Raw genomic sequence first — 57,671 nt, 5'->3', positions numbered from 1 at the left:
CGACGTGGGTCTCGATGGGCATGGCACCGGACCGGAAGCTCGACAGCGAGCCGTTCTTGAGCGTGTCGGCCCAGTAGCTGTCCTTGTTGCCCTGCACGACCTCGATCGTCAGGCCGGAGCCCTTGACCTGGTCGGCGAACACGGTGGCGGCCTCGACCATGCCGGCCGCGGCGGTGGACGTGTCGAGCTTGACCACCAGTCCCTCGGCGCCCGCCTTGCGGATCAGGAACTTCGCCTTGTCCAGGTCGCGCTCGCGCTGCGGGAGGTCGGCGTAGTGCTGGTAGCCCTTGCCGAACAGGTCGTTGCCGACCTGGCCGCTGCCCGCGAGCACCGACTCGACCAGCTGTGGCCGGTCGGCGAGCAGGAACAGCGCCTCCCGCAGGTCGCGGTTGTCGAACGGCGCCCGGTCCACCTTCATGGCGAACGCCTGCACGGCGCTGTTGGGCGCGCGGTGGATCGTCATCCGGTCGCCGGAGGCGTGGCTGCGGGCGGTGGTCGGGGTCAGGTCGTGCGCGTACTCGACCTGACCGCCCAGCAGGGCGTTGGTGCGCGCCGACTCCTCGTTGGCGATCACGAACTCCAGCTCGTCCAGCAACGGCGCGCCCTCCCAGTACTCGGGGTTGCGCTTGAGCAGCACGGACCTGCCCGGCTCGAACGACACGAAGCTGAACGCTCCCGACCCGACGGGCTTCGTGAAGTCCTCGGCGCCCTCGGGAACGATGTAGGCGCCGAACGCCGCGAGAGCGTTCGGGAACTCGGCGAAGGGCCGCTTCAGCGCGAACTCCACGGTGCGGTCGTCCACGGCGCGGCTGTTCGGCAGGTCGATCAGCGCGAGGCTCGACTTGGCCCGGAACGCGCGGTTCGGGTCGAGGATGCGCGCGTAGCTGGAGAGCACGTCCTGGGCGCGCACCGGTCTGCCGTCGTGGAACACCGCCTTGCGCAAAGTGATCCGCCAGCGGGTCAGGTCGGCGTTGGGCTCCCACTTCTCCGCGAGGCGCGGTTGCGGTGACACGTCGCCGCCGAGGTCCGCGAGCTTGTCGAACATCGCCTTCGACCGCGCGGCCTCGACGAACAGGTTGGCCAGGTGCGGGTCGAGGACCTCCTTGGCGCCGCCACCGGCGAACGCGGCGCGGAGCCTGCCGCCGGTGCGCGGCGCGGAGGAGGCCGGGGTCGCACCGCTGCCGCACCCGGCGAGGGTGACGACGGCCAGACCGGAGGTGAGGCCGAGGAAACCGCGGCGGTTCAGGGACATGCTGGTTCCTTTCACTGGCACCCGCTTCGGCGGAGGCGGGCCACGACGTGGAGGCGGTCGCCGGACAGCGCGCCGCTCAGCGGGGCGTCGGCGGTCCAGGGCTGGTCGGTGCGGGGACCGGGCTCGTCGAACAGGGCGAGCACGTCGAACCCGGCGAGGTCGAGCAGGTGGCGCAGCTCCTGCGGGAACAGCAGCCGCCAGGCCGACCGCTGCACGAGCGGTTCGGCGCGCTCGGCCCACTCCCACGCGCGCCGGCGGCGCAGCAACTGGGCGGCGTGGTCGATCCACAGCTCGGTGTGCGAGGTGTACTCGATGTCCCGCCACGTCACCGAGCGAGTGCGCACGCCGTCGAGGAGTTCGGTGTTGCCGAGGAAGAACGCGCCGTTGCGCATCTCCGCCACGAACAGACCGCCGGGGGACAGGTGTGCCCGGCAGCGGCCGAGGAACGCGTCGAGGTCTGCGTTGGTGTGGCAGTACAGCATCGCGCTGTCCAGGCACGTGATGACGTCGAAACGACGGCCCAGGTCGAAGGAGCGCATGTCTCCCGGCGTCACGTCGACCGCCGGGTGGTGCTCGCGCACGTACGCGAGCATGTTCTCCGAACTGTCCACTCCGGAGACCCGATAACCGTTGCGGGCCAACCAGCCGGCGTCGCGGCCGGTGCCGCAGCCGATGTCGAGCAGGTCCCGTCCGCCGCCGAACCGGGTCACCACGTCGTGCACGAACCGGGCCGCGACGTGATCGGGATCGGGGAACTGGTGCTCGTACAGCTCGGGGTTGTCGGTGAGCAGGTTCATCGGGCGACCTCCGGCTGTCGTGGCGTGAGCGCGCCGCGGCGGTGCAGCCACGCGACCCCGGCGGCGCTGAGGAGCCCGATCGCCACGCACACCAGGGACGCGAGCCGGTCACCGAATCCGATGACCCAGCCGATCGCGGTGTTGCCCAGGGCGGCGGCCAGCCCGGACCCGAGGTAGAACACGCCGAACTGGGTGCCCGCCAGACTTTCCGGGCCGAACGAGGGGATCAGGTCGTAGACGAGCGGGTTCGCGATCATCACGCCGACGGCCAGCGCGAGCGTGGCCACCAGCACCGGCACGAGGCCGGACCACAGCGCCGGCACGGCGAAGCCCGCGCCCATGACGGCGAGGCCCGCAGCGATCGCCGGTCCCCGCGCGCGGTCCGACAGCAGACGGGTGATGCGCACCTGGAACAGCAGCGTGGCGACCGTGGACACGACGAACAGCGCGGCGACCACGCCCGCCGATCCGGTGGCAGTCTGCGCCTGGATGGGCAGCAGCAGGTAGAGCTGGTTCTGCAGCACGAACATCCCGCTCAGCACGCAGGTGAACGCCACGAACCGGCGGTTCGCCAGGCACTCGCGCCAGTCGCCGAGCACCGACCCGCCCCGGCGGGTGGCCGGACGGGCGGGCAGCACGACGGCCTGGGCGATCGTCAGCGCCGCGAAGATCCCGGCCGCCACGACCGCGGCGATCCGGAAGTCCCACAACAGCAGCAGACTGCCGAGCACCGGGCCGAACAGCGCGCCCGCCTGGGCGTGGACGTTGAACCGGGCGAAGGCCTCGGTCCGCGCCTCGCCCGCCTCCAACGCGATGTACGCTCGCACCGCCGGGTTGAACAGCGCGCCCGCGAGCCCGCTGAGCACCGACGCGGCCAGCACCACCGCGAGCGAGTCGCCGATCGCGAAGAGCCCGAACCCCACCGCGCGCAGCGCGCAGCCGGCGAGGATGACGGTCCGCGGTCCCAGCCGGTCCGAGGCGGTGCCTCCGACCAGGAACAGGCCCTGCTGGCTCAGCGTCCGCACGCCGAGCACCACGCCGATCACCGCGGCGGACATGCCCAGGTCGCCCAGGTGCACGGCGAGGTAGGGGATGAGCAGGTAGAAACCGGTGTTCACGGCGAACTGGTTGACCAGCAGCAACCGCACCGGCAGCGCGAACCGGCTCATCGCCGCACCACGCCCAGGCCCGGCACCCCGGACAGCCGCAGGATGCCGTCCTCGCCACCGAGTCCGGACCACGGGTCGTGGGCCAGCAGCAGGTGCCCGTCGAGGTCGGCCCACCGGGCGTGCCCGGCGAGGTGGACCGCGGGCGCGATGCCGAGCGAACTGGCCACGAGGCAGCCGAGCATCACGTCCAGCCCGCCCTCGCGGGCGGCGGCGATGATCTCCAGCGCCGGGCGCAGGCCGCCGCACTTGGCGAGCTTGACGTTGACGCCGTCCACCGCGCCCGCCAGCCTGCGCACGTCGGCGACCGTGGCGGCGTCCTCGTCGGCGACCAGCGGCGCCGGGCAGCGCTTCCGGACCCACGCCAGCGCGTCCGGGTCGCCGGGCGGGATCGGCTGCTCCACCGCGTCGAGCACGACCCCGGCCGCGGAGATCCGCTCCACCACCCGCACCGCCTCGTCCGGGCTCCACCCGCCGTTGGGGTCGAGCACCAGCCGGGTGTCCGGCGCGGCGGCCCGGACCGCCGCCACCACGGCGACGTCCCGTTCCGGATCGGCCCCGGCCTTGACCTTGAGCACGGAGAACCCGCGCCCGGTCAGCGCGGCGGCCCTGGCCGCCGCGTCCTCGGGTGTGGTGATGCCGATGGTGTACGCGGTCGGGGTGTCGTGCCAGTGCGGGACGCCGGCGAGCGCGTGCACCGGCACGTCGCCGCGCAGGCCGAGCAGGTCGTGCAACGCCGCGTCGACCGCTGCCCGCACACCCGCCGGGATCGCGGTGTCCGCGTGCAGGACGTCGAGCGCGGTCTCCGGCGAGCCCGCGTCGGCGAGGACGGGCCGCAACCGGCTCAGCAGCGACGTGATCGCCTCCACGTCGAGCCGGTAGTAGACGCTGGTCACCACTTCGCCGTGGCCTTGTAGACCGTCGTGCGTCACGACGACCCGCACGGCGTCCCGGCGGGACATGACGGACCTGGAGATGCGCAGCGGCGTGTCCAGGTCGAGTCCGTAGACCTCCCAGTCGATCTTCACGCGAGCACCGCCGCCCGTGGCGCGACGACCGAGCGGGAACGCGTCCAGCCCGTCGCCTCGACGTGGTGCGGGTCGCCGATCTCCACCGGCCGGTCAGCGGCGGGCCCGAGCAGGTCGCGGGCGTGGCAGAAGTCGTCGTCGAAGATCGTGCCGAGGTAGCGGTGTGGGCCGTCGGGGAAGACGGTCGCCACCACCGCGCCGGGCTCGACCCTGGCCGCCCAGGCGGCGACCAGCGCGACGGCGCCGCTGCTCCAGCCGCCGGTGACGAAGGCGTCCCTGGCGAGCCGGCGGCAGGCGTCCACCACCTCGACCGGGCCGAGCCAGTGGACCTCGTCGAACTCGGCGTAGGCGACGTTGCGGGGGTGGATGCTGCTGCCCAGCCCGCGCATCACCCTGGGCCGCGCGGGTTGGCCGAAGATCGTGGAGCCGACGGCGTCCACGCCGATCAGCCGCACGCCGGGCCAGTACCGGCGCAGCTCGCGGACGACGCCGGCGCTGTGCCCGCCGGTGCCCACGCTGCACACCAGCACGTCGACGGGGTCGAGCTGCTCCACCAGTTCCCGGGCCAGCTCCGCGTACCCGCCGGGGTTGTCGGGGTTGTTGTACTGGTCGGGCCAGTAGACGTCGGGGTACTCGCGCAACACGGCTTGGAGCCGGTCCAATCGAGCCTGCTGCCATCCACCGACCGGGTGTGGCCGGTCGACCACCTCCAGGCGGGCCCCGTGGGCGCGGAGCAGGGCGCGCATCGACGGCTCCAGTTCGCTGTCCACCACCAGGACCACCGGGTGGCCGAAGGCCTGGCAGGCGAACGCGAGGCCGAGCCCCAGCGTGCCGCTGGTCGACTCGACGACCACGGCGCCGGGGCGCAGCTCACCGCGTTCACGGGCGGCGCGCAGCATGGACACGGCGCCGCGCGCTTTCATGCCGCCGGCGCTCAGGCATTCGAGCTTGGCCCAGAAACCGCCGTGCCGGTGTGGCAGCGGTGCGTCGATGCGGGCGACCGGGCTCCGTCCTAGGAGGTCGAGCAGGTGCCGGTTCTGGCGGGGGACCGTCACGACGGGCGCTCCGTGTGGTGGTGGATCGTGGTGGGGCCGCCGTCGAGCCAGAAGAACGGGTACGGCTCGGCTGACACGGCGCGCACGCCGGTTCCGATGAACCACGGCAGGATCGCGCTGGCTGTCTGTGCGAACAGGACCATCGGCTTGCCCGCTGCTGCGGCGCGCCGCAGCAGCGGTTCGAACGTGCCGTTGCCGACCGTCATCCCCGATGCCAGCACGAGATCGCACGCGTCGAGCGCGCTCTCCGCGTCCGTGGCGATCGGCTCGTCCCACTCGGTGTGGCCGCCCTTGAGGTCGCACGGCACGTAGGTGGCGCCTCGCTCCCGCAGGTGGTGCAGCAGCGAGTTGACCACCCCGACCACGAGGACCCGGTCGCCCGGTGACGGGTCAAGCAGGTCCACGACGGCCTCCGCCCGTGCCATGGACTTGGCCAGGGAACTGCCGGGACCGACGGTGAGCGACTTGGTGGCGTACAGGTGGTGCGGGCGGACGTGCGCCAGGTACGCGTCCAGCGCGGCGGTGCGGATGGCCGGGTGCGGGTGGCCGAGCAGGTCGAGGACCGTCGCCCCGACGCAGGCGTGCACGTCGTCGTCGGCGATGTCCTCCACGGCGCAGGAACCGATCGCCTCCTCCACGCGCAGGCTGACCACGGTGTTGCGGTACGACTGCCCGCGCGTGGCGTGCCGGGCGCCCTGCCTGGTGGTGAAGCCGACGGACACGGTGCACGCCGCCGGGTCGGCGCCCAGCCCGCCGCCGCGGACGAGCTCGACGAGGTCGGTGAGCGTCATGCGGGCACCTCGGCGTAGTCGACCGACAGACCGGCCACGAGCTGCTCGGCCCGCGCACGCGCGCCGAGGCCGGCCGGATCGGTCACCACGACGTGGCCGAGGTAGCTGTTGTTGCTGGTCGGGTCGCCCGCCCGGTGGCCGGGCTGCTTGATCGACCAGTCCACCACGTCCGGCGCGGTGCCGAGCGCCTCGGCGCCGCGGACGGCGGAGACCAGCCCGGAACGCCGGGGCAGGACGAAGGAGATCGCCGCGCTGCGCACACCGGTGTCCGCGGGGCTGAGTTCCGGTCGTTCACCGACGGCCAGCTGCGCGTACGCGGCGGGCAGGTCGACGCCGGTGACGCGGCGGACCAGTTCGGTGATCTGGTTGCCGGCCGGGCGCGGGTTGACCTCGACGAGCTTCGGGCCGTCGGAGGTCAGCTTGACCTCGGTGTGCGCGACGCCGCGGTCGAGGCCCAGCGCCTCGATCGCGGCGACGGCGACCGCCTCGGCCTCGGCGGTGGGCAGGTCGGCGGGGAACATGTGCCCGCTCTCCACAAACCACGGCTCGCCCGCGATGCTCTTGTCGGTCACGCCGACGACGTGCGTGGTCCCGTCCACCGTGACGGTCTCCACGCTCACCTCCGGCCCGGTCAGCAGTTCCTCCACCAGCACGGTCCGGACCCTGGGCTGGTTGCGGGCGTTGACCGGGAACGCCTCCATCGCGGCGAACGCCTCGCGCAGCTCCGACTCGTCGGCCACCTTGCGCACGTGCATCCCGGCGCACAGGTCGACCGGCTTGACCACCAGCGGGTACCCCAGCTCCGCGGCGGCCTTGGCGAGCGCGGGCCAGTCGTCGGCGAGGGCGAAGCGGGGACCCGGCACACCCGCCTCGCGCAGGGTGGTGCGGGTGAGGTCCTTGCGGCAGGCGCGTTCCACGGCGAGCGGATCGGGGCCGGGCAGGCCCAAGTGGGCGGCGACCCGTGCGACGGCCGGGAGGTAGTAGTCGCAGGAGGAGATCACACCGTCGAAGCGCAGGACCGCGTGCATCCGTTCGACGTGGTCGAGCAGCGCCGGCACGTCGTTGGTCTCCGCGGTCAGCACGTTGTCCGCGGCCAGCAACGGGTGCGGGTGCGACGGGGCCGCACGCAGGTAGTGGTGCAGATCGCGGGTCAGGAACGTGAAGCGATGCCCCGACTCGTTGACCGCCCTGGGCAGCAACGAGCTCATGGCACCGACCCAGCTCTCGATCATCAACAGGTGACCCACCAGTCCTCCTCCTCGGTCGCGAGCCGTGCGGCCGAACCTACAGAACATGGTAATCATTATCGATGTCGTTTCGACACCGCCCTCCCGGGAAAGACGGGGAGGCGGTGCGCCTGAGCCGGATGGTGCGTCCGGCCGGGCTAACGCCGGAGCCGCCATGACGGCCAGTCGGACCACTGCGGCCGCGTTTCCCCGGGCGCGAGGACGACTGTCCACACAGGATCAGAGTGAGGGGCGCATGGCTGAGGACCGGCAGACCGGGATCCGCGGCCGGAGGAGCGCGTTCTCGACGCCTGCTGTGGCACCGGCGCTGACGACTCCCGAGGTGGCCTGGCAGGTGATCATCGGATCCGGGTCCCGCGGTGCCCTGGAGAAGGTGCCCGCGGACCGGTGGGACACCGTGCGCGCGCTCTATCTGACGTCGCTGCGGGATGCCGGCGTGACGGGGCTCGACGCCGCCACCCTGATCGGCAGCGGGCGCCGCGCCACGTGACGTGGACCTCGTGAGCTAGATGCAAATGATTGTCATGAGCTAACGTCACCGTGTTAACGCTCTCATGACGACAGGAAGCTCACATGCACCTCCGCGCGCCGCTGGCCGCCGTCGGACTGTCCGCCGTCTCGGTCCTCCTCGCCGGGTGCTTCGCCGCCGGGGCCGGGCAGACGGCCGGTCCGTCCGGAGACCACCGGATCAAGCTGGCCATGATGCAGCCGCCGCGTTCCGGCCTGTCGCCGTTCAGCGACGACGCGTTCAAGCTGTCGCGCTGGTCCACCGCGGAGACGCTGGTGACGCTGGACGGCAACGGGGACGCCCGCCCCGGGCTCGCCACCGAGTGGCGGCGCACATCGGACACCGCCTGGGAGTTCACCGTCCGGCCGGGGGTGAGTTTCCACGACGGCAGCGTCCTGACGGCCGCGGTCGCCGTGAACACCCTCACCAGGTCGGCGAAGGCGGTGCCGAAGCCGCGCATCCTCGACGGCGTCGCGCTGACCGCGGCCGTGCAGGGGGACAAGCTGGTCGTCACGACGGGCACGCCGGATCCGTTGCTGCCGCAGCGCTTGTCGTCTCCGCAACTGTCCATTCTGGCCGAGAGCGCGTACGCGGCGGACGGCAAGGTCACCCCGGTGGGCACCGGCAGCGGGCCGTTCCGGCTCGTGCGGGTCAACGGCACCACCAGCGCCACCCTCGACCGTTACGACGGCTACTGGGGAGACAAGGCGAAGGCCGCGGGCATCGACGTGTCGTTCGTGCCGGACGGCACCGCGCGCGCGGCGGCGATCCGCAGCGGTGAGGCGCACATCGCCGAGGCGGTCCCGGTGTCGCAGGCCGCGCTGCTCGACGCGCGGACCGTCAGCGAGGTGCCGATGCCGCGCACCAACACGCTGTACCTCAACACGAAGTCCGGCCCGTTCGCGGACCCCGCGCTGCGCGCCGCGGTCCGGGAGACGATCGACCGCGGCCAGATCGCCGGCACGGTCTACGAGAACCGCGCCGACGTCGCCAAGGGACTGCTCGGGCCGGCGCTGCCGTGGACGGTCCAGGCCAGGAAGGAGGTGACCGGCCGCGTCACCGCCGGCCGGGCGGACGGCGCCACGATCACCCTGGCGACCTTCACCGACCGCGCCGAGCTGCCCGAGGTCGCTTCTCTTGTGCAGCAACAGCTCCAGGACGCCGGGTTCAAGGTGAACCAGGTCGTGCGCGAGTACGCCCACATCGAGCAGGACATGCTGGCCGGCAAGTTCGACGCGTTCATCCTCTCCAGGGCCACCGTGCTCGACTCCGGTGACCCCGTCGCCTACCTGAAGTCGGACTTCACCTGCGCCGGCTCGTTCAACATCGCCCGGCTGTGCGACGAGAACGTCGACCAGGCCGTGCGCAAGGCCGAGGGCGCCGAAGCCGGCGACCAGCGCCGTGCGGCGATCCTCGAAGCCGAGGCGGCCGTGCTGCGGACCGACGCCGCCATCCCGATGCTGCACGAGCGCGTGATCCAGGGCGACGCGACGTCGGTCGCCGACTCGGTGAAGGACCCGCGGGAACGCGCGCTCGTCACCTCCGCCACGCACGTGAAGTGATGACGGAGTCGTTGCGGGTCCTGGCTTCCCGCTGCGGTGCGGTCGCACTGATCACCGCCGTGGTGGGACTCCTGCCGTGGCTGTCGGGGCGTGATCCTGCGTTGTCGGTCCTGCGCGCGCTGTCGGCGGAGCAGGAGCCGACGGGGGAGGCCCTGGACGCGGTCCGGCAGCAGCTCGGGCTCGACGCCGGTCCCGCCACCGTGCTCACGCGGTGGGTGCTCGGGCTGCTGCGAGGCGACCTCGGCCGGTCGTGGATCAACGGAGCGGAGGTGCTGCCGAGCGTGCTGTCCGGTCTCGGAGTCTCCCTGACGCTGATGGGCGCGGCGCTGCTCGTGGTGCTCGTGGTGGCATCGGCCCTCTGCCTGCCGACCTTGCTGCGAGGCGCCCGCGGCGATGCGGCCGCGACGACCGGAGGTGCGGGCGCCGCACTGGCCGCGCTGCCCGAGTTCCTGCTGGCCGCGGTGCTGCTGGTGTCCCTGTCGGTGTGGCTGGGCTGGTTTCCGCCGTACGGCTGGGACGGCCCGCTTCACCTCGTGCTGCCCGCGCTCGCTCTCGGCGTTCCCGGAGGCGCCGTGCTCGGCACGCTGCTCAACGACGTGCTGCCGGCGGTCTTCCGGGAACCGTGGGTGGCGGTGTGGAGGTCGTGGGGGTGTGACCGCCCGGTTCTCGTCCGCGGAGCGCTCCGGCGCGCCCTGCCGCCGTTGCTGCCCCAGGCAGGTCTCGCGGTGGTCGGTCTGACCGGCGGTGCCGTGGCGGTGGAAGCCGTCTTCGCGGTGCCCGGCATCGGGCGCGCGGCGCTCGGGGCGGCCAGAGCGCAGGACGTGCCGATGCTGCAGGGATGCGTGCTCGCGCTTCTCCTGCTGGGCCTGCTGGCCGGCGCGGTCGTCGGCGCGGTCCGCCGGCGCATGCTCGGTCCCGCGCTGCGGGACGCCGCGCTGTCGTTGCCGCCGCACGCGCGGTGGGTGCCGACCAGGCTGCACGTCGCCATTCCCCTGGGGGCCGCCGCGCTGATGGCGGTGGTGATCGCCTGGGGCCTGCTGCGCGATCCACTGCGGATCGACGCCGCGGCCAGGCTGGCGGCACCGGCCTGGGCACATCCGCTGGGCACCGACGGACTCGGCCGCGACGTCCTGGCACGGGTCGCGCACGGCGCACCGGCGACGATCGGCGTGGCCGCCGCCGTCTGCGCCTGCTCGTACGTGGTCGCCCTGGCCATCGGCTTCCTGCCGAACACCGCCCGCGGCCTGGCGGAGGCGGCGAACGCGGTGCCGCCCGTGATCGCCGGCATCCTCGTGGCCGCGGTGCTGGGCCCCGGCACGTTCGGCGCCTCGCTGGCCGTCGCGCTGGTCTCGTGGCCCGCCCTCGCCGCACACGCCGCCGCGCTGGTGGAACAGACGCGGGCGGCCACCTACATCAAGGCCCATCGCGCGCTCGGCGCGTCACCGTCCCGGATCGAGCTCCGCCACGTGCTCCCGGCCGTCGCCGGCCCCGTCGCCCGCAACGCCCTCCTGCGGCTGCCCGGCATCGCGCTGGCGTTGGCCTCACTGGGTTTCCTCGGTCTCGGCGCCCAGCCACCCGCTCCGGAGTGGGGCCTGATGCTCGCGGAGTCGCTGCCGTACATCGAACGGGCACCGCTGGCGGCGCTGAGCCCCGCGGTGATGCTGCTGCTCGTCGCCGTCCTCGCGATGTCGTTGTCCGCGCTGGCTTCCGCCCGGATCACACGGTCCGCGGTGCCGTCAACCGGTTGATCGACCCACATCTTCCGGCGGACGGCGCTGCGGTCATCGGCGGGGCCCCGCCGCCCAGGCCGCGGCCACCTGGCAAGCGTTCGACGAGAACTGCGAAACCACCAACGGCCTCAACGGCGCGATCGCCGCTGTCCGGCTGATCCCGCCGTCACAGCAGGGCCTGTCCGGCCGCGCGTCAGCGGCGCCGCAGCGACTGCTTCACCACGTACGCGCCCGCCAGACATGCGCAGAGGAACAGCACGATCGGCACGATCAGGGGCCATTCGAGCAGCAGGGTGGCCACTCCGGCGGCACTCACCAGGAACATCGCCACCATGCCGTTGCGAACCCTCGGATCCATCTCACTCCTTCAAGTCAGATCTGATGAGTGATCCCTTGCCGCCAACGCCTCTGTTCGACATGCGCGGCCGGTATTTCAGCCGTTCGTCTCGCGGATGTCGTTTCCGTGCTCCGCGAACGCCTTGAAGTCCTGCATGTGCTGCAGCGACTGCTTGCGGAACGCGCCCGGCATGAGGAGCCCCACCAGCCGCATCATCACGCCACTGAACCGGTACTCGTTCTCGCTCACCCAGAGCGTCGTCTCCGGACCGGTCTCGGTCAGCAGTTCGCGCGCGACGCTCCACATGCCCTTGCCGGCGATCTCGCGTTCGAAGAGGACAACGCTCTCTTTCGGGATGTTGTGCAGGTCGGCCGGTTCCCGGCGAGTGATGGTCTCGGTGGCTTCGAACTTCTGCTGCCCCGTCTGCATCACCACTCGTGACTTGGTGCCGACCTGTCCGTGCACTCCGCTCAGCGGTTCGTGCAGCACCATGCCCCGCAGCCACTTCGGCAGGTGCTCCGGGTCGGCGAGCAGTTGGGCGACCCGCTCGCGCGGCAGGGCGATCTCCAACGAGACGGTGTACTTCATGGCGGAGCGCTCCAGTTCTCGGGTGAATCGAGGCACGCTAACAGCTTCGGCTCTTTGGAAATCGCGTCGGCGCGCGGGTTCGCGGCCGCCGACGCCCCGGCACGTCGAGCAGCCTGAATCGACGTTGACACCGTGGACGGCCGTTGAATAGCGTCGTGCCACCATCTCCTCACCGGTGGCGCCACGTCACGGCGTTCTGGATGATCGACAACCCCGACGTGCACGGCCACCGTCGAGCCTGCCTGCGCCACCTGCTCAACGAGTGGGATCCGATCGGCGTCGCCGACGTCGTGGACGACGAGTACGACTGCCTCCTCGCCCCGCTCTGGGACAGACTCACCCGCGGGACCACCCGTGCCTCGCTGTCGGAGTACCTGTGGACCGAGATCGAGGACCACTTCGGGCTCGACCCGGAACGGTGCGGCGTAGACGCCTTCGTTGACCGGTTGCTCGCGCTGGCAGCCACCTGGCCCAGTTCGGACGGGTGAGACCTGTTCGGCAGATCAGCCTTCCAGGCCGCGCGCCAAGAGCTTGCGCTGGGTCCGCCGCCCTTGCGCCACCATGAACGGAATCGCCCGCAGCCCGAAGCGGGGAAACGTGTCGGCGAACCGGGCCAGCGCTCCGCGCCACCGCGGAACGGTGGTGACCGGCCTCGGCCGGTCGAGCACGGCGGCGACCGCGGCGGCGATGTCGGCGGGCCGCAGCAGCGTGCCGGAGAACGACAGCGCGGCCGACGGGTCGTCGAGTTTGTCGTGGAGCATCGGCGTCCAGATGCCGTCCGGGCAGACGCACGAGATGTCGACGTCCCGAACGCCCGCCTGCCGGAGGTCGGCGAGGGTGCTGAGGCTGAAGCCGATGGCCGCGTGCTTGGAGGCGGCGTACACCGCTTCGCCCACGACGGCCGTGATGCCCGCAAGGGACACGATGTTCACGACGTGCCCGCCGCCGTGGCCGCGCATGGCCTGGATCGCCGCGACCGTTCCGTTGATGGTTCCGAGGGTGTTGACCTCGATCATCAGCCTGCGGGTGGCGGCGTCCTGCTCCCAGGCGGGGCCGGTCACCAGGACGCCCGCGTTGTTGACCCAGACGTCGAGGCGGCCCGCGCGGGCGACGATGTCGTCTCGTGCCGCTTCCACGGCCGCGTCGTCCCGCACGTCGAGGACCCGCGCGGTCGCGCCGATCTCGGCGGCCGTCGCGGTCGCGGTGGCTTCGTCGACGTCGGTGACCAGCACCGTGTAGCCGCGTTCGACCAGCATCCGCGCGACCAGTTTGCCCACACCGCGACCGGCCCCGGTCACGACCGCGCCTGCTTTCGCCGTCATGGCAGGAGTATCGCGCCCTTTGTGCCGTCGAAACACACCCGACGCGACGACACCTGGAGACGTGTCACGTGGAGTGCCACGTCACGGCGGTGTCGGGGGTCGCGCGGGTGGTGCGGAAGCCGTTGGCCGGATGCGCCGGGTCGGGGTGGCCGAACGAGACTCCGACGACGACGCGCCTGGTGTCCGGGAGCTCGAAGTGCTCGCGCAGGAAGCCGGAGTACCCCGCGAGCGCGGCCTGCGGTGCCGCGGCCAGGCCGAGGCTCTGGGCGGCGAGCAGGAACGAGTTGAGGTAGAGGCCGCAGTCGATCGCGCCGTAGACGCCGAGGTCGGCCTCGGTGGTGATGATCGCTACGTGCGGCGCGTCGAACAGCTCGAAGTTGCGCAGCATCTGGCGGGCGGTGCGCTCGTGGTCACCGCGTTCGATGCCGAGGCTGGTGTAGAGCTGCTTGCCGCACTCCCGGCGGCGTTCCTGGTAGACGCCCGTGTACTGGGTGGGAAAGGGGAAGTCCGGCTGGCCAGGGTTCTTCTGCAGGTGTTCGAGCAGCCGCGTGCGCAGTCTGTCCGTCGCGGCGCCTTCGGTCACGGTCACGTGCCACGGCTGGGTGTTGCACCAGGACGGGGTGCGCTGGGCGAGGGCGAGCACCTGCTCGATGGTGTTCCTCGGGACCGGCTCGGGCAGGAACTGGCGGCAGGTCCACCGCTCGGTGAGCAGCCGGTGCAGCGCCTCGTGCAGGTCAGGGGCCGTGCTCACAGGGAACCTCCGGAGATGGTCTCTTTTCGAGACCGACGCTAGCACGGCGCAGTCTCGAAAAGAGACCATCTTCGGTTAGGGTCGGCGCATGCGGTACGAACAGCTCGCCGACCTGCCCTGCTCGATCACCCGCCCGCTGGTGGTGCTGGGGGACAGGTGGACGTTGCTGATCCTGAAGGAGGCGTTCGCGGGTGTGCGCCGGTTCAACGCGTTCCAGAGCAACCTGGGAATCCCGCGCAGCCGCCTGCAGGACCGGCTCGGCCGGCTGGTGGAGCACGGGATCCTGGTGCGGCAGCAGGCCGCCGACGGCGACCACGCCGAGTACCGGCTGAGCCGCAAGGGGCACGACCTGTACCCGATCCTGATGGCCATCAAGGACTGGGGCGACACCTACATGGCGCCTGACGGACCGCCCGTCCACTACCGGCACCGCGAGTGCACGGGCGAAGCGCGGGTCACGCTGGCGTGCGACTGCTGCGGAGAACCGATGACGGCGCACGACGTTCTGCCCGAGGCCGGTCCCGGTCTGCTGGCGCAGGTCGATGCGCAGGGCTAGGGCCGCCCGGCCGCGATGGCCGGGCGGCCTGCCGGTCACTCCGCGGCCATGCGCTCGCGCAGGCTGCGCGGCCTCATGTCGGTCCACACCTCGTCCACGTGGGCGGAGCACTCCTCTTTGGTGCCACGAAAACCGTCCGGGCGCCATCCCGCGGGCACCTCGTGCGTCGCGGGCCAGAGCGAGTACTGCTCCTCGTCGTTGAGCAGGACCTGGTACTCGATGTCGTCCCTCATGCCATGACGTCCTTTCGTGGATATGCGCGGAGAACGGGATGCACGGTGACCAGCACCGTGATGACCGCGATGCCGCTCGCGCACAGCAGCACCGCGCCGGATCCGGGGAGCAGTTCGGCCAGCACGCCGCCCAGCGCGGGGCCCAGGGCGGCGGCCGTGCCGACGGCGACGTTCATGACGCCGCTCAGCCGGCCGCGCAACGAGTCGGGTGTGCGCAGCAGCTGGTAGGTGGTGATCACCGTGTTGGCGGTGGGGGCGAGCAGTGCCATGCCGGCGAACAGCGCGCCCATCAGGTAGCCGTTGGAGATGAACACGGCCAGCGGCGCCAGGAGGGTCAGCGCCCAGAACACGCCGGCGATGGCCTGGTGCGGTGACAGCTTCGCACTCAGGCGCGGGGCGATCAACGCCCCCACCACGCCGCCGACGCCCAGCATCGCCGCCATCACGCCGATCTCGCCCAGCGGCACGCCGCGGGACTGCGCCAGCACGATGATCACCAGGTAGTACGCGCTGAAGAACATGTTGAGCGTCATCGCGCACCACGCCGTCACGCGCATCTCCGGCCTGCCCAGCACCCACTTCAGGCCGTCGAGCAGCTCGCGGACGAAGTGCCGGCGTTCGACCGGCGGTGAAGGCGGCACCCGCAGGAAGAGCAAGCCCGCGAACGCCAGCGCGTGCGTCACGGCGTCGACCGCGAACGGCACCCAGCGGCCGACCGCCACGAGGAAACCGCCCAGCGCGGTGCCCGCCATCTGTCCCACGGAGGACCGTGCGGCGTTGAGCGACACGGCGGTGGCGAGCTGCGACTCCGGCACGATCCGCGGCAGGCTCGCGTCCTCGGCGGGTTCGAAGAGCGCCCGGCACGCGCCCAGCACCGCGGCCACAGCCACCATGTGCGGCAGGGTCGCGGCACCCTGCCACAACGCCACCGCGAGGCTGGCCACCGCGACCGCCTGCCCCGCCTCCGACCAGAGCATGACCCGCCGGCGGTCCCACCGGTCGGCCAGCACGCCGCCGGGCAGCCCGACGACGAGCTGGGCCACCGCGTCCACGGCGAGCACCAGGCCCGACGCCGCCGCCGAGCCGGTGACCATCAGCACGACCAGCGGGAAGGCGATGAGGGAGGCGTTGAAGCCCACCTCGGACAGCGCCTGGCTGCCCCACAGCAACCGGTAGTCGCGGTTGCGCGACAACGGGGTCATCGCGCCTCCCGGCAGTCGGCGGCGATGGCGCGCAACGCCGCGGCGAAGTCCTCGACCAGTCCCTCGACGGGGACGCGGTGCACGACACCGAACGTCATCCGCCCGTCGGCCACCTCGCCGACCACCTGCACCACGTGCGGGTCCTGGTCGACGTGGTCACGGCCGACCGCGGGCAGCACCTCGCCGAACAGCGACTCGTCCTCCGCCCGCGCGTCGAACTGACCGAGGTAGTTGAACGAGACCGGCGCCTCGACGCCCGGCACGCGGCCCGCCCAGCGCAGCGCGCCGTAGCCGAAACCGTTGCCCGGCACCCGGCGCAACTGCTTGCGCGCGGACTTCACCAGGTCGCGCCACGAGGAGCCGGTGATGTCGGAGACCTGCAGCCCGACCGGGAACATCGTGGTGAACCAGCCGACCGTCCGGGACAGGTCGACGCCGTCGAGCACGTCCTCGCGGCCGTGCCCCTCCAGGTCGATCGTCACCGCCGAGGTGCCGGTCCACCGGGCGAGCGCCCACGCCAGCGCCGCGAGCAGGACGTCGTTGATTCCGGTGCGGTAGGCGGTGGGTGCGCCGCGCAGCAACGCGTCCGTGTCCTCCGCGCTCAGTTCGAACGACGAGGCCGCCTCCTCCCCGGAAATGTCGAGCGCCGAAGCTTCGAGCGGCTGGGCGGTGATCGACTTCCAGTGCTCGATCTCGTGGTCGAGCGCTCCCGAGTCCACGAAGGACTCCAGCCGCACCGCCCAGTCGCGCACCGAGGTGGACTTGCGGCCGAGATCGATCGGCTCGCCCCGCACCGCCTGGTGGTAGGCGGTGTCGAGGTCGTCGAGCAGGATGCGCCACGACACGCCGTCCACCACGAGGTGGTGCGCCACCAGGAACAACCGCCGTGGCCCGAAGAGAGCCGCCCGCAGCAGCGGTCCGCGGGCCAGGTCGAAGCCCGCGTGCAGCTCGTCCGCCACCCGTTCGAGATCGGCCGGCGGGTGTTCGGACAGCAGGTCGGCCGGTTCGAACGGCGGGTTGTGCTGGCGCCAGCCGGACTCGCCGGGCGTGAACCGCATGCGCAGCGCGTCGTGGTGGCGCACCAACGCCTCCAGCGCCCGCCGCAGCGCGGTGACGTCCACGTCCGAGGTCAGCTCCACCAGGTGCGACTGGTTGAAGTGGTGCGGAGCCGTCCGGTCACCCGCGAAGAACCACCGCTGGATCGGCAGCAACGGCACGTCGCCGACGACGTCCGCGCGCTCACCGTTGTCGGTCTCCGCCGTGACGTGCGGCGCGAGCCCGGCGATCGTCTGGTGGGTGAACAGGTCCTTGGCGGTGAAGTGCAGACCGGCACGCCGGCCGCGGGCCACGACCTGGATGCTCAGGATCGAGTCACCGCCCAGGGCGAAGAAGTTGTCCTCCACCCCGACCTCCGGCACGGCGAGGACGTCCGCCCACAACGAGCACAGGGCGCGCTCCACGTCGTCGCGAGGTGCGACGTGCGTGGTGCCGGTGGTGAACTCCGGCACGGGCAACGCCTTGCGGTCGACCTTGCCGTTGGGGCTCATCGGAACCTCGTCGATGGAGACGAACGCGGACGGCACGAGGTAGTCCGGCAGCGTGCGCGCCAAGAACTCGCGCAGGCCGTCCGTGTCACCGACGACGTAGGCCACCAGCCGCTTGTGGCCGCCGAAGTCCTGCGCCACCACCACGGACTCCCGCACCGAGGGGTGCCTGAGCAACGCCGACTCGACCTCGCCCAGCTCGACGCGGAAGCCGCGGATCTTCACCTGGTCGTCGGCACGTCCGACGAACTCCAGTTCGCCGTCGCGGTTCCACCGGACGACGTCTCCCGTGCGGTACATCCGCCCGGGCCCGAAGGGATTGGCGAGGAACCGTTCCGCCGTCAGCCCCGGCCGGCCGAGGTACCCGCGGGCCAGCTGGGGACCGCTGACGTACAGCTCACCCGGCACGCCGGCGGGAACCGGCCGCAGCAGCGAGTCGAGCACGTGGACCCGCGTGCCGGGCAACGGCCTGCCGATCGGCGGCACCCCTCCCGGTACCAGCGGCCCGCTCCACGACGTGACCACCGTGGACTCGGTCGGCCCGTAAGCGTTGATCATGCGACGACCGGGTGCCCAGCGGTCCACGAGTTCCGCTGTGCAGGCGTCACCGCCGACGACCAGGGTGCGGAAGTCGGGCAGCAATCCGTCCTTCTGGGGCACGTCCGGCACGGTCGCCATCGCGACCGGCGGGATCAACGCGTGCGTGACCTTGTTGTCCCGCAGCACCTCCACGAGCTGCTCGCCCAGCAGCGGTCCCTCGGGCGGCACGACCAGTGCGGCACCGGCCGGCAATGACATGCACAGCTCCAGCACCGACGCGTCGAAGCTGGGGGAGGAGAACTCCAGCACCCGGTCACCCGGCCGGACCTCGAAGTGCGCGATCTCGGCCGCGGAGAACGACGCGAGCCCGGCGTGCGTGACCACGACACCCTTCGGCCGTCCCGTGGAACCGGACGTGTAGATCACGTACGCGGGCTGCGCCAGGTCGACCGGTACGCCGAGGTGCGACGAGTCGTACCCGCTCGCGTCCAGCGGACCGTCCACGACGAAGACCGGATCGGCGTCGCGCAGCATGAACTCGACGCGCTCGGCCGGGTAGCCCGGGTCGATCGGGAGGAACGCCGCGCCGGTCTTCATCACCGCCAGCTCGGTGACGATGATGTCCACCGATCGCGGCAGCTGCACCGCGACGATCCGCTCCGGGCCCGCACCGCGCTCCACGAGCGCCCGCGCGAGCCGGTTCGCCCGCGCGTCGAGCTCGGCGAAGCTGATCTCGCCCTCGGCGTGGACCAGCGCGGGAGCGTCCGGCGTGCGGGCGACCTGCCGTTCGACGAGCTGGGCGAACGAGCAGGACACGACCTCGTCCGCAGCCTCGTTCCAGGCCTCCAGCTGGTCCAGTTCGGCCGGGGTGAGCATCGGCAGTCCGGCCATCGGGACCTCGGGTGCGGCGACGGCGCCGTCCACGAGCACGCGCAGGTGACGCGCCAGCAGCTCGACCGTGGTGCGGTCGAACAGGTCGGTGTTGTAAGTGAGGGCACCGTGCAGCTCGTCGCCGGACTCGGTGAACTCGAACGCCACGTCGAACGACGCCGTGTGCACCGGCAGGTCGACGTCCTCACCCACCAGACCGGGCAGCGAACCGGCCCGGACCGGCGCGTTCTGCAACGCCACCAGCACCTGGAACAGCGGTGTGCGGCTCGGATCGCGGTCGGGCTGCACCGCGTCCACGACCCGTTCGAACGGCACGTCCTGGTGCGCGAACGCCTCCCGGACCGTCCCGTGCACCGCGCCGAGCAACTCGTGGAAGCTCGCGGACTCGTCCACCGTGGACCGCAGCGTCACGGTGTTGACGAAGAAACCGACGAGCCGCTCCAATTCCGGGTGCTCGCGCCCGGACGACACGGTGCCGACCGCGATGTCGTCCTGCCCGGTCCAGCGGCGCAGCAGCAGCGTGCACGCGGCGACGAGCGCCGTGAACAGCGTCGTGTCCTGGCCGCGAGCGAGCTCCCGCAGACCGCGCGCGGGGAGTGCGATCTCGACCGTCGCACCGTTGGTGGTGTGCGTGGGCGGGCGCGGGCGGTCCGTCGGCAGTTCCAGTGCGGGCACGCCGGCCAGCTGTGTGCGCCAGTAGTGGAGCTGCTCGTCCAGCGGCAGGGATCGTTGCCACGCGGCGAAGTCCGCGTACTGCACGGGCAGTGGTGGCAGCGGCTGACCGGCGTAGAGCGCGCTCAGCTCCTCCATGATCAGCCCGCCGGACCAGCCGTCCGTGACGATGTGGTGCATCGTCAGCGCCAGCACGTGCTCGCGCGCCGACACCCGGATCAGCAACGGCCGCAGCAGAGGGCCGGTCGCGAGGTCGAACGGCGTGGTCGCCTCCCGCGCCAGGATCTTCTCGACGTCACCGATGGCCACCGGTATCTCCACCGGCGCCGGCGGGTGCACCACCTGCACGGCCCGGCCGTCGACCTCGCGGAACGTCGTGCGCAGCGACTCGTGCCTGGCCACCAGAGCGGACATCGCCGCGGAGAGCGCCGCGACGTCGAGCTGGCCGGTCAGCCGGACCGCCAGCGGCGTCACGTACTCCGTGCCGCCGGGCGTGAGCTGGTCGAGGAACCACAACCGCTGCTGCGCGAACGACAGCTCCAGCTCGCCCTCCCGCGACACCACCGGGATGGTGGTCATGCCGCGTCCCGGCAGGACCCGCGCGAGACCTTCCACGGTCGGGTGGCCGAACAGGTCACGCGGGGTCAGGTCGACGCCGAACTCCGCCCGCAACCGCGAGATCACCCGGATGCTGCTGATCGAGTCGCCGCCCAGCTCGACGAACCGGTCCGTGACACCGACCCGGTCGACGCCGAGCACGTCGGCCCAGATGCCGGCGATCACGCGTTCGGCCTCCGTGCGCGGCGCCACGAACTCCTGCGCCGTGGCGGACTCGCGTCCGGGCTCGGGCAGCGCCCGCACGTCCAGCTTGCCGTTGTTGTTGAGCGGCAGGCGATCCAGCCGGACGAACGCCGACGGCACCATGTGCTCCGGCAACACCGCGGCGGCACGGGCGCGCAGCTCGTCGATCGACGTGTCACCCACGACGTAGGCGACGAGCCGCTGGTCCTTCGCGATGACGGCGACCTGGTCGACGGCCGGGTGCAGCACGGCCTCGATCTCGCCCAGCTCGATCCGGAAACCGCGGACCTTCACCTGCTGGTCCGCCCGGCCCAGGTACTCCAGGTTCCCGTCCGCCCGCCACCGCGCCAGGTCACCGGTGCGGTACATGCGGCCTTCCGCGAACGGGTTCGCGACGAACCGCGATGCCGTGAGACCCGGCCGGTTGAGGTAGCCGCGCGCCAGCCCTTCGCCGGCCACGTACATCTCGCCGGTCACGCCGGGGGGTACCGGCCGCAGGTCCTCGTCCAGCAGGTAGATCCGCAGGTCGGGGATCCCGGTGCCGATCAGGCTGCCCGGCGCGGACGCCGCCAGCGCGGGGTCGAGCGCGAGATAAGAGACGTGCACGGTCGTCTCGGTGATGCCGTACATGTTCACGAGCCGCGCGTCGTGGTGCGTGTACCAGGCCGAGAGCCGCGAGAGGTCGAGCGCCTCGCCGCCGAAGATCACGTACCGCAGTGCCAGCGGCACCTGCTCCTCGGCCATCAGCTGGTAGAAGGCCGACGGCGTCTGGTTGAGCACCGTGACCTGCTCGTCGTGCAGCAGCCGCAGGAACGCCCGCGGTGAGCGCGACACCTCGTGCGGCACCACGACCAGCCGGCCGCCGTGCAGCAGCGGACCCCACAGCTCCCACACCGAGAAGTCGAACGCGAACGAGTGGAACAACGTCCACACGTCGTCCTCGCCGAACGAGAACCAGTCCGAGGTCTGCTCGAACAACCGCACCACGTTCGCGTGCGGCACGACCACGCCCTTCGGCACGCCCGTCGATCCGGACGTGTAGATCACGTACGCCGGGTTGTCCGCTCCGAGCGCGGTGACCGGGTCGGTGTCCGGGAAGCCGCTCAGGTCCGGCAGTGACTCGAGCACCGCCACCGGAGCGGTGTCGGAGATCATCCGCGCGACGCGCTCCTCGGGGTAGCTCGGGTCGATCGGCAGGTACGCCGCGCCGGACTTGAGCACGCCGAGTATCGCCACCACCAGGTCGGTGCCGCGCGGCAGCCGCAACCCCACGAACCGCTCGGGCCCGGCCCCGTCCGCGATCAGCCTGTGCGCCAGCCGGTTCGCGCGGGCGTTGAGCTCGGCGTAGGTGAGGTCGCCCACCGCGACACGATCCGGCGTGCGGGAGACCTGGGCCTCGAACAGCCCGGGCAGGGTGGCGGCAGGCCGTCCCGCGGCCGTGCCGTTCCACTCGACCAGGACGCGGTGGTCCTCCTCGGGCGTCGTCCACCGCACGTCCGCGAGCGACTGGTCCGGCCGCGAGGTGAACTCCCGCAGCACCAACGCCATCCGGCCGGCCAGCGACGTGATCGTGGACGCGTCGAACAGGCGCGGGTCGTAGGTGAACTCGAAGTGCAACGCACCGTCGTCGGCATGGGCTCGCACGGCGAGCGGCAACGTCGTGGTGTCACGACTTTCCACCACGTCGACCCGCAGGTCGTCGTCCGCGCCGACCGGGTAGTTCTCGAACGCGAGCAGGCTGTGGAACAGGTCGCCGCCCAGGCGCGCCAGGGAGACGTGGTCGTACGCACGCGCTTCGCTCTGCGCGGCCTGCAGATCGCGCAACCACTCCACCACCGGGCGGGTGAGGTCGACGACCACCCGAGACGGCACGGTGTTGATGAACATGCCGATCATCGAGTCGGAACCGGGCAGCTCGGCGGGACGGCCGGACACCGTGGTGCCGAACACCACGTCCCGTTCTCCGCTCAACCGCGCCAGCAGCAACGCCCACGCGCCCTGCACCACGGTGTTGACCGTGAGCCCGTGCTCGCGCAGGTCGGCCAGCGGCAGATCGAGCCCCAGCACCGCACTGGACTCCGCCGGCCCCTGTGGCTTGCGGTCGAACGGCAGCGGCGTCGGGGTGGTGAACCCGGCCAGCACCCGGCGCCAGTAGCTCTCGGCGGCCGCGGTGTCCTGTTCGGACAGCCAGCGGAGGTGGTCGCGGAACGGCCTGCGGGTGACCGGCTGGTCGCCCCGGTACTCGGCGATCACGTCCGAGAACACCTGTGCGGTGCTCCAGCCGTCCAGCAGCACGTGGTGGGTGGACCAGACGAGCCGCACCCGATCGCCGTCCTGGGAGAAGTCCAGGCGCAGCAGGGGTGACTGGGCGGGCCGCACCACCTGCACCGGCTCGTCCACGCCCTGCCAGACGACGTTCGTGCGCAACGCCGGCGTGCGCGCGACCACCCGTTGCCAGGCCTCGCGGAAGCGGTCGAGGTCGACGTCGAGCAGCAGTTCCAGCCGGTCGACGTACGCATCGGCGTCGTCGATGCTGTGGAACACCATGCCGGACTGCAACGGCGTGAGCGGGTAGACGTCCTCGACCTCGCCCAGCGCGTCGACCTGCTCCTGGGTGAGCCGGACGAGCGGGAAGTCGGACGGGGTGTGCCCGCCGGGGCTGGTGCGGCAGTGGTCGACGATCTCCCGCAACGCCTGGAGCATGGCGTCCGCCTTGCGGCGGGCCTCGGCCTCGGGCAGTCCGTGGTCCCAGTCCAGCACGAGCCTGCCGCCGTCCACCGCGGCGGTGATCTCCACCAGGTGCGTGGGAATCTCCGGGACGCCGGTGTCGAGGCGGCCGCGGAACAGCCCGTCGGCCTCGCCGTCGTCCCATTGGCCGAGGTAGTTGAAGCACACCTCCGGCAGGTCGCCGGTCAGGCCGCTGTCCGGCGTGAGGTAGCGCAGCACCTCGTAGGACAGACCGTCGTGCGGGATGGCGCGCAGCTGCTCCTTGACGGACTTGAGCACGGCACCCCAGTCGCCGTCCGGGAGTGCGAGCGACACCGGGAACTGGCTGGTGAACCAGCCGACGGTGCGGGACACGCTGTCGTCACGGCCGTGCCCCTCCAGCGCGAAGACCGGCGAGACGGCCTTGCCGAGGGCGCTGAGCAGCACGTCGTTGATCCGGGTGCGGTAGACGCCGGGGACGTCCCGCAGCAACGCCGCGGTGGTCGCCTCGTCCAGTTCCACGGTGAAGTGGTGCCGCTCGGCGGGCACGGTCGTGGCGCCGAGCGGGATCGACCGCCAGTGCGGCAGAGCGTCGGCGAACTCGGGAGCGAGGCGGTTCAGCTGGTGCGCCCACTGGGTGAACGGCAGCGTGGCCGGCGGCAGGGGAGCACCGCGGTAGGCGGTCTCCAGGTCTTCGAGCAGGATCCGCCAGGACACCGCGTCGATCACCAGGTGGTGCGCGACGAGCAGCAACGTGCCGTCCACCAGCGTGGCGCGGAACAGCGGTCCTCGCGCGAGGTCGAAACCATCCACAGTGGACTCGATCTGCGGCAGGGGCGCCGTGGCCTCCTGGCTGCCGTCGTCGAACCGCAACCGCAGCGCCTCGTGGTGCTCGGCGACCACCCGGACGGCACGCGCGAGCGCGTCGACGTCGGTGCCGGGTGCGAGTTCGAGGCGCAACGACATCGTGTAGTCGTCGCGGCCGACCTTCTCGAAGAACCAGTGCTGGATCGGGGTGAGCGGCGCCGGCCCGGTGACCAGGGCGTGGCTCACCGGGGCCGGCGCCTCCTGCGCGGCGGCGGCGAGCGCGGCGACGGTCTGATGGACGAAGACGTCCTTCGACGAGATCATCAGACCGTGTGCGCGGGCTCGGGCCACCACCTGCATGCTGAGGATCGAGTCGCCGCCGAGCGCGAAGAAGTTGTCCTCGGTCCCGACGGTCTCCAGCCCCAGCACCTCGGCCCAGGTCCGGGCCAAGAGGACTTCCCGCTCGGTGCGCGGCGCGACGAACTCGCGCGACGCGAAGTGCGGCTCGGGCAGCGCGCGGCGGTCGACCTTGCCGCTCGGCGTGAGCGGCAACGACTCCAGGCCGACGAACGCCGACGGCACCAGGTGCGCGGGCAGGAACCTCCGCGCCCAGTCGTCGAGCTCCACCGTGCCCACCACGTAGGCCACCAGTCGCGTGTCCCGGCCGACGACGACCGCCGCCGTGACGTCCGGGTGGCGCAGCAGCACGGCCTCGACCTCGGCGGGTTCGACCCGGAAGCCGCGGATCTTGAGCTGGTCGTCGGCCCGGCCGAGGAACTCCAGCTGCCCGTCGTCGCTCCACCGCACCCGGTCGCCCGTCCGGTACATCCGGGCCCCGGCATCCTTCTCGGGCGCGAACGGGTCCGCGAGGAACCGCTCAGCGGTCAGCCCGGGACGGCCGAGATAGCCACGCGCAACCTGGGCGCCCGCCACGTAGAGCTCACCCGGCACTCCCTCCGGCACCGGCCGCAGGTCGTCGTCCAGCACGTACGCCCGCTGGTTGGCGAGCGGCCGCCCGATCACCGGCCGAGGCCCGCCGATCCGGCACGAGGTCGCGTCGACCGTGCACTCGGTGGGGCCGTAGAAGTTGTACGCCCGCACCTGGCCGAGCTGCTCCCACAGATCCGGCGGCACGGCCTCGCCACCGATCGTGATGATCTCCGGTGCCTCGTCCAGCAGGCCGGCGGCGATGAGCGCCCGCATGTGCGCGGGCGTGGCGTCGAGCACGTCGACACCGCGGGAACGCTCCACGAGCGCCACCGCGTCTAGACGCACGTCGTCGGGGATCAGGTGCAGCTCGTGACCGCACGCCAGCAGCGCGAGCCCTTCCAGCGCCGTGTCGAACGAGAACAGCGCGGTGTGTGCGACCCGGAGCACCCGCGAGCCGAAGAGCTGCCGGTGGTGTGCCACGAGGTTCGTGAGGTTGCGGTGCTCGACCGCGACGCCCTTCGGCGTGCCGGTCGACCCGGAGGTGTAGATCACGTACGCGGTGCTCGCCGGGTCGATCTCCACCACGGGATCGGTGTCGGGGAACGCGTCCAGACCGCCGATCTCGTCCAGCACGGCCACCGGCTGTGCGTCCCGCAGCAGCAGTGCGACGCGTTCGGCGGGCAGCTCGCGGTCCACCGGCAGGTAGGCCGCGCCGGACTTGAGCACGGCGAGCAGCGCCACCACGAAGTCCGCCGAGCGCGGCAACCGCAGCGCCACCAGGCGTTCCGGACCCGCACCCGCCGCGATCAGCCGGTGCGCCAGGCGGTTCGCCCTCGCGTTGAGCTCCGCGAACGTGAAGGACCCGGCCAGCGCGGTGGCGTCCGGCGTGCGCCGGGCCTGTTGTTCGAAGAGGTGCGGGAACGGCGGGTCGGAGACCTCCAGGGCGGGGCCCGCCTGCAGCGTGTTCTCGTCGACCAGCGACGGCTCGCGGCCGGCGGCGACATCGCCCAGCAGCAGCACGAGATGCGCGGCCATCCGCTCGATCGTGGCCGCGTCGAACAGGTCCGGGTCGTACTCGACCGCGCCGCGCAGGGTGTCGCCACGTTCCTGGAACTCGAACGTCAGGTCGCAGGTCGAGGTGACGACCGGCAGCTGCACCTCCTCGACCGCGAGGCCGTCGATCTCCGGCACCTCGTCCGCGGTGTTCTGCAGCAGCACCATCACGTCGAACAGCGGGTTGCGGCTGGGGTCGCGGTCCGGCCCGACGGCGTCCACGACCCGTTCGAACGGCACGTCCTGGTGCTCGAACGCGTCCAGCACCGTCTGCCGCACCTGGGACAGGAACTCACCGAACGGCCTGCCGTCCACCGTGGACCGCAGCACGAGCGTGTTCACGAAGAACCCGACCACGTTCTCCAGCTCGGCCCGCTCCCGCCCGGACGTCACCGTGCCGACCGCGACGTCGGACTGCCCCGAGTACCGGCTGAACAGCAGCTGGCAGGCCGCCACGAGCGTCATGAACAACGTCGTGTCGCCGTCGCGCAGTCCCGCCGCCGGCAGCTCGAACTCGTGCATCGCACCGGACGTCGTGCGCACGGCGGGCCGAGGCCGATCGGTCGGCAGCTCCAGCGGCGCCACGCCGGCGAGCTGCTCCTTCCAGTACCGCAGCTGCGCGTCGAGGTCGAGACCGCGCTGCCACACCGCGAAGTCCGCGTACTGCACGGGCAGCTCCGGCAGCTCCCGCCCCTCGTACAGCGCGGCCAGCTCGTCGGTGAGGACGGCGGTCGACCATCCATCGGTGATGATGTGGTGCAACGTCAGCACCAGCACGTGCTCGTCAGCACCGAGCTGGACCAGCCGCGTGCGCAGCAGCGGACCTGTGCGCAGGTCGAACGGAGTGGTGGTCTCCTCCAGCAGGACGGCGTCGAGGTCGCCTCGTTCTGGCTGCAGCCGCACCTCGTACGGCTCGCCGATGATCTGCAAGCCGTCGGAGAAGGTCGTGCGCAGCGACTCGTGCCGCGCCACCAGCGCCGTCAGCGCCCCGCTCAGCTTCGGCACGTCCAGCGGGCCACGCAGCCGCAACGCGGTCGGCGTGACGTACTCCGTGCCGCCGGTCTCGAACTGGTCCAGGAACCACAACCGCCCCTGGGCGAACGACTGCGGGACGTCCGCCCGCGACACGACGGGGATCGTCGTGGAGTCGCCCTCCCGCAACGCTTCCGCCAGCCGCGCCACGGTGGAGTGCTGGAACAGCACCCGCGGCGACACCTGCACCCCGAACGCCGCCCGCAGCCGCGCGACGACCCGGATGCTGAGGATCGAGTCGCCGCCCAGCGCGAAGAAGTCGTCCTGCGCGCCCACCCGCTCCACGCCCAGCACCTCGGCCCACGCGGCCGCGACAACGCGTTCGGCGTCGGTGCGCGGCGCCACGAACTCCGCGGTGGCGAACTCGGGCGCGGGCAACGCCCTGCGGTCCAGCTTCCCGCTGGAGGTCATCGGCAGCTCGGCCAGCTCCACGAACGCCGCGGGCACCAGGTTCGCGGGCAGCACACGGCCGAGCGCCTCCCGGACCTCGACCTCCGGCGTGCCGACGAGGTAGGCGACGAGGCGGTCGTCCACCGCCACCACGGCGGCCTGCAGCACCCCCGGCACGTCCAGCAGCGCGGCGGCGATCTCGGCCGGCTCGATCCGGATGCCGCGGATCTTGACCTGGTCGTCGGTGCGGCCGAGGTAGTCGAGCACGCCGCCGGGGAGCCACCGGACGCGGTCGCCGGTGGCGTACATGCGGCTGCCCGGCTCGAACGGGTTCGCGACGAACCGCTCGGCCGTCAGCCCGGCGCGGCCGAGATAGCCGCGAGCCACCTGCGCGCCCGCCAGGAACAGCTCACCGGGCACGCCCACCGGCACCGGCCGCAGACCGTCGTCCAGCACGTACGCCTGGACGTTGTGCCCAGGCCTGCCGATCACCGGCCGGTCGTGGTCGGCGAGCGCGCAGTACGTGGCGTCGACGGCGAACTCGGTCGGCCCGTAGTAGTTGAGGCCGATCTCCCGCACCTCCCGCCACAGCGACTCGTCCACGGCCTCGCCGCCGAGCATCAGCGTCCGCAGCCCGGAGTCGAGCAGACCGGCGGGGAGGAGCTGGCGGGCGTAGGTCGGCGTCACGTCCATCACGCCGATGCCGTGCTCCCGCACGTACCGCACCAGCGCGGGAGGATCGAGCCGCAGGTCCTCGCCGATGACGTGCAGCTCGTGCCCGGCGGCCAGGAACAGCAGGCCCTCCCACGACGTGTCGAACGAGAACGCCGCGGTGAGCGCGAACCGTTGCGAGCCAGCAGGAATCGACACAGCGGGGATGAGAGTCGCCCGGTGGTCGGCGTAGAGGTTCGCGAGCTGGGCGTGCTCGATCACCACACCCTTCGGCGTACCGGTCGACCCGGACGTGTAGATCACGTACGCGGGGTGCGGCGGAAGCACCTCGACGCCCGGGGCGTGCGCGGGGAACGCGCTGGTGTCAGGCAGTTCGTCGAGCACCAGCACGGGCTTCGCGTCGGCGAGCAGGAACTCCCGGCGGCCGGGCGGGAGGTCGCGGTCGATCGGCAGGTACGCCGCGCCGGCCTTCATGACGGCGAGCAGCGCGACGACCATGTCGTGCCGCGGCAACGCCAGGCCCACGAGACGTTCCGGGCCGGCACCGTCGGCGATCAGCCGGTGCGCCAGGCGGTTCGCGGCGGCGTCGACCTCGGCGAACGTGTGCGGCCACACCGCCACCGCGTCCGGTGTCGCGGCGGCCTGCCGGGCGAAGACCTCGTGGTAGAGCTCGCCGGTGGTCTCCAGTTCGGTCCGCACCGCCATGTCGAGCTCACCGGGAACGGTCCACGGCAGTGCGCCGACCGGGCGGCGGGGATCGGTGGCGATCCCGCTGAGCAGAACGTGCAGCCGTTCGCTCCACCGCCGTGCGGTGGCGGCGTCGAACAGGCGCGGGTCGTAGGCGAGGTCGAAGCTCAGCCGGTCGCCGAGGTGCGCGGTGAGCGTGATCGGCAGGGTGGTCGTGTCGGTCGCGGTGACCTCCACGACGCGCGGTGCGGCCGTGGACTCGCGGTCGAAGGGGTAGTTCTCGAACACCACGACGCTGTCGAACAGCCCGCCGCCGAGCCGCGCCAGCGAGACGTGCTCGAACGTCCGCGCCTCGCTCTGCGCCCGCTGGAGGTCTTTCAGCCAGGACGCGGCCTCTTGGTCGTCGGCGACGGCGACCCGCGTGGGCACGGTGTTGATGAACATGCCGATCATCGACTCGACGCCGGGCAGCTCGGCGGGACGCCCGGACACGGTCGTGCCGAAGACGACGTCGCGAGTGCCGCCGTGCCGGGCGAGCATCACCGCCCATGCGCCCTGCACCACCGTGTTTACCGTGATGCCGTGCTCTCGCACGGCCGTGCGCAACGCCTCGGAGTCCTCAGCGGACAGTGAGACGCGGATCGACTCGGTCGACTCGGCCTGGTGGGCTTCGGCCGGCTTGCGGTCGTAGGGCAGGGGAGTGGGCTCGGCGCCGTCCAGCACCTCGCTCCAGTACCGCTGAGCGGCCGACGTGTCCTGCTCGGCCAGCCACCGCAGGTAGTCGCGGAACGGCCGGCGCGCGAACACGGGTTCGCCGCGGTACTCCGCGACGACCTCGGCGAACACCTGCGCGGTGCTCCAGCCGTCCAGCAGCACGTGGTGCGACTCCCACACCAGCCGCACGCGAGAACCGTTCAACGGCGTGATGTCGATGCGCAGCAACGGGGACGCTTCCCGGTGCACCACCTGCACGGGCTCGTCCACGCCCTCCCAGACGATGCTCGTGCGCAGGACCGGCGTGCGGGCGATGACCCGGCGCCAGGCGGCACGCAACGCCTCCGGGTCGTCGACGCCGTCGAGCACCAGCTCCAGCCGGTCGACGTACGCGGCCGGGTCGAGCAGGTTGTGGAACAGCATGCCGGCCTGCAGCGGCGTGAGCGGGTAGACGTCCTCGACGTCGGCGGGCAACGCGTCGACCTGCTCCTGGGTGAGGCGCGCCAGCGGGAAGTCCGAGGGTGTGTGACCGCCGGGGCTCGTCCGGCAGTGCTCGACGATCTCCCGCAACGACTCCAGCATCCGCTCGGCCTCGGCCCGCGGGCTCTCCCCGGCGTACGACCACGTGAACCGCAGGCAGCCGTCGGCCACCACGCCGTTGACCTCGACCGGGTGCCGGGCGAGGTCGGGGCCGGGGACTTCGTGACCGCCTTCCCAGTGACCGTGGTAGTTGAAGCACAGGTCCGGCAGCTCACCGCTCAGGCCGCTGTCCGGCGTGAGGTACCGCAACGCCTCGTACGACAGTCCCTTGTGCGGGATGGCCCGCAGCTGTTCCTTGACCGACTTGAGGACGGAATCCCAGTCCCCGCCGGGGAAGTCGAGCGACACCGGGAACTGCGTGGTGAACCAGCCGACGGTGCGGGACACGTCGGCGTCGAGCACGTCGCGGCCGTGGCCCTCCAGCGTGAGCTCCCGGCGGCCGAGCGCCGCGAGCAGCACGTCGTTGATCTGCGTGTGGTAGACGCCGGGCACGTCGTGCAGCAACGCCGAGGTCGTCTCCGCGTCCAGGCTCACCGTGAAGCTGCGGCGTTCTCCCGCCGCGACCTGCCCGGTCGGTTGACGGCGCCAGTGGGGCAGCGCGTCGCGGAAGTCCTGGCGCGTGAGGTGGTGCGCCCACTGCGTGAACGGCATCGTCGGCGGGTCGAGCGGCTCACCGCGCCACGCCTTCGCGAGGTCCTCCAGCAGGATCCGCCACGACACACCGTCGATCACCAGGTGGTGCGCGGACAGGTAGAGCCGCGATCCGACCAGCACCGCGCGCAGCAACGGCCCGTCCGCCAGGTCGAAGCCGCGGTGCTCGAAGGAGTCCGCGACCTCCAGCACCGGCCGTCGCGCACCGGGCTCCATCCGCCCGTCGACGAACCGCAGGCGCAGCGCCTCGTGGTGCGCCACCACGACGTCCAGGGCGCCCTGAACGTCCACATCGGACGGCACGTCGACGGCGACCGACATCGCGTAACCGGTGTCGCCGTCGTGCTCGAAGAACCACCGCTGGATGGGCGTGAGCGGCGCGGGACCCTCGACGTGCGCGATCTCCGCCTCGACCACGGGTACCGCCGCGAGTGCCAGCTCCGCCACGGTCTGATGGCGGAACACGTCGCGCGACGAGAGCTGGAGGCCGGCCCGGCGGGCACGGGACACCAGCTGGATGGCGAGGATCGAGTCACCGCCGAGGCCGAAGAAGTTGTCGTCCACGCCGACGCGCTCGACACCCAGCACCTCGGACCAGATGCCCGCCAGCGTCTCCTCGGCCGGCGTGCGCGGTGCCTGGAACTGCTCCCGCGCCAGCACCGGCGCGGGCAGCGCCTTGCGGTCCACCTTCCCGTTGCTCGTCAACGGCACCCGGTCGAGCGTGACGAACGCGGACGGCACCATGTAGTCGGGCAGGCTGTTCTTCAGCCACGGCCGCAGGTCGGCGCGCGTGCCGACGACGTAGCCGACGAGCCGGTCGTCCCGCGCCACCACCACCGCGTCGGTGACGTCCGGATGCCGCAGCAGGGCCGCCTCGACCTCACCGGGCTCGATGCGGAAACCGCGGATCTTCACCTGGTCGTCGACCCGGCCCAGGTAGTCGAGCTGCCCCTCGGCCGTCCACCGCACCCGGTCGCCCGTGCGGTACATCCGGCCGTCTCCGAACGGGTTCGCGAGGAACCGCGACGCGGTCAGGCCCGGCTGCCCGAGATAGCCGCGCGCGACCTGGGCCCCGGCCAGGTACAGCTCTCCGGCCACCCCGACCGGCACGGGACGCAGGTCCGCGTCGAGCACGTGCGCCTGCAGGTTGCGCAGCGGCCTGCCGATCACCGGCCGGTCGCCCTCGACCCTGCACGACACCGCGTCGACCGTGCACTCGGTGGGGCCGTAGAAGTTGTGGGCGTTGGTGCCCGCCAGTTCGCGCCAGAGCCGTTGACCCAGCGCCTCACCGCCGAGCATCAGCACGCGCGGGTGGTGGTCGAGCAGCCCGGCCGGGACGAGCTGCTGCAGGTAGGACGGCGTCAGGTCGAGGAAGTCGATCCGGTGCCGGCCGACGTAGGAGACCAGGGCGTCCGCGTCGAGCCGCACGTCGTCACCCAGCAGGTGCAGCTCGTGCCCGGCGGCCATCAGCACCGGGCCCTCCCACGACGTGTCGAACGAGAACACCGCGCTGAGCGCGACCCGCATCCGCTCGGCACCGGCGAAGTCGGCCACGTGGCTGTGCAGGAGGTTCACCAGGTTGCGGTGCTCGACCACGACACCCTTCGGCGTGCCGGTCGAGCCGGAGGTGTAGATGACGTAGGCCGCCTGGGACGGCAGGATCCGCACCGCCGGGCCGGTCGCCGGCAGATCACCGGTGTCCGGCAGCGCGTCGAGCACCCGCACGGCACCGGCGTCGTCGCGCAGGTGCTCCCGGCGGTCGCGCGGCAGGCCGGGATCGATCGGCAGGTACACCGCACCGGTCTTCAGGACCGCGAGCAACGCCACGATCGCGTCCGCCGTGCGGGGCAACGAGACCCCGACCACCTGCTCGGGCCGCACGCCCTCGCCGACCAGCCAGTGCGCCAGGCGGTTCGCCCGCGCGTCGAGCTCGGCGTACGTCAGCGTCTCCGCACCGCAGACCAGTGCCGTCGCCCGCGGCGTGCGCTGGACCTGTTCTTCGAAGATCGCGGTGAACGTCGTCACGGGCGTGTCGAGCGCGGTGGAGTTCCACTCCCGCATCTGATCGAGCTCGGCCGTCGTGACGAGGGGCAGGGCGTGCACCGGCCGCGCCGGGTCGTCGGCCACACCGCCGAGCAGCACGAGCAGGTGCTCGCCGAGCCGCTGCACCGTCGCCGCGTCGTACAGGTCGGTGCTGTACTCCAGCACGCACTCCAGCTCGTCACCGCGCGGCGTGAACTCCACGGTCAGGTCGAAGTCCGCCGCCCACCGCTCGACGGGCACGTCCTCGACGGTGAGCCCGGGGAACGCGGGCAGACCCCGCTCGGTGTTCTGCAAAAGCACCATCACGTCGAACAACGGGTTGCGGCTCGCGTCCCGGCCCGTGCCCGTCGCGTCCACGAGCTTCTCGAACGGCACCTCGTCGTGCAGCGCGTGGTCCTGCCGCAGCAGGTCGGTGAACCGGCCGTCCACAGAGGATCGGACGACCGCCGTGCTGACGAAGAACCCCACGACCCGGTTGAGCTCAGGACGGGTGCGGCCCGAGGTGACCGTGCCGAGCACCACGTCGGACTGGCCGCTGTAGCGGGCGAACAGCACCTGGCAGGCCGCCATCAGCGTGCCGAACAACGTCGTGTCGTGCTCCCGCGCGATCTGTTCCAGCCTGCCGGTGGTCGCGGCCGGCACCACGAACCGGTGTGCCGCACCGGCACCGCTGCGCTCGGCCGGACGGGGCCGGTCGGTGGGCAGCTCCAGCGGTGACAGTCCGGCGAGCCGGTCCTTCCACCGCCCCAGCGCGTCGTCCCAGCGCTGCTCGCGGTGCCATGCCGCGAAGTCCGCGTACTGGATCGCGGGCTCCGGCAACCGCTCACCGCGGTACAGGGCGGCCAGCTCGTCGGTCAGCACGCCGAGCGACCAGCCGTCGGTGACGATGTGGTGCGCGCCGAGCAGCAGCACGTGGTCCTGAGGCCCGTACCGGACGATCAACGCCCGGAACAACGGCCCGTGCTCCAGGTCGTAGGGCCGCGCGAACTCCGTGGTCAGGTCGCACTCGCCGACAACGGGCACGTCGACGTCACCAGCCGGATGGACGACCTGCACGGCGGTGCCGTCGCGTTCGGCGAAGGTGGTGCGCAACGCCTCGTGCCGCTCCACCAGGCTCTGCACGCACCGCACGAGCTTCGGCACGTCGAGCGGGCCGCGGAACCGCAGCGCACGACCGGAGTTGTGGTCGTTGCCGCCCGGACGCAACCGGTCGAGCAGCCACAGCCGGTGCTGGGCGGGAGAGGTGGGCAACGGTCCCGTGCGCGGCACAGCCGGGATCACCGGGGTGGCCGGCGCGGCGCCCGCGAGGCGCTTGCGCAGCTGCTCCCGCAGGTGTGCGGGCAGAGCGGAGGCGCGGTCCTGCTTGGAGGTGGTCATTGTGCTCGTGGTCCTCAGAGTTCGTTGAGGGAAGCGGTGTGTTCGAGCTCGCGCAGGATCAGTTCCTCGACGAGATCGGCGAGTGCGGCGACGGTGCGTGCGGACAGCACGTCGCGTGGGCTCAGGTCGACGCCGAACGCGTCGCGCAGCAGCGAGGTGACGTGCATGCCGCGGATGGAGTCGCCACCCAGCGCGAAGAAGTCGTCCTCGGCGCCGACCCGGCCGACGCCGAGCACCTGGGCCCAGATCGCGGCGACGGCCTCCTCGGCCTGCGTGCGCGGCGGGACGTGCTCGACCGGCGTCCAGTCGGGATCGGGCAGGGCGCGCCGGTCGAGCTTGCCGTTGGGGCTCAACGGGAACTCGTCGAGCCGGATGATCGCGGACGGCACCATGTAGTCCGGCAGCGCGGCTTCCGCGGTCCTGCGCAACGCGTCCACGTCCGGCGTCCTGACGTAGGCGACGAGCCGTTCGTCCCGCACGACCACGACGGCGTCGCCCAGCACGGCCTCGATCTCGCCGAGCTCCACGCGCAGCCCGCGGATCTTCACCTGGTGGTCGGTGCGTCCCAGGTACTCCACCGCGCCGTCGGGTCGCCACCGGGCGAGGTCGCCGGTGCGGTACATGCGCGTGCCCGCCGGACCGAACGGATCGGCGACGAACCTCCCGGCCGTGAGTCCCGGCCGGTTCAGGTAGCCGCGGGCCAGCTGGACGCCCGCCAGGTACAGCTCACCCGGCACACCCGGCGGCACCGGTCGCAGTTCGGCGTCGAGCACGCGCAACGCGGTGTTCCACACCGGCTTGCCGATCGGCACGACGTCCGCGCCTGGAGAGGTCGCCCAGCTCGTGACGTCCACGGACGCCTCGGTCGGCCCGTACAGGTTGTGCAGCGGCACGTCGACCGTCTCGTACCAGGCCCGCACCAGGTCCGGCGGCAGTGCCTCGCCGCTGCACAGCACCCGCCGCAACCCGGTGCAGCCCTTGGCGGCCGGCTCGCGCAGGAACGCTCGCAGCATCGACGGCACGAAGTGCGCGGTCGTGATCGACTCGCGCTGGACGAGGTCGGCCAGGTACGCCGGGTCGCGGTGGCCCTCCGGCTTGGCCACGACCAGCGTGGCGCCGGCGATCAGCGGCCAGAAGAACTCCCAGACCGAGACGTCGAAGCTCGCCGGTGTCTTCTGCAGCACCCGGTCGTCCGGTGTGAGCCCGTACTCGTGCTGTGTCCACAACAGACGGTTGACGACGCCCCGGTGCGGCACGACCACGGCCTTGGGCCTGCCCGTCGAGCCGGACGTGTAGATCACGTAGGCCGGGTGGTCCGGGCTCAGGTCGACCTCGGGAGCCGTGGACGGGTGGCCGGAGGCGTCGAGCGGGGAGTCGACCACGAGCACCGGGCCGGCGTCGCCGACCATGAACGCGACGCGGTCGGCGGGCAGCTCGGTGTCGATCGGGAGGTAGGCCGCACCCGCCTTGAGCACGGCCAGCAGCGTCACGACCAGGTCGATCGACCGCGGCAGCGACACGGCGACCACGCGTTCCGGACCGGCGCCCTCGGCGATCAGCCGGTGCGCCAGGCGGTTCGCTCGCCGTTCCAGCTCCGCGGCGGTGATCGCCTCGCCCTCGAACCGCACGGCCTCTCCGCCGTGGGGGGCCAGCAGGTCCAGCAGGGTGAGGTCCGGCACCTCATGCGCGGTGTCGTTCCACTCGCCCAGCACCCGGTGCCGTTCCTCCGCCGTGAGCAGCGGCAGCGCGCCGACCGGCCGGTCGGCGTCCTCGGCGATGCCGGTGAGCAGCACCCGCAGGTGGTCGCCGAGCCTGCGCGCCGTGGCCTCGTCGAACGCCGCGGGGTCGTACCCGAGCAGCACGGTCAGCTCGGTGTCCGGATAGACCGTGGCGCTGAGCGGGAAGTTCGTCGTCTCCACGGCGCGCAGGTCGCGCAGCGGCAGTCCCTGCGCCGGGTAGTTCTCGAACACCAGCACGCTGTCGAACAGGTTCACCCCGCCCTCGACGCCGCTCCAGGCCCGCAGGCCGGTCAGCGGCACGTGCTCGAACCGCCGCGCCTCGACCTGCGCCTCCTGCAGGCCGCGCAGCCACGCCGCGACGGGCGACCGGTCGTCCACGGCCACGCGCACCGGCAGGGTGTTGATGAAGATCCCGGTGATGTCGTCGACGCCGGGCAGATCGGCGGGCCTGCCGGACACGGTGGCGCCGAAGCACACGTCGTCGCGTCCGCCGTGGCGGGCGAGCAGCACGGCCCACGCGCCCTGCACGACCGTTCCCGGCGTCAGCCGCTGCTCGCGGGCGAACGCGTACAGGGCGGCGGACTCCTGCGCGGACAACGAGATCCGCAGGTTCGCCGTGGTGCTGGAGTCGTGCTGCCCGGACGGCGTGCGGTCGAACGGCAGCGGCGTCGGCTCGGTGAAGTCGCCGAGCACCTCGCGCCAGTGGCGCTCGGCAGCCTCGTCGTCCTGGCGGTGCAGCCACTCGACGTAGTCGCGGAACGGCGGCCGCTCCGCCGGTTCTCCCAGAACGTCGGTCAGCACCTGGAAGACGCTCCAGCCGTCGAGCAGCACGTGGTGGAACGTCCACAACACCTGCACCTCGCCCTGCGGCAGACGGCCCAGGGTGAGCCGCATCAAAGGCGCGGTCGCGAGGTCCATGCCTTCCGCGCGGTCGGCCTCCAGCAACGCCTGGAGCAGTTCCTCGCGATCCCCTCGGGTCCAGTTCAGATGGCGGATCGGCACCGGCGCCTGCGCGTGCACGACCTGCACCGGTTCCGGCACGCCCTCCCAGACCACGCTGCTGCGCAGCACCGGCGTGCGGTCCACGACCCGTTGCCACGCGGCCGCCAGCACGTCCGGCTCCGCGGTCACGACGAAGCTGGTCTGCTGCAGGTACACGCCGTCGAGGGAGTGGAACACCATGCCCGCCTGCATCGGCGTGAGCGGGTAGACGTCCTCGACGTGCGGCAGCGCGATCCGGTCGCAGGCGGCCTGGTCCAGCCGCGCGAGCGGGAAGTCCGAGGGCGTGCGGCCGCCGGCGTCCGGCTGCGCGCAGTGGTGCGCGATGTCCCGCAACGCCACCAGCATCTCGTCCGCCAGCCGCGTGATCGTCGCCTCGTCGTGCAGTTCGGTGCTGTAGAACCAGGTCACCTCGAGCCGGCCGTCCTCGACGCGGCTGACCACGTCGACGGCGTGCGGGCGCGGCGCGTCCGGGGCGGCGTCGAGGTCCATGCCGCGCTGGTCGTCGTCGAACCGGCCGAGGTGGTTGAACCCGACCTCCGGCGTGAGGTCCGGCAGGCCCTCGTCGGTGAGGTACCGCAGGGCTCCGTAGCCGATGCCGCGCCGGGGAACCGCCCGCAGCTGTTCCTTGACCGCCTTGAGCGTCTCGCCCCAGCCCGCTTCCGGCACGTCGAGGGCGACCGGGAACATCGTGGTGAACCAGCCGACCGTGCGGGACAGGTCGACGCCGTCGAACAGCTCCTCGCGGCCGTGGCCCTCCAGCGCGACGAGCACCCGCGGCGAACCTGTCCAGCCGCTCAGCACGCACCCGAGCGCGGCCAGCAGGACGTCGTTGACCTGTGTGCGGTACACGGGCGGCACCTCGCGCAGGACGCGCTGGGTGTCCTTTTCGGACAGCCGGACCGTGACGCCGCGCTGGGAGGCGGTGGTGCCCGTCTTGGAGCTGCCACCGGTGAGCTGTTCCCACCGCGCTCGTTCGTCGTCGAACCCGCCCGCTCGGGCGTGGCCGGCGAGCCGGTGTGCCCACTCGCGCAACGAGGTCGTCTTCGGCGGCAGCGGTTCGCCGCGGTAGGCGGCGCGCAGGTCCTCGGCGATGATCCGCCACGAGATGCCGTCCACGACGAGGTGGTGCGCGGACAACCGGACCTGGCGCGGTGCCAGGACCTCGGTCTCCAGCAGCGAGTGCCCGGACGGCTCGATGCGCTGGCGCCAGCCGCCGTCGAACGCGTACCGCGTCCGCAGGGCGTCGTGGTGCGCCACCACGGTGCTGACGGCGCCGGCGAGCCGTTCGTCGTCGACGTCCTCGGCGAAGTCCAGCACCACGGACTGGTGGAACCGCCCGAGCCCGTCGTGGTGCTCGAAGTACCAGCGCTGGATCGGCGTGAGCGGCACGTCCCCGGTGACCGTGCCCTGCTCCGCGCTCGTCCCGCCGGTGGACCGCACGCGGGGAGCCAGCTCGGCGATCGTCTGGTGGGCGAAGACGTCGCGCGCGGTCAGGTGCAGACCGGCGGCCCGTGCCTTGGTGACGACGCTGATCGCGAGGATCGAGTCGCCGCCCAGCTCCAGGAACCCGTCGCGCACCCCGACCTGGCCGACGCCCAGCACCTCGGCGAACACCGAGGCGAGCACGGCCTCGACCGGTGTGCGCGGTGCGACGAACCGGGCGCGCTCGACCCGCGGTGCCGGCGGTTCCGGCAGGTTCTCGCGGTCGATCTCGTCGAGCACCACCCACGCCGACGGGATGAGGTAGTCCGGCAGCACCTGGCTCAGGACACCTTTGAGCTCGGCGGGGTCCGCCTGCGTGACGTAGCCGACGAGCCGTCCGTCGTGGACCACCACGTGCGCGTCGTCGACCGTCCGGCGCAGGACCTCCTCGACCACCGCCGGGTCGGCGCGGAACCCGCGCACGCGTGCGACGTCCTCCGCCTCGCCCGCGAACTCGACGAGGTCCCGGTCGGGATTCGCGGTGACGGCCTCGCACAGCGCGACGAGGTCGTCGGCCACGCGCTCGATCGTGCTCGCGTCGAACAGGTCGGTGTTGTACTCCAGCGCGAGCGTGAGGTCGTCGCCGCGTGGCCAGAACTCCGCGACGAGGTCGAACCGCGCGGCAGGCCGCGGCAGCTCTGCCTCCTCGGCTGCCAGCTCGCCGAAACCGGTGCGCGTGAACAGCGGTTGCTGAAGCGCGACGACGGCCTGCACGAGCGGTGTCCGGCTCGGGTCGCGGTCGGGCCGCAGCTGTTCCACGAGCTGGTCGAACGGCACGTCGTCGTGGGCGAAAGCCTCCAGCACGGTGTCGCGCACCTGGTCGAGGTAGGCGGTGAACGGCTGCCCGGGGTCGAGCCACGTGCGCAGCACGAGCGTGTTGACGAAGAAGCCCGTGACGCCGTCCAGCTCCGCGCGGTCCCGTCCGGCGTTCACCGTGCCGACCGCGATGTCGCGCTGGCCGCTGTGCCGGGCCATGACCACCTTCACCAGTGCGGTGAGCGTCATGAACAGCGTCGCGTCGTGTGCCCGGCCCAGCGTGGTCAGCCGCTGCACGAGCGACGCGCCCAGCGGGCGCCGCAGCACGGCGCCCGCCGTCGAGCGCAGTGGCGGCCGCACCCTGTCGGTGCGCAGGTCGAGCGGTTCGAGACCGTCGAGCTTGTGCCGCCAGTAGTCCACGCTCGGCACCGGCTGTTCCTGTTGCCACAGCGCGAAGTCCGGGTACTGCAGGAGCGGCCGCGGCAGCTGTTCGCCCGCGTAGAGCCTGGCCAGCTCGTCGAGCAGCACGGCGACCGAACGGCCGTCGGTGATGATGTGGTGCTGGCACAGCACGAGCACCTGGTCGCGGGTGAGCAGCGCCCGCGTCAGCGGTCCGGTGCGCAGGTCGAACGGCTTCGCCAGCTCGGCCTCCAGGTCCGCGACGAGCTCCAGCCGCACCGTCCCGTGTGGACTGATCACCTGGACGTCGTCGTGGACGTTGGTGCGCAGCGCGTCGTGCCGGGCGACGAGCAGGTCCAGCGCGTGCTGGAGCCGGGTGGTGTCGAGCTCGCCGGTCAACCGCACGCCGGCGGCGGTGTTGCTGTCCGGTCCTTCCGCGCCCTGGAGCCGCTTCTGAGTGCGGGACAGCGGCACCGGACGCCCGTCGTGGGTGGGCTGGATCTCGACGGGTCTGTCGTCGGGCAGCACCGCGGCCAGTGCCGCGACCGTGCGGTGCTCGAACAGCGTGCGCAACGGCAGTCCGCCGCCCAGCGACGCGAGCGTGCGCATGGCCAGCACCGAGTCGCCGCCGAGCTGGAAGAAGTCGTCCTCGGGGCCGACCGCGCCGACCCCGAGCACCTCGGCCCACACCTGCGCGACCCGGTGTTCGGCGGGAGTGCGGAGGGCCGTGGCCCCCTGTGTCTCCACCTGCCCGGACGGCTCGGGCAACGCCGCCCGGTCGAGCTTGCCGTTCGGGCTCAGGGGGAACGCGTCCAGGACGACGAACGCCGACGGCACCATGTGCTCGGGCAACCTGGCGGCCACGAGCGCGCGCAGTTCGGCCCGGTCGGCCTCGCCGGTGACGTAGGCGACGAGGCGCTTGAGCCCCTGGTCGGAGCGCGCGACGACGACCGCCTCGCGCACACCGGCGTGGTCGCGCAGCACCGCCTCGATCTCACCGGGCTCGATGCGGAACCCGCGGATCTTCACCTGGTGGTCGGCGCGCCCGACGAACTCCAGCACGCCGTCGCGCCGGCGCACGACGTCACCGGTGCGGTACAGGCGTCCCGGCCCGAACGGGTTGGCGACGAACCGCTGCGCGGTGAGGCCCGGCCGGTCGAGGTACCCGCGGGCGAGGCCCGCGCCGGTGACGTACAGCTCTCCCTCGGCCGCCGGCCGCAGGTCGTCGTCCAGCACGTGCGCGAGCGTGCCGGGGATCGGCGTACCGATCGGCGGGCTGCCACCGGGGGTGAGCGGCTCGCTCCACGTCGACACGACCGTGGACTCGGTCGGCCCGTAGGCGTTGATCATCCGGCGGTCCGGCGCCCAGCGCTCGACCAGTTCGGGCGTGCAGGCGTCACCACCGACGATCAGCGTGCGGAAGTCGGGCAACGGCACGTCCGGCACGGTCGCCATGGCCACGGGCGGGATCAACGCGTGCGTGATCCTGTTGTCCCGCAGCACGTCCGCGAGCTGCTCGCCCAGCAGCGGGCCTTCCGGAGGCACGACCAGCGCGGCGCCGGACGGCAGCGCCATGCACAGCTCCAGCACCGAGGCGTCGAAGCTGGGGGAGGAGAACTGCAGCACCCGGTCGCCCGGCCGCACCTGGAAGTGCTCGATCTCGGCGCGCGCGAAGCCCGCCAGCCCGGCGTGCGTGACGACCACGCCCTTCGGCCGCCCGGTCGAACCGGACGTGTAGATCACGTACGCCGGGTGCGCCAGGTCGACCTCGACCTCCGGATCCGTGTCCCGCATGCCGCTCGTGTCCACCGCGGAGTCGAGCGTCAGCAGCGGCGCCGCGTCGCGCAGCATGAAGTCGATCCGCTCGGCGGGGTAGGCGGGGTCGACGGGCAGGTAGGCGGCTCCTGCCTTCAGCACGGCGAGCTGCGCCACGACGATGTCGGCCGACCTCGGCATCCGCAGCGCCACGATCCGTTCGGGGCCGGCCCCCCGTTCGCGCAACCACCACGCCAGCCGGTTGGCGCGGGCGTCCAGCTCCGCGTACGTGAGCGTGCCCGACGGCGCTATGACCGCGGGGGTGTGCGGGGACGACGCCACTCTGGCGCGGAACAGGGCCGTGAGGAACATGAGAGGAGGGGCCTTTCCGGAGGATCAGTCGGAAGGGTGTGGGAATGGTCAGGCGACGCGGCGGGCGAGCCTGCCGCCCACCTGCAGCCAGCCGATGTCGCGGCCGGGGGAACCGCGCAGAAAGCGTCCGGCTTGCGAAGTGTCACCGGTGTCGACGTCGCGCATTCGGAAGCGCAGTCCGTCGTAGAGCGTCAACTCGGCGAACGGCTCGCCGTCCACGACGAGTCGCAGCGGCGCATTCTCGCCCTGAGACACTGAATACTCCGTGTCGCCGTTGTAGAAACGTCCCACGCAGCCCGGAGGCGTCGCCGACACCCGTTCTCCCAGCTCGCGACAACCGTCGTAGTCACCGACGCCGAGCGCGCGCGCCAATTCGTGCCACATCGCGAACCCGGTGCTGCCATTGGTCGTGAGCGCGACCACGGCGCCGCTTTCCGGATGGACGCGCAGGTGGCAGGAGGTGCCGTCTCCCGTGCCGTCGTGCCCGAACCACCCGCCCTCGAACAACGCCACGCCGAGGCCCCAGGCGTCGGCCATCCCGAACGGCTCCGCACCGTCCACGGGGGTCCGCATCTCGCGCAGCTGGGCGTCGTCCACGAGCGTCGGTCCCTCGCCGGCGAGCATCCGGCCGAGCCGCACCAGGTCGATCGCACTCGCCGCGACGGCGCCGGCGGGCGCGTCCACGAGCGTGAGCGACTGGTGCACCGGCACGACCCGGTGCCGGTCGGGGTTGACCGCGTGGCCCGGCACCGCGTCGTACGGCCCGTCCGGCGCCACCACGAAGTGCGCCTCCACGCCCAGAGGCCGCAGCAGCACCGACGACATGGCCTCCCACCAGCTCATACCCGTGACGACCTCGATCAGGTGCCCGGCGGCGCTGTAGCCGATGTTCGAGTAGGAGAACCCGTCACCGGGCTCGTGCAACGGGTCGGCGCGGCGCAGGCACTCGGCCACGTGCTTGCTCAGCGTCGACGCCGTCACCTCGTCCGAATCGGACGGCAGACCACCGGTGTGGCTCAGCAGGTGCCGCACGGTGAGCCGTTCGCTCAGGCTCGCGGCGGCGGGCAGGTACTCGGCGAGAGGCTCGTCGAGATCAAGATCCCCGTCCGACACGAGGATCATCGCCAGCGCCGCGGTGAAGGTCTTGCTGACCGACCCCACCGGCACGCGCGCGGCCCGCGTCATCGGCGGCCCGCCGGTGTGCTGGACGCCGAACTCGACTGAACGCGTAATTCCGTCGCGGTGAACGGCGAGTTGCGCGCCCGGAATCAGATGGCGTCTGGAGTGTCTTTCCAACAATGGCTGGAGCTGGACTTCGTGCATGTTCCCTCGCAGTACAAGTCGACCCCCAGAGCAATTTCGTCGCAAGTTTTGTGTCAGTGCTGCAGAAACGGGCGGTTAGGCCGCTCAGCGGTTCGTACGCTGCCAAATCATCATCACACCGTGGGACCGCCAAATGGAGCACCTCCTTGGAGTGCCCCCGATAAGACGCCTTCATGCGCTCTACTGTGACGCTCTGTCCACGGCTGCGGGAGGTCAACCACTCGAACGGGTGGGTTTGGACTGGGTCGTCTCGAAAACAGCCGTGAAAGACGACGTATTTTTGGAAAATGTTTCGGATACGTATCGTCACGCGCGGTCACGGACCGTGCTAATGTCGATATTTTGAGAATTCTGGATGCTGTGAAAAGCGGTTGGACGCAGAAGCGGGGGGGGGGGGGGGGGCCCCCCCCCCCCCCCCCCCCCAGGGGGGCGGGGGGCGGGGGGGGGCGGGAGGACCGCCCCGCGGGGGGTCGGTGTGGGGGGCGCCGCCCCCGGCGGCCCCCCCGGGGGGGGGCGGGGGCCCCCCCCCCCCCCCCCCCCCCCCGCTTCGTGTCGTGTCGCTAGCGCTGGAGCGTGAGCACTCCCGGCCGGTAGGGCAGGAGGCCGTACGGCGTGCCGTCGGAGCCGGGGTCGCGTCCCTGGTAGAGGAACTGCAGGTTGCAGGGGTCGATGGTCTTGGTCTGGTCGGGGTTGGCGCGGACCAGGTCGCCGTGGCTGATGTCGTTGGTCCAGGTGGCACCGCTGTTGGCCTTGCCGGCGAACGGATTGCTCTCGGTGGCGGCCTGCGGCGTCCACGAGCCGTTCAGGCTGCTGGACGTGAACGAGCGGAAGTAGCGCCCGCCGGATCCCATCGCCTCCACGATCATGAGGTACTGGTTCTGGCCCTGGACCTTGTAGACCTCGACCGCCTCGAACAGGTTCTCCTTCGTGTCGGTCATGACCGTCGTGAAGGCCGAGCCGAAGCTGCCGGGGAAGTTCCCGATGGGCATGCTGGCCCGGTAGATCTTGCCGAGGTCGTCGGCGAAGAACAGGTACATGTTCGTGTCGTCGCCGATGATGGTCTGGTCGAGGGGAGCCCCCACGGGGAGGGTGCCCGTGAACAGCGTCTGCGGCGCGGACCAGCCGTTCGGGTTGGTGGGGTCGCTCGAGGTGCGGTAGGAGAAGGTCGGCCCGCCCCACTGGTAGGCGAGCACCCAGATGTTCTTCGGGGCGAAGTAGAACAGCGTCGGCGCGACGGCGCCGACGGACAGCGTGTTCTGGCCGGCGGTGGCCATGTCGGACCAGTTCGTGAAGGGGCTGAAGCTCATCGATCCCCAGCTCGACCTGCTGTCGCTCGTCGTGCCGTAGACGATGTGCTTGCCGTTGTGCACGACGGTGGTGAAGTCCTTGAGCGAGACCCATCCCGATTTCGGGTTGGCCAGCGGGCCGGTCGACGTCCAGCGGTACGTCGACGGCAGCGTGCACGTGCCGCCCCCGCCGACCCGGACGAGCTGCCACTGCTGGTTGCCGCCGTTCCAGTCGGTGTACTGCACGACGCGAGCACCGTCGGCCGTCGCGGCACCCTGCACCTCGACCGCCTTGCCGCTGTTGCGGTTGACCAGCCGGACGTGGCCGCCGTCGGAGTCGGCCAGCCGGAACTGCTGGTTGGCGCCGTTGACGTCGGGCCACTGCACGACCGCGGCACCGTCCGCCGCCGACCAGTTGAAGACGTCGAGCACCTTGCCGGAGTGCCGCGCGCGCAGCCGGTAGTAGCCGCCGCCGGAGTCCACGAACTGGAACTGCTGGTTGGTGGCGTTGGTGCGGGCCCACTGGACGATGCCCGCGCCGTCGGCGGTCGACGCGCCGTTGACGTCGAGGGCTTTACCGCTGGCGCGGTTCAGCAGTACGTACCAGGCGGTGGTGTCGACCGTGGCGGCCGTCGCCACCGGGGAGGCCACCGTGAGCAGTCCGCCGACGAACGCCAGGACGGCCGCGGCGGCCACCCCTGGCCGCCACCTCGTGTTGCGTGCAGATCCCACCGGCATTGCATCTGTCCCTTCGTCACGGGAAACCACTTGGCACGAGGCGCATCAACTCGTGTTATCGCTAACACTTGCAAGGCTTGCTCGGGTTAGAGGTTGGACGATTGATCGGAACATATGGACTGTGAGCGATAACATCGATCACGTCAAGATGTGACGGGCGGGTTTCCGGGAGAAGTCCTCCGAGCGGTGCAAGGAGTTCGGACGGCGCTACGCGGTGACCGACTCGCCCGCCAGTGCCGAGAGCGCGTTCCGCAGGGTGGCCGCGTCCGGCGTGCCGGTGAAGACCTTCGCCACGTAGCCGTCGGGGCGGACGAGAACCGTTTCGGCGCCCGGTTCCGCGGGGGCGGCGACCCGCACGCGCTCCTCCCAGCCGGTGACGTCGCCCGAACCCACCAGCACGAAACGGCCACCGCGCAGTGCCTCGTACAGCCGGGTGCCGTCGGCGAGAGCCGCGTCGGGCATCCGGGTGCCGGTCAGCCGGTGCTCGCCGGCGGGGGCGGGGTAGCGGAAACCCAGTGCGGACAACCTTCCCGTGAGCCTGCGGTGGATCGCCGGGACGCGCAGCGCGGTGCCGCCGGCCAGGCCGCGCAGCACACGCGCGAAGCGGGAGCGCGCCATCGCCAGGCGGATCATCGTGCCGCTGATCCGCAGGACCTCCTCGCCGACCGGGTGGCGTTCGGCCTGGTAGGTGTCGAGCAGCGCGTCCGGGGCGCCGTGGAGCACCGCCGCCAGCTTCCAGCTCAGGTTCGCCGCGTCCTGCAGGCCCGTGTTCATGCCCATGCCGCCCGCGGGGGAGTGGACGTGCGCGGCGTCGCCCGCCAGGAACACGCGGTCCACGCGGTAGCGCGGCGCCTGCCGTTCGTCGCTGTGGAAGCGGGACAGCCAGCGGGCGTCGTGCATGCCGAAGTCGGTGCCCAGCGCCCGCTTCGTGATCGCGCGCACCTCGTCCAGCTCCAGCGGGGTGTCGTCGGTGACGTCGGTGCGCCGGTCCCACGCGAAGACCCGCCACCAGCCGTCACCGAACGGGGCGATGAACGTGAACTCCGAGCCGGACCCGTTGACGGTCAGCGTGTCCGGCGGTGTCTCGCGCAGCCGCACGTCCGCCAGCATGATCGACTTCAGGACCGACTTGCCCGGGAACGGCAGGCCGAGCGCGTGGCGGACCGCGCTGTGGAAGCCGTCGGTGCCGACCACGTAGCGGGCGCGGTACGTGCCCTTGGTCGTGTCGACCTCGGCGCCGGTGGCGTCCTGGCGCACCGCGGTCACCGCCGCGTCGTGCACGATCTCCACCCCGGCCTCGACCGCGCGGGCCAGCAGCGCGCGCTCCACGTTGTACTGCGGCGTCACCAGCATGTACGGGAACCGGCTCGGCAGGGTGCCGAGGTCCACGTGCACCCGGTCGAACAGCCGGATGTCGGTGACGCGCCCGGCGCCGGTGCGGTCCAGCTGGTCGACCAGCCCTCGGGCGTCGAGCAACTCCAGCGTGCGGGCGTGCACGGCGAACGCCCGCGACAGGTTCGACACCCTGCCGTCCCGCTTCTCCAGCACCGTCACCGCGACACCGGCCTCGGCCAGGTCGCCCGCCAGCAGCAGTCCCGTGGGGCCGGCACCGACCACGATCACCTCGGACATGTCCGTCTCCTTCTGGTCAACAGTTGTTTGCCAACGCTCGTTGGCAACGTTAGGGCCGTCGGCCTCGACATGTCAACAGGTGTTGGCCTACAGTTGTTGACATGACGGAGACGGGCAGTACGGACACCGGCAAGGCGCGCCGCTCGGACGCGACCAGGGCGGCGATCCTCACGGCCGCAAGGGAGCGCTTCGCGGCGGACGGCTACGAGCGCGCCACGATCCGGGCGATCGCCGCCGACGCGCACATCGACCCGTCGATGGTCATGCGCTATTACGGCAACAAGGAGAAGCTGTTCGCGGCCGCCGCGGAGTTCGACCTGCGGCTGCCGGACCTGACCGGCGTGCCGCGCGAGGAGGTCGGGACCCGGCTGACCGCTCACCTCGTGGACCGCTGGGAGCACGACGACACGCTCATGGCGCTGCTGCGGGCGGGGGTCACCAACCAGGCCGCGGCCGAGCGCATGCGCCAGCTCTTCGCGGCTCAGCTCGGGCCCGTGGTCGCGGCGCTGGTCGCGGACCGCGCCGAGGCCCCGCTGCGGGCCGGGCTGGTCGCCACGCAGGCACTGGGATTCGCGCTGACCAGGTACGTGCTGTGCCTGCCGCCGGTCGTGGCGCTGGACCGGGCCGCGGTGGTCGCGTGGCTGGGCCCGACGATCCAGCGGTACCTGACCGGCGAGCAGGACGCGTAGGGCGAGCGCTGCCTCCTGCCGCGCCCTGCGGCTCGGCCGCCGATGACTCCGCACCGGGGTCAGCCGGCGAGGAAGCCGACGAGCAGGCGGTTCACCCGGGCCGGATCGTCCTCGTGCACGTTGTGCCCGGCGCCCGGAACCACCTGCACCTGCGCGCCGGGGATGCGCCGGCCGTACTCGTGGGCGTAGGACACGGGCAGCCACTGGTCGTCCTGTCCCCAGATCACGAGCGTGGCGGCGGTGATCCGCTCCAGTCCCCGGTCGAGGGGGCCGTAGTCCTGGCTGCGGACGAGCTCGACGAAGGCGCTTCGCCGCTGTGGTGCGGACAGCCAGGCCCACGTCTCGTCGACCACCTCCGGCGTCACGCGCTCCTGGTGGGAGAAGGCCGAACGCAGACTCTTCTCGAAGTCCGCGCGCCGCATCAGCTTCACCGCGGCCTCGCCCACCACCGGCACGCCGAACAACGCCGTCTGCGCCGCCGGTTCCTCGTCCAGACCGGGCGAGTCCATCAGCACGAGCCTGTCGACCCGTTCGGGATGACGCTCCGCGAAGGACAGGCTCCACGCGCCACCCCACGAATGCCCGACCAGCGACGCCTTCCGCAGACCCACGGCGTCCAGGAACGTGCCGATGGCGTCCGCCATGGCGGGGATCTCGTACGAGAAGTCCTCCGCCGCCTCCGTGTAGCCCTGGCTCGGCAGATCGACGGCGTAGACCGTGTGGTGCTCGGCCAGGGCCGGGATGGTGTCGCGGTAGGAGTGCTGCCACTGGGCTCCGCCCGCGATCAGCACCACCGGTGAGCCCTGTCCGGTTCTGGTGTAGTGGAAGCGCGCCACAGGAGTGTCGGCGTACAGGGACTGAACGCTGCTCAGGTAAGGCGAACGGTATCCGTCCACAGCGGACGGTTGCCACGCGTACGCGATGAACAGCAGCGCCGCCACCGCCACCGCGATAGTGCCTGCCACCCACCGCGGCCACCGCCGCCTGCGGGCAGGTCGTCCGGGCGCCGTCTCGTCAACTGCGATCATGATCTTCCTCGGTTCCGGGAGTGCTACGCAGAACTGGACGAGGCGGCACGGTCCGATGTGACAGGTGATGATCCAGATCACCCGTAGTGGCTTCGGCCGTCCTGAAGGCAGCGCCGGAAGAAGCCGATCTGGTCGGTGAGGGCGCGTTCGCGCGCGGCCGGGTCGGTGTAGAAGGTGAAGTGCGAGCCCGGATAGCTGCGCAGCTCTCCGCGCGGAGCACGTTCGGCGAGCTTCCGGGTCGTCTCGACGGGTGTCTCGCGGTCGTCGGCCGCGACGCAGACCAGCAGCGGCATGGTCAGCCGGGAGGCGGCCTCGTCCGGGTGGTAGCGCATCATGCCGAGCAACGCCCGCGGCGCGACGCTGTTGCGCCACAGGGAAGTTGCCTCACCACTGGTGAGCGCCTGGACGTGCTGCTCCGCCTCGGGCGTGGCCGCGACCGCGAGCTCGCCGGGCCGGCCGACCATGGGGATGTAGTAGGGCCGCAGGCCGAGCTTGCCGCGCAGCGCGTCCCAGCAGATGGCTCCCAGCAGCCGCAGGGTCTGCCACGTCGACCGTCCCTCGACGCGCCTGGGGAACCCGTTGAACGGGATCTGCGCCACGACCGCGGCGATGCCGGAGTCGCCCGCGGCGACGGAGATGGCGTGAGCGCCGCCGAGCGAGTTGCCCCACAGCACGACGGCGCCGCTGTCGACCTGGTCCTGGTGACGCGCGAACGCGATCGCCGCCCGCAGGTCCTCCTGCTGGCCGTCGACGTCGACGACCTGCCGCGGTTCACCCGCGCTCTCGCCGAAGCCCCGGTAGTCGAACACCAGCGCGGCCATCCCCTCGGCGGCGAACCGCTCGGCGTGCGGGAACAGCCGGTCCATCGTCCCGCTGAACCCGTGGCACAGCACGACGCAGGGCAGCCTGCCCGCCGGGGCGGCCGGGAGGTGGAGGTATCCCGCGCACGTGGTGCCGGACGACTCGAAGGTGACCTTGATCCGCTTGTCCATGACTCCGCTCCCCAGCAGACTGACCCGTGGTCAGCATCCTAAGCACAATTTTGACCATCGGTAAGTAGATGTCGCCGAGGATTTCGAGGAGCGGGATGAGCACGACGCCGGAACGGATCCTGCTGGCCGCACGTGCGCTGTTCGCGGAACGCGGCTACCGCGCCACGTCGATGCAGGCCATCGCGGACCAGATCGGCATCACCAAAGCGGCGCTCTACTACCACTTCGCGTCGAAGGACGAGCTCCTCCGCCATCTCACGCTGCCGTTGCTGGACGAACTGGAGGCAGCGCTCGGCGACGCCGAGTCCGCCGGTGATCCGGAAGCGGTGCGCTGGCGTGCCATCGAGGGCTACGTCGACGTCTACCTCCGTCACCGGGAAACACTGCTGATGCTGGTCAGGGACATGACGTTGCTGGTGCAGGCGCCGGTGGCGGACCGGTTCCGCGCGGCCATCGCCCTCGCCAACGACCTGGTCTGCGGGCCGCGGCGCAGCCTGGAGGCGCGGGTCCGGGCAGCGCAGGTGGTCGCCGGGCTGGGTGATCCGGTCGTGCTCTTCCTCGACGTGCCCCCCGAGCGGATCAAGGGCCTCATCCTCGACGGTGCAAGGGCTCTGCTGGGGCCTTCCGGGTCTGCGTCTGCGGAGACAGCCGAGAGCCCGCGCCCCCGCGGACGTCCACGAGGGCGCAACGGCGGCCGGCGCCCGGCGTTGACGGAACCGCAGTCGCAGCAGGTCCGCGAGATGTACGCGGCCGGCCGTCCGGTGCCGGAGATAGCCGAGGAGATCGGTGTCTCCCGGGCGACCGTCTACCGTTGTCTCAAAATCTAGTTTTGATTCTGAAATCAATCGGAGGGCCCTCGGCCGCGCCCCGACCGGCCCTTGTGGACTGTCGGCTGGTTGCGCGAGGAGTGTCGTCGAGGCTCGGCCGTTCGCGGATCCGCGAGTCGATGGTGGCCTCGTCGTGTCCAACCTGTGCGGGTGATGCGGTTAGGCTGGTCCCAACTGCTCGGAGGTTGCCGTGGACGGCGCTGTGTTGCGACCGGGTGATGTGCTGGCGGCGGCCGAGAGCGCACCGCCGGTGGAGTCGGTCGAGGTCGTCGCGCGGGATCTGGCGAAGCGGTTCGAGGCCGTCGACGTGTCGTTCCTGTTGATCGACGTCGGTGACGAGCGGCTGGTGCGGCTGGCTTCGACCACGTGGGAGCTCGGCGGGGGCGGCGCGGAGAGCGTTGAACTGCGCGACAGCGTCTACGAGGAGGTGTTGCGCACCCAGCGGCCGTGGCAGGGGCAGGACGGCGACGGGGTCCGGGTGGTGCTGCCGGTGACCAATCGCGGCGACTGCGTCGGGGTGCTGGAGGTGACCGTGCCCTCGCTCGACGACGAGGTGCTGGCGCAGCTGGCGGAGGCCGCGCACGCACTGGCCTACGTCATCGTCACCGACCGCCGCTTCACCGATCTCTACCACTCCGGCAGGCGCACGACGACGATGAGCCTCGCGGCGGAGATCCAGCACCAGTTGCTGCCGACGGCGTCCTGCTGCGAGGCGGCCCAGTTCACCGTGGCCGGCGCCCTGGTGCCGGCGCACGACATCGGTGGCGACACCTACGACTACGCCCTGGACCGCGACGTCCTGCACCTGTCGATGACCGACGCCGTCGGTCACGACGTGGGCTCGGCGATGACGGCGACTCTGCTGGTCGGTGCGCTGCGCAGGTCCCGCCGGGCCGGCGACGGCCTGGTGGAGCAAGCGCAGCAGGCCAACCTCGCCCTGCTCGACCACCGCCTGGGATCACTGGCGACCGGTCTGCTGGTGCGCGTGGACCTGCGCGACGGCGCGGTCGAACTGGTCAACGCCGGCCACCCAGTACCACTGCTGCTGCGCGCGGGCGTGGTGGAGGAGCTCGACCTGGAGGTGGACCTGCTCTTCGGCGTGAAACCGCATCCCTACCGGGTGCAACGGCTGAACCTGCGTCCCGGGGACAGGCTGATGCTGCTCACCGACGGCATGTTCGAACGCGACGCCGAAGCCGTCGACCTCCCCGCGCTGCTCCGCAACACCGAGGCACTGCACCCCAGGGAGGTGGTGCGGGCGGCGACCAGGGCTGTGAGGCGCGCCTACCGAGATCATCTCCAGGACGACGCCACCGTGCTCTGCCTGGACTGGCACGGGATCGGCCGCACCGAACGCCAAGCCGACAACGGCGCCGACACGGACTCCGCCTCGCCCTCGCGCCCGGCCATCACATCTGGCTGACCGCGAACCGTCACCGCCCGCACCTCCCCGGTGCGGGCAGGGGCGCTGACGAGATCTCAACGATGTCCGCCGTCATCGTTCCGCGGCCAGGCCGGGGACCACGTCGAACTTGCGGTCCAATCCGGTGAGCCTGAGCGGCCGGAGAACCGCGCGGGTGCGTGCCACCACGATGAACTCGACCTCAGCGGTCACGGTCGCCTCCCACACGGCCATCAAGGTGGCCAGGCCGGTCACGCCGAGGAAACTCACCGCGGTGAGGTCGACGATGAGATCCGGACCGGCCTTGCGGACGTGTTCCTGGAGACGGGTGTGCAGCACTGAACCACTGCGCGCGTCGACCTCGCCGAGAACCGCGATCACGACGGACCCTCGTCGGACGAACTGTTCTGTGACGGTGAATCGCGCGGTGCTCGGGGATCGACCTGGCCGGCGGGAGGCACTGCGGGCGATCGCGGACGCCCTGGGCAGATGTGCGGTGCTCACGGGATTCTCCTCGGGGAACCGTGGCGACCGCGGGGTCCAGGCGGGCGGAGGGCTGAGAAGCCGCAGGTTAGGTGCTGGCGGAGTCCTCGCACAAGCCACGCCGGGGTGCTGCCACTCGATCGGGTCGTCATATGTGCCGTTCAGCCGTCACTTCATCGCGTTGAGTTACGCGACGGAGTGGATCGCCGTCCCCTCATCGGGCCCCGTCGGCGAGCGGAGGTCGCCTGGATGTTCTCGCGCACAGCGTGGGTGGCGTGCCACGGCTCCTCCGGCGAGAGCCGTGGCGGCGGATACCGGTCACGTCGTCAACGACGTCGTCCGTCCCCGTTCAACGCTGGGGCTGGTCGTGCTCGGTCAGAGCGGGGACGGACCTCAGTGCGCGGTTGTGGCGCGGTTCGGTTCGGGTCTTGGCCTCGTCGACCTGCCGGATCAGCTCGTTGCGGACCTCGTTCAGCGCGGCCGGCAGATCCGGCTCGGCTGAGGTGGCTACCAGGTGCAGGCGGGGAGTGCGGTTGATCCAGCACTCCAAGGTCACTCGTTGCTCGACGCCGCGACGGTCCTTCACGCTGATCTCGAGATCGACCTGGTCGTCGCGGAACGAGCGCAGGCGCGCGCCGAGCGCGGACAGGCGTTCCACGACCCAGTCGCGTTCGTTCGAGAGGAAGCCGGTGGCGAGGTGCAGCCGATTGGTGATCACCGCGGTGTCCTCTGGCAGTTCGCTCATCTGGTCACTTGTCCTTTGTGGAGTGTTGCTCTGCCGCCGTCGGATGACGGTGCGGGGTCAGGGCGGTGATCAGGCCGCGCAGTGACGTGGAGGCCAGCCCGATGGAGGCATCGCTCGCGCCGTAGGGGATCACGAGCGTGTCGCCGTGCAGCAGGGCGCCGCACGAGTAGACGACGTTGGGCACGTAGCCGTCGCGTTCGGTGGCGGCGGGCAGCAGCAGCGGTTCGGGCAGTGTCGCCAGCACCCGCTCGGGGTGGTCGAGGTCGAGGAGCATCGCGCCCATCGAGTAGACCCGCACGGGGCCGACGCCGTGGGTCAGCACGAGCCAGCCCTCGGGAGTCTCGATGGGCGAACCGCAGTTGCCGACCTGGACGAGATTCCAGTCCCGGCCGGGCACTTCCACGGGGTGTCCGCCGTTCCAGGTCCTGATGTCGCCGGACGTCACCACGGCCGAACTCTCGCCGTCCCCGCGCGTCAACGCCGCGAACTGGCCGCCGATCTTCCTGGGGAACAGGGCCATGCCCTTGTTGCGGGCGGCCGAGCCGGTCGTCTGTGTGACGTTGAAGGTGCGGAAGTCGTCGGTCTGCAACAGCTGTGGTGCGACATCGACACCGTCGAAGGCGGTGTAGGTGGCGTAGTAGGTCTGCTCGCCGTCATCGTCGGTGAAGCGCACGAATCTGGCGTCCTCCATGCCCTGGCGTTCGGAAGGGCCGGTCGGCCAGAGCACCCGCCCGCTGATGGCGGTGTCGTCGGGGAACTCCGAGGTGTAGTTGCACGCGGCGATCCGCCGGACCAGCTCGACGGTCCGGTGCGCCTCCTGCCGGGCGACCAGACTCGGATGCAGGCCGGCCAGCACCAGGTCCAGTTCGGCGTCGGTGAACCGCGCGGGCAGCCACCGGTTCAGGACCGCGGAGACCTCGTCGTCATGACCGAACTCGGCGAGTTTGCCTTGGAAGAGGCTCTTCTCGTGCACGGCCTCCCGGTGCAGTCCGGTGGCGACGACGTTCGGGGGTGTGTCGACGGTGATCGCACCACCGGGTCCGATCACCCCGGTGCGGAACCCGATCGAGGACAGATGGCCCTCACCGATGCCGCGGACGCTCAGCACGAATCTCAGCTGTTCCGGTGCCATCCCGCTCTGATCGGGATGCGTGACCATGGACGGGTTGCAGAGCGCGGCACCCTCTACGGAGTACTCGTGGGTGAAGTACGCGCCGATGAGCAGCCTGCGGGACTCGGACAGTTCGACGTCGGGGGACAGGCGGTGGCTCACGCTCGCGAAGTGGTCGGCGAAGGTGCCCCGGACGTTCCGGTGCCTGCCATCGAACATGCGGATCGTGCGGTCCAGCACGGTGCACGCCGTCTCCTCGTCCAACGCCATCACCCGCCGGATCACGGCCGCGGACCGTGACTCGTGCTCGGGCCGCTCCTCTCCCGGCACGAACAGCTTGGTGATGACACGGCGCGGGTCCGCTCGCAGGCGCAGCGAGGTGCGTGTCACGCCGGCGTTCATTCGTCGCTCCCCAGCAGGGTGCGGCCGTGCTGCAGCGTGGAGATCAACGCGAGCGTCGACTCGGCGCCCTGGTTGTGGTTCGGGCCGTCGGGGGTCAGTCCGTCACAGCCGCCACCGGTGGTCCTGTCGCGCACGGGCACGCCGAGGTCGTTGTGACCGTCGAACCACGCGACCGCGCGGCGGACACCGGTGAGCCACCTCGGATCGCCCGTGACCTGGTGGGCCCGGGCACAGGCGTCCGCGAGCGCGGCGACCTCGACAGGTTGCTGGTCGAACGCCGGGCGGGGTTCACCGATGCGCCAGCCACCTGCCGGGGTCGGTGAGAGGTGCGCCTCGCGGGTCTCGACGGTGAGCAGCCATTCGAGCAGTCGCAGGCCGTCGTCGCGGATCTGGGGATCTTCGAGGAAGTCGCCCGCGGCGATCAGCGCCTCCGGCAGTGCGGCATTGGCGTAGAAGAGCCGGTGTTCGGGCCAGGGCCAGTCCGGTGTGTCGCCGGGTTCGCCGACGTAGGAGGAGACGTCACCGAGCAGCTTGGCCGCGAGGGAGTGGCCGGGGTCGACGCTCAGCACCTCGGCCGCGCCCAGCGCGGCGAAGGACATGGACCGCACCGACGGCGGCCGGTGATGGGCACTTCTGTCGAAGCAGGCCAGTGCCGCGTGGCGGATCCAGGGCACCGTGCATCGGGCGGCAGCGGTACCCAGACCCCACAACGCGCGACCCCACCAGTCACCGAGCCCTGGCGCGTCCTGCCAGCCGCGGTCGGGGCCGAGGCGGTTGTGGAAACGTCCGTCACGGGCCTGTGCGTGAGCGGTGAAGGCGAGATAGCGCTCCACCAGTAGGACCAGGTCGGCGGGCAGCTCCGGGTTGCGGCACAGGACGACCAGGCCGCGCGCGACGTCGTCCAGGCAGTAGCCGTGTTCGCGGCGCGGCAGCGGACCGTCGGCGTGCTCGTACAGGCCTGTGTCATCGCTGAGCCGGATCAGGTGGGCGAAGTCCGGACCTGTCACGTGGTCACGACGACTCGGGCGGCGAGCAGGCGCTCTGCCAGGCGCCGGTACCGGTTCGCGACGGCCGACCAGCTCAGGGCCGGGGCGAAACCCGCCGAACGTTCGCTCATCCCGGCTGCGAGTTCCGGTTCGGTCAGCACCCGCCGCAGCGCCGCGGTGATGGCGGCGGGATCGCGGTGGGGCACCAGCAACCCGGCTCCGTCCGCCAGCAGTTCGACGGCGTGCGGGAACTCGGTCGCGACCACCGGTCTGGCAGCGGCCAGGGCCTCGATCAGCACGCCGGACGTGACCTGTTCCGACGAGTCGTAGGGCAGCAGGACGACATCGGCTCGGCTGACCAGGTCCGCCAGCGCCTCGACCTCGAGGTAGGTCGGATCGAACTCGACCAGGTCCGCGACACCGAACGCGGCTGCGCGGTTGCGCAGGTTCCTGCGATAGGTCTCGCCCTCGTGCGCCAGCACCTTGGGATGGGTCTGTCCCGCCACCAGGTAACGCGGCTTCAGGTCGCGCAGCGCGCCCAGCGCCGAGATGCCCCACTCGATGCCCTTGCCACGCCCCAGCAGACCCCAGGTGAGGATCATCGGCCGGTCGGCGGACGGAGTGCGAGCGGGAGGCCTGACGGGGAGCGCGCCGTGCGGGATCACGACGACCTCGTCGGGCCTCTCGACGGCGTAGCCCTCCACGAGCCGCTGCCGCGCGGCCTTGGACATGGTCACCACGGCATCGGCGTGGCCGACGACCTCTTCGAGCACCTGTCGCTGGCCGGGCGTGGGCGTGGTGAGCACCGTGTGCAGGACGATGATCACCGGCACGCGCAGCCGGGCGAGCACACCGAGCACGTCCTCGCCGTCGCGGCCGGCGTAAATCCCGTACTCGTGTTGCACCACGACCATGTCGCAGCGGTTGAGCGCCTCGGCAGCCGCCTCGACCGCGCCAGGAGTCATCTGGTGCACCATCGGGGTTCCCGCGATCGCGACCGGCTCGTGGTCCGGCTCGGTGAGAACGCGGACCACCTGGCCCGTGCTTCCCGGCGTCACCGCGGTCAGATGGCGCAGCAGAGAAGCGGTGAACGTGGCGAGCCCACATTGCGTGGGCGGGTACGTGCTCAGAAAACCGTAGGTGCGAACCACGAAGCGGGCCTTTCGGGTCGACGGAAGTGGATGCTCCACTGTGGACTGTGCAGGTGGGTGGTCAACGCCCCTGGTCCGGGTCGTGACCGCGCAGTCTCAGCACGCGCACCTCGACCCGGGCCCTGCGCGAGGACGGCGTGCGGCGATGCTTTTCCGCCGCGGCCAGGTCGATGGCGCGCACTGGTTGTGAGACGAACCCGTCGAGTTGAGTCCGGCGCCAGTGGTCGACGAGGTGGTGGTAGCTCAGCCGCAGGACGTCGCCCAAGCCGGTGAGTGCTGTGCGCCAACGCCGTTCGGGGATCGGGTCGGCCGCAGGGGCGACGGGCAGGTGGGATGCGGACATCATTCCGGGACTTCCGTCCCCGGCCGGGAAAACAGCCGCTTCAGTTCTTCGCCGGGTACGACATGAGCTTGACCGCCCAGGTGCGAGGTGTTCCGGCAAAATTGACTGTACACCCGATCGAGCTTTGCTCGGCAAAATGCGTGGACTGGCTTTTCAAACATCGATTTTCGCTGGTGGAGGTGCTTCGGTGCTCCACCGAATGCTGTGCGCGAAATGCTGTGAGCGCGTGACCTGGTGGTGAATCAAGCAATGCGGAAGATCGCGGAATCTGGATTCGTCTCGTCCGTGGGACCGCACCGTGCTCCGGCGCGTCAGCGGGAAGGTGATCGATCTGCTGCGGAAGTTCCGTTACGGCGAGTGCGTGAACGCTGCTGTGTTCACTCGCTCGTGTCGACAAAGTGATGTCCGGTTTTTCCTTGCTTGGCAGGGGTAGCTGGTTTCAAGACCGCTGACCACCCGGAGGTAACCGATGCCGTCCCAACCAAGTGCGCGCCGGCGCGTCGCACGCGTTGCCGCGATCGCTGTGGTCGTGAGCGTTCTGGTTCCGGCGACCGCTCACGCGGAACAGGGTTCGGAGGACCACGCTGCGGGGTCGCAGATCGCGAAGCACGAGGGCACCGGCGAGATGCTCATGACACCACCGGATCTCGGCGCCGGCAACGTGGGTCGCGTGGACGGGATCGACGTCAGCAGCCACCAGGGTGACGTCGACTGGGGGCACTGGTGGCGTGCGGGCAAGCGGTTCGTCTACATGAAGGCGACCGAGGGCACCGGCTACCGCAATCCCAAGTTCACCCAGCAGTACAACGGTTCCGCGGCCGTCGGCATGATCCGCGGCTCGTACCACTTCGCT

34 protein-coding genes and 1 pseudogene (1 of these 35 running past the window's edge) are annotated in these 57,671 nt (G+C 71.4%); 9 read left to right on the top strand and 26 right to left on the bottom strand.

Annotated features, from left to right (window positions below; translation table 11 throughout):
- The 7 genes in view from ORI60_RS00175 to ORI60_RS00145 are tightly spaced (at most 11 nt apart) and all read right to left on the bottom strand, a layout consistent with a single transcriptional unit that may run on beyond the window.
- Positions 1-1,252, bottom strand: the 5' portion of a protein-coding gene (locus ORI60_RS00175; protein ID WP_266032458.1) for an ABC transporter substrate-binding protein. It extends 275 nt beyond the left edge of the window; only the first 1,252 of its 1,527 coding nucleotides appear in the window; the start codon lies at positions 1,250-1,252; the stop codon falls past the left edge of the window.
- Positions 1,253-1,263: 11 nt separating this feature from the next.
- Complete coding sequence (locus ORI60_RS00170) at positions 1,264-2,049, bottom strand: class I SAM-dependent methyltransferase (protein ID WP_266032457.1); 786 nt, start codon at positions 2,047-2,049, stop codon at positions 1,264-1,266.
- Positions 2,046-3,218 (bottom strand): MFS transporter, encoded by a 1,173-nt coding sequence (locus ORI60_RS00165; RefSeq protein WP_266032456.1) that lies wholly within the window; start codon positions 3,216-3,218, stop codon positions 2,046-2,048. The genes ORI60_RS00170 and ORI60_RS00165 overlap by 4 nt, the downstream gene beginning before the upstream one ends.
- Entirely contained in the window at positions 3,215-4,243 is a 1,029-nt protein-coding gene (locus tag ORI60_RS00160; RefSeq protein ID WP_266032454.1) for a dipeptide epimerase, read from the bottom strand. The genes ORI60_RS00165 and ORI60_RS00160 overlap by 4 nt, the downstream gene beginning before the upstream one ends.
- The gene (locus ORI60_RS00155) at positions 4,240-5,298 is read right to left on the bottom strand and encodes a PLP-dependent cysteine synthase family protein (protein WP_266032452.1); all 1,059 of its coding nucleotides are present in this window, start codon (positions 5,296-5,298) and stop codon (positions 4,240-4,242) included. Before ORI60_RS00155 ends, ORI60_RS00160 begins: the two co-directional genes overlap by 4 nt.
- The gene (locus ORI60_RS00150) at positions 5,295-6,089 is read right to left on the bottom strand and encodes a Rossmann-like domain-containing protein (RefSeq protein ID WP_266032451.1); all 795 of its coding nucleotides are present in this window, start codon (positions 6,087-6,089) and stop codon (positions 5,295-5,297) included. The genes ORI60_RS00155 and ORI60_RS00150 overlap by 4 nt, the downstream gene beginning before the upstream one ends.
- Positions 6,086-7,336, bottom strand: a complete 1,251-nt coding sequence (locus ORI60_RS00145; protein ID WP_266032450.1) for an ATP-grasp domain-containing protein — start codon at positions 7,334-7,336, stop codon at positions 6,086-6,088. The genes ORI60_RS00150 and ORI60_RS00145 overlap by 4 nt, the downstream gene beginning before the upstream one ends.
- 235 nt (positions 7,337-7,571) lie before the next feature.
- Here ORI60_RS00145 and ORI60_RS00140 point away from each other — a divergent pair, with 235 nt between their 5' ends.
- From ORI60_RS00140 to ORI60_RS00130, 3 genes are all read left to right on the top strand, one after another.
- Positions 7,572-7,826 carry a hypothetical protein gene (locus ORI60_RS00140; protein WP_266032449.1) on the top strand — a complete coding sequence of 85 codons (255 nt, stop codon included), beginning with the start codon at positions 7,572-7,574 and terminating at the stop codon, positions 7,824-7,826.
- Between the two features lie 83 nt (positions 7,827-7,909).
- A complete protein-coding gene (locus ORI60_RS00135) occupies positions 7,910-9,406 on the top strand; it encodes an ABC transporter substrate-binding protein (protein ID WP_266032448.1) in 1,497 nt (498 codons plus the stop codon).
- Positions 9,406-11,154 carry an ABC transporter permease subunit gene (locus tag ORI60_RS00130; protein WP_266032447.1) on the top strand — a complete coding sequence of 583 codons (1,749 nt, stop codon included), beginning with the start codon at positions 9,406-9,408 and terminating at the stop codon, positions 11,152-11,154. Before ORI60_RS00135 ends, ORI60_RS00130 begins: the two co-directional genes overlap by 1 nt.
- A gap of 175 nt (positions 11,155-11,329) precedes the next feature.
- On the opposite strand, the gene ORI60_RS00125 is transcribed toward ORI60_RS00130, so the two are convergent.
- Positions 11,330-11,494, bottom strand: a complete 165-nt coding sequence (locus ORI60_RS00125) for a hypothetical protein (protein WP_266032446.1) — start codon at positions 11,492-11,494, stop codon at positions 11,330-11,332.
- A 75-nt stretch (positions 11,495-11,569) separates the two neighbouring features.
- Positions 11,570-12,097 carry an SRPBCC family protein gene (locus ORI60_RS00120; protein WP_266032445.1) on the bottom strand — a complete coding sequence of 176 codons (528 nt, stop codon included), beginning with the start codon at positions 12,095-12,097 and terminating at the stop codon, positions 11,570-11,572.
- Between the two features lie 119 nt (positions 12,098-12,216).
- On the opposite strand from ORI60_RS00120, the gene ORI60_RS00115 reads away from it, so the two are divergent.
- The gene (locus ORI60_RS00115; protein WP_266032444.1) at positions 12,217-12,549 is read left to right on the top strand and encodes a hypothetical protein; all 333 of its coding nucleotides are present in this window, start codon (positions 12,217-12,219) and stop codon (positions 12,547-12,549) included.
- A 15-nt stretch (positions 12,550-12,564) separates the two neighbouring features.
- Here the strand turns inward: ORI60_RS00115 and ORI60_RS00110 are convergent, their stop codons facing one another.
- Complete coding sequence (locus tag ORI60_RS00110) at positions 12,565-13,383, bottom strand: SDR family oxidoreductase (protein ID WP_266032443.1); 819 nt, start codon at positions 13,381-13,383, stop codon at positions 12,565-12,567.
- 64 nt (positions 13,384-13,447) lie between these two features.
- Positions 13,448-14,134: a nitroreductase gene (locus ORI60_RS00105; RefSeq protein WP_266032442.1), complete on the bottom strand. Its 687-nt coding sequence runs from the start codon at positions 14,132-14,134 to the stop codon at positions 13,448-13,450.
- 88 nt (positions 14,135-14,222) lie between these two features.
- On the opposite strand from ORI60_RS00105, the gene ORI60_RS00100 reads away from it, so the two are divergent.
- Positions 14,223-14,690, top strand: a complete 468-nt coding sequence (locus tag ORI60_RS00100) for a winged helix-turn-helix transcriptional regulator (protein ID WP_266032441.1) — start codon at positions 14,223-14,225, stop codon at positions 14,688-14,690.
- 35 nt (positions 14,691-14,725) lie between these two features.
- Here ORI60_RS00100 and ORI60_RS00095 read toward each other — a convergent pair whose 3' ends face one another.
- From ORI60_RS00095 to ORI60_RS00065, 7 genes and pseudogenes are all read right to left on the bottom strand, one after another.
- Positions 14,726-14,923, bottom strand: a complete 198-nt coding sequence (locus ORI60_RS00095) for an MbtH family protein (RefSeq protein ID WP_266032438.1) — start codon at positions 14,921-14,923, stop codon at positions 14,726-14,728.
- Positions 14,920-16,125, bottom strand: coding sequence for an MFS transporter (locus ORI60_RS00090; protein ID WP_266032436.1), 1,206 nt, complete (start codon positions 16,123-16,125; stop codon positions 14,920-14,922). Before ORI60_RS00090 ends, ORI60_RS00095 begins: the two co-directional genes overlap by 4 nt.
- Positions 16,122-34,175 (bottom strand): non-ribosomal peptide synthase/polyketide synthase, encoded by an 18,054-nt coding sequence (locus ORI60_RS00085; protein ID WP_266032434.1) that lies wholly within the window; start codon positions 34,173-34,175, stop codon positions 16,122-16,124. Before ORI60_RS00085 ends, ORI60_RS00090 begins: the two co-directional genes overlap by 4 nt.
- Positions 34,176-34,189: 14 nt before the next feature.
- Positions 34,190-41,680: pseudogene (locus tag ORI60_RS00080) on the bottom strand (non-ribosomal peptide synthetase); the annotation flags it as partial.
- Positions 41,681-41,728: 48 nt separating this feature from the next.
- Positions 41,729-43,003 carry a serine hydrolase domain-containing protein gene (locus ORI60_RS00075; protein WP_266032428.1) on the bottom strand — a complete coding sequence of 425 codons (1,275 nt, stop codon included), beginning with the start codon at positions 43,001-43,003 and terminating at the stop codon, positions 41,729-41,731.
- Positions 43,004-43,563: 560 nt separating this feature from the next.
- On the bottom strand, positions 43,564-45,027 hold the full coding sequence (locus tag ORI60_RS00070) for a non-reducing end alpha-L-arabinofuranosidase family hydrolase (protein ID WP_266032425.1): 1,464 nt from the start codon (positions 45,025-45,027) through the stop codon (positions 43,564-43,566).
- A 207-nt stretch (positions 45,028-45,234) separates the two neighbouring features.
- Positions 45,235-46,659 carry an FAD-dependent monooxygenase gene (locus ORI60_RS00065; RefSeq protein ID WP_266032423.1) on the bottom strand — a complete coding sequence of 475 codons (1,425 nt, stop codon included), beginning with the start codon at positions 46,657-46,659 and terminating at the stop codon, positions 45,235-45,237.
- Positions 46,660-46,760: 101 nt separating this feature from the next.
- On the opposite strand from ORI60_RS00065, the gene ORI60_RS00060 reads away from it, so the two are divergent.
- Positions 46,761-47,348, top strand: a complete 588-nt coding sequence (locus tag ORI60_RS00060) for a TetR family transcriptional regulator (RefSeq protein ID WP_266032421.1) — start codon at positions 46,761-46,763, stop codon at positions 47,346-47,348.
- A 59-nt stretch (positions 47,349-47,407) separates the two neighbouring features.
- On the opposite strand, the gene ORI60_RS00055 is transcribed toward ORI60_RS00060, so the two are convergent.
- On the bottom strand, positions 47,408-48,376 hold the full coding sequence (locus ORI60_RS00055) for an alpha/beta fold hydrolase (RefSeq protein ID WP_266032418.1): 969 nt from the start codon (positions 48,374-48,376) through the stop codon (positions 47,408-47,410).
- 77 nt (positions 48,377-48,453) lie between these two features.
- Complete coding sequence (locus tag ORI60_RS00050; protein ID WP_266032415.1) at positions 48,454-49,368, bottom strand: alpha/beta hydrolase; 915 nt, start codon at positions 49,366-49,368, stop codon at positions 48,454-48,456.
- A gap of 95 nt (positions 49,369-49,463) precedes the next feature.
- On the opposite strand from ORI60_RS00050, the gene ORI60_RS00045 reads away from it, so the two are divergent.
- Both ORI60_RS00045 and ORI60_RS00040 read left to right on the top strand, forming a co-directional pair.
- A complete protein-coding gene (locus ORI60_RS00045) occupies positions 49,464-50,195 on the top strand; it encodes a TetR family transcriptional regulator (protein ID WP_266032412.1) in 732 nt (243 codons plus the stop codon).
- A gap of 190 nt (positions 50,196-50,385) precedes the next feature.
- Positions 50,386-51,618, top strand: coding sequence for a PP2C family protein-serine/threonine phosphatase (locus ORI60_RS00040; RefSeq protein ID WP_266032409.1), 1,233 nt, complete (start codon positions 50,386-50,388; stop codon positions 51,616-51,618).
- Between the two features lie 72 nt (positions 51,619-51,690).
- Here ORI60_RS00040 and ORI60_RS00035 read toward each other — a convergent pair whose 3' ends face one another.
- The 6 genes from ORI60_RS00035 to ORI60_RS00010 all read right to left on the bottom strand — a co-directional run bounded on the left by ORI60_RS00035 (position 51,691) and on the right by ORI60_RS00010 (position 56,821).
- The gene (locus tag ORI60_RS00035; protein ID WP_266032406.1) at positions 51,691-51,978 is read right to left on the bottom strand and encodes an STAS domain-containing protein; all 288 of its coding nucleotides are present in this window, start codon (positions 51,976-51,978) and stop codon (positions 51,691-51,693) included.
- Between the two features lie 451 nt (positions 51,979-52,429).
- On the bottom strand, positions 52,430-52,825 hold the full coding sequence (locus ORI60_RS00030) for an HPF/RaiA family ribosome-associated protein (RefSeq protein ID WP_266032404.1): 396 nt from the start codon (positions 52,823-52,825) through the stop codon (positions 52,430-52,432).
- Positions 52,826-52,829: 4 nt separating this feature from the next.
- Positions 52,830-54,338: a glycoside hydrolase family 130 protein gene (locus ORI60_RS00025; protein ID WP_266032401.1), complete on the bottom strand. Its 1,509-nt coding sequence runs from the start codon at positions 54,336-54,338 to the stop codon at positions 52,830-52,832.
- Entirely contained in the window at positions 54,335-55,345 is a 1,011-nt protein-coding gene (locus ORI60_RS00020; RefSeq protein WP_266032398.1) for a hypothetical protein, read from the bottom strand. Before ORI60_RS00020 ends, ORI60_RS00025 begins: the two co-directional genes overlap by 4 nt.
- A complete protein-coding gene (locus ORI60_RS00015; RefSeq protein WP_266032395.1) occupies positions 55,342-56,475 on the bottom strand; it encodes a glycosyltransferase in 1,134 nt (377 codons plus the stop codon). The genes ORI60_RS00020 and ORI60_RS00015 overlap by 4 nt, the downstream gene beginning before the upstream one ends.
- 61 nt (positions 56,476-56,536) lie before the next feature.
- Positions 56,537-56,821 carry a hypothetical protein gene (locus ORI60_RS00010; protein WP_266032392.1) on the bottom strand — a complete coding sequence of 95 codons (285 nt, stop codon included), beginning with the start codon at positions 56,819-56,821 and terminating at the stop codon, positions 56,537-56,539.
- 526 nt (positions 56,822-57,347) lie between these two features.
- Between ORI60_RS00010 and ORI60_RS00005 the strand changes: the two genes are divergently transcribed.
- On the top strand, positions 57,348-57,671 hold a 324-nt coding region (locus ORI60_RS00005), incomplete at its 3' end, for a glycoside hydrolase family 25 protein (RefSeq protein WP_266032390.1).

The sequence above is a fragment of the Lentzea sp. NEAU-D7 genome (assembly GCF_026242055.1).
Lineage (GTDB): Bacteria > Actinomycetota > Actinomycetes > Mycobacteriales > Pseudonocardiaceae > Lentzea.
The sequence above is the reverse complement of the archived record's forward strand: the minus strand, read 5'-3'. Positions and strand labels throughout refer to the sequence as shown.

Coding starts and splice junctions, on each gene's coding strand:
- ORI60_RS00170 (WP_266032457.1), bottom strand. CDS start 2,049: ATGAACCTGCTCACCGACAACCCCGAGCTGTACGAGCACCAGTTCCCC.
- ORI60_RS00165 (WP_266032456.1), bottom strand. CDS start 3,218: ATGAGCCGGTTCGCGCTGCCGGTGCGGTTGCTGCTGGTCAACCAGTTC.
- ORI60_RS00150 (WP_266032451.1), bottom strand. CDS start 6,089: ATGACGCTCACCGACCTCGTCGAGCTCGTCCGCGGCGGCGGGCTGGGC.
- ORI60_RS00140 (WP_266032449.1), top strand. CDS start 7,572: ATGGCTGAGGACCGGCAGACCGGGATCCGCGGCCGGAGGAGCGCGTTC.
- ORI60_RS00135 (WP_266032448.1), top strand. CDS start 7,910: ATGCACCTCCGCGCGCCGCTGGCCGCCGTCGGACTGTCCGCCGTCTCG.
- ORI60_RS00130 (WP_266032447.1), top strand. CDS start 9,406: ATGACGGAGTCGTTGCGGGTCCTGGCTTCCCGCTGCGGTGCGGTCGCA.
- ORI60_RS00125 (WP_266032446.1), bottom strand. CDS start 11,494: ATGGATCCGAGGGTTCGCAACGGCATGGTGGCGATGTTCCTGGTGAGT.
- ORI60_RS00110 (WP_266032443.1), bottom strand. CDS start 13,383: ATGACGGCGAAAGCAGGCGCGGTCGTGACCGGGGCCGGTCGCGGTGTG.
- ORI60_RS00100 (WP_266032441.1), top strand. CDS start 14,223: ATGCGGTACGAACAGCTCGCCGACCTGCCCTGCTCGATCACCCGCCCG.
- ORI60_RS00095 (WP_266032438.1), bottom strand. CDS start 14,923: ATGAGGGACGACATCGAGTACCAGGTCCTGCTCAACGACGAGGAGCAG.
- ORI60_RS00090 (WP_266032436.1), bottom strand. CDS start 16,125: ATGACCCCGTTGTCGCGCAACCGCGACTACCGGTTGCTGTGGGGCAGC.
- ORI60_RS00085 (WP_266032434.1), bottom strand. CDS start 34,175: ATGACCACCTCCAAGCAGGACCGCGCCTCCGCTCTGCCCGCACACCTG.
- ORI60_RS00075 (WP_266032428.1), bottom strand. CDS start 43,003: ATGCACGAAGTCCAGCTCCAGCCATTGTTGGAAAGACACTCCAGACGC.
- ORI60_RS00070 (WP_266032425.1), bottom strand. CDS start 45,027: ATGCCGGTGGGATCTGCACGCAACACGAGGTGGCGGCCAGGGGTGGCC.
- ORI60_RS00065 (WP_266032423.1), bottom strand. CDS start 46,659: ATGTCCGAGGTGATCGTGGTCGGTGCCGGCCCCACGGGACTGCTGCTG.
- ORI60_RS00060 (WP_266032421.1), top strand. CDS start 46,761: ATGACGGAGACGGGCAGTACGGACACCGGCAAGGCGCGCCGCTCGGAC.
- ORI60_RS00055 (WP_266032418.1), bottom strand. CDS start 48,376: ATGATCGCAGTTGACGAGACGGCGCCCGGACGACCTGCCCGCAGGCGG.
- ORI60_RS00050 (WP_266032415.1), bottom strand. CDS start 49,368: ATGGACAAGCGGATCAAGGTCACCTTCGAGTCGTCCGGCACCACGTGC.
- ORI60_RS00045 (WP_266032412.1), top strand. CDS start 49,464: ATGAGCACGACGCCGGAACGGATCCTGCTGGCCGCACGTGCGCTGTTC.
- ORI60_RS00030 (WP_266032404.1), bottom strand. CDS start 52,825: ATGAGCGAACTGCCAGAGGACACCGCGGTGATCACCAATCGGCTGCAC.
- ORI60_RS00025 (WP_266032401.1), bottom strand. CDS start 54,338: ATGAACGCCGGCGTGACACGCACCTCGCTGCGCCTGCGAGCGGACCCG.
- ORI60_RS00010 (WP_266032392.1), bottom strand. CDS start 56,821: ATGATGTCCGCATCCCACCTGCCCGTCGCCCCTGCGGCCGACCCGATC.